The 56,998-nt window shown below is 34.9% G+C and carries 63 protein-coding genes (2 of these 63 only partly in view); 23 read left to right on the forward strand and 40 right to left on the reverse strand.

The features are described 5' to 3' along the window. Positions 1-1,097, reverse strand: the 5' portion of a protein-coding gene (locus ACIEHO_RS12045) for an ABC transporter ATP-binding protein (protein WP_406972018.1). 676 nt of this gene lie to the left of the window's left edge; the window shows 1,097 of its 1,773 coding nt (coding positions 1-1,097); it begins with the start codon at positions 1,095-1,097; its stop codon lies off the left edge, out of view. A gap of 345 nt (positions 1,098-1,442) precedes the next feature. Between ACIEHO_RS12045 and ACIEHO_RS12050 the strand changes: the two genes are divergently transcribed. The 3 genes from ACIEHO_RS12050 (at position 1,443) to ACIEHO_RS12060 (ending at position 3,163) form a co-directional block, all read left to right on the forward strand. Then, positions 1,443-2,231, forward strand: coding sequence for a cation transporter (locus tag ACIEHO_RS12050; protein ID WP_406972020.1), 789 nt, complete (start codon positions 1,443-1,445; stop codon positions 2,229-2,231). A 284-nt stretch (positions 2,232-2,515) separates the two neighbouring features. Continuing rightward, positions 2,516-2,812 (forward strand): Bor family protein, encoded by a 297-nt coding sequence (locus tag ACIEHO_RS12055; protein WP_406972022.1) that lies wholly within the window; start codon positions 2,516-2,518, stop codon positions 2,810-2,812. A gap of 159 nt (positions 2,813-2,971) precedes the next feature. Continuing rightward, positions 2,972-3,163, forward strand: a complete 192-nt coding sequence (locus ACIEHO_RS12060) for a hypothetical protein (protein WP_406972024.1) — start codon at positions 2,972-2,974, stop codon at positions 3,161-3,163. 19 nt (positions 3,164-3,182) lie between these two features. On the opposite strand, the gene ACIEHO_RS12065 is transcribed toward ACIEHO_RS12060, so the two are convergent. Further along, a complete protein-coding gene (locus ACIEHO_RS12065; RefSeq protein ID WP_406972026.1) occupies positions 3,183-4,340 on the reverse strand; it encodes a THUMP domain-containing class I SAM-dependent RNA methyltransferase in 1,158 nt (385 codons plus the stop codon). Positions 4,341-4,566: 226 nt separating this feature from the next. Here ACIEHO_RS12065 and ACIEHO_RS12070 point away from each other — a divergent pair, with 226 nt between their 5' ends. From ACIEHO_RS12070 to ACIEHO_RS12080, 3 genes are read left to right on the forward strand one after another with little or no spacing between them, the layout of a single operon-like run. Then, entirely contained in the window at positions 4,567-5,298 is a 732-nt protein-coding gene (locus ACIEHO_RS12070; protein WP_406972028.1) for a class I SAM-dependent methyltransferase, read from the forward strand. Positions 5,299-5,348: 50 nt separating this feature from the next. Next, a complete protein-coding gene (locus ACIEHO_RS12075; protein ID WP_406972030.1) occupies positions 5,349-6,023 on the forward strand; it encodes a ZIP family metal transporter in 675 nt (224 codons plus the stop codon). Between the two features lie 6 nt (positions 6,024-6,029). Then, positions 6,030-6,458 (forward strand): DUF4268 domain-containing protein, encoded by a 429-nt coding sequence (locus ACIEHO_RS12080; RefSeq protein ID WP_406972032.1) that lies wholly within the window; start codon positions 6,030-6,032, stop codon positions 6,456-6,458. Positions 6,459-6,470: 12 nt separating this feature from the next. On the opposite strand, the gene ACIEHO_RS12085 is transcribed toward ACIEHO_RS12080, so the two are convergent. From ACIEHO_RS12085 to ACIEHO_RS12115, 7 genes are all read right to left on the reverse strand, one after another. Beyond that, a complete protein-coding gene (locus ACIEHO_RS12085) occupies positions 6,471-6,788 on the reverse strand; it encodes a T9SS type A sorting domain-containing protein (protein ID WP_406972034.1) in 318 nt (105 codons plus the stop codon). Positions 6,789-6,924: 136 nt separating this feature from the next. Continuing rightward, positions 6,925-7,983: a 3-isopropylmalate dehydrogenase gene (leuB, locus tag ACIEHO_RS12090; protein WP_406972036.1), complete on the reverse strand. Its 1,059-nt coding sequence runs from the start codon at positions 7,981-7,983 to the stop codon at positions 6,925-6,927. A 19-nt stretch (positions 7,984-8,002) separates the two neighbouring features. Then, positions 8,003-9,520: an alpha-isopropylmalate synthase regulatory domain-containing protein gene (locus tag ACIEHO_RS12095; protein ID WP_406972038.1), complete on the reverse strand. Its 1,518-nt coding sequence runs from the start codon at positions 9,518-9,520 to the stop codon at positions 8,003-8,005. 32 nt (positions 9,521-9,552) lie between these two features. Continuing rightward, positions 9,553-10,152 carry a 3-isopropylmalate dehydratase small subunit gene (gene leuD / locus ACIEHO_RS12100; protein ID WP_406972040.1) on the reverse strand — a complete coding sequence of 200 codons (600 nt, stop codon included), beginning with the start codon at positions 10,150-10,152 and terminating at the stop codon, positions 9,553-9,555. Positions 10,153-10,247: 95 nt separating this feature from the next. Next, the gene (leuC, locus tag ACIEHO_RS12105; RefSeq protein WP_406972042.1) at positions 10,248-11,654 is read right to left on the reverse strand and encodes a 3-isopropylmalate dehydratase large subunit; all 1,407 of its coding nucleotides are present in this window, start codon (positions 11,652-11,654) and stop codon (positions 10,248-10,250) included. Positions 11,655-11,882: 228 nt separating this feature from the next. Continuing rightward, positions 11,883-12,269, reverse strand: coding sequence for an acyl-CoA thioesterase (locus ACIEHO_RS12110; RefSeq protein ID WP_406972044.1), 387 nt, complete (start codon positions 12,267-12,269; stop codon positions 11,883-11,885). 19 nt (positions 12,270-12,288) lie between these two features. Beyond that, a complete protein-coding gene (locus ACIEHO_RS12115) occupies positions 12,289-13,176 on the reverse strand; it encodes a DUF72 domain-containing protein (protein ID WP_406972046.1) in 888 nt (295 codons plus the stop codon). 176 nt (positions 13,177-13,352) lie between these two features. Here ACIEHO_RS12115 and ACIEHO_RS12120 point away from each other — a divergent pair, with 176 nt between their 5' ends. Beyond that, positions 13,353-13,769, forward strand: coding sequence for a glyoxalase (locus ACIEHO_RS12120; protein WP_406972048.1), 417 nt, complete (start codon positions 13,353-13,355; stop codon positions 13,767-13,769). Here the strand turns inward: ACIEHO_RS12120 and ACIEHO_RS12125 are convergent. The 5 genes from ACIEHO_RS12125 to ACIEHO_RS12145 form a co-directional block, all read right to left on the reverse strand. After that, positions 13,766-14,452, reverse strand: coding sequence for a DUF2461 domain-containing protein (locus ACIEHO_RS12125; RefSeq protein ID WP_406972050.1), 687 nt, complete (start codon positions 14,450-14,452; stop codon positions 13,766-13,768). The two genes, ACIEHO_RS12120 and ACIEHO_RS12125, sit on opposite strands and share 4 nt — an antisense overlap. Before the next feature lie 90 nt (positions 14,453-14,542). Continuing rightward, the gene (locus ACIEHO_RS12130; protein ID WP_406972052.1) at positions 14,543-15,100 is read right to left on the reverse strand and encodes a hypothetical protein; all 558 of its coding nucleotides are present in this window, start codon (positions 15,098-15,100) and stop codon (positions 14,543-14,545) included. Between the two features lie 103 nt (positions 15,101-15,203). Further along, the gene (locus tag ACIEHO_RS12135; RefSeq protein WP_406972054.1) at positions 15,204-16,106 is read right to left on the reverse strand and encodes a mechanosensitive ion channel family protein; all 903 of its coding nucleotides are present in this window, start codon (positions 16,104-16,106) and stop codon (positions 15,204-15,206) included. Between the two features lie 52 nt (positions 16,107-16,158). Continuing rightward, positions 16,159-16,665: a Dps family protein gene (locus ACIEHO_RS12140; protein ID WP_406972056.1), complete on the reverse strand. Its 507-nt coding sequence runs from the start codon at positions 16,663-16,665 to the stop codon at positions 16,159-16,161. Positions 16,666-16,836: 171 nt separating this feature from the next. Next, complete coding sequence (locus tag ACIEHO_RS12145) at positions 16,837-17,613, reverse strand: tRNA pseudouridine synthase A (RefSeq protein WP_406972058.1); 777 nt, start codon at positions 17,611-17,613, stop codon at positions 16,837-16,839. A gap of 96 nt (positions 17,614-17,709) precedes the next feature. On the opposite strand from ACIEHO_RS12145, the gene ACIEHO_RS12150 reads away from it, so the two are divergent. Then, entirely contained in the window at positions 17,710-18,129 is a 420-nt protein-coding gene (locus tag ACIEHO_RS12150) for a hypothetical protein (protein ID WP_406972060.1), read from the forward strand. Between the two features lie 48 nt (positions 18,130-18,177). Here ACIEHO_RS12150 and hisIE read toward each other — a convergent pair whose 3' ends face one another. The 20 genes from hisIE to ACIEHO_RS12250 all read right to left on the reverse strand — a co-directional run bounded on the left by hisIE (position 18,178) and on the right by ACIEHO_RS12250 (position 37,678). Further along, positions 18,178-18,771, reverse strand: a complete 594-nt coding sequence (hisIE, locus tag ACIEHO_RS12155) for a bifunctional phosphoribosyl-AMP cyclohydrolase/phosphoribosyl-ATP diphosphatase HisIE (protein ID WP_406972062.1) — start codon at positions 18,769-18,771, stop codon at positions 18,178-18,180. Positions 18,772-18,813: 42 nt separating this feature from the next. Further along, positions 18,814-19,569: an imidazole glycerol phosphate synthase subunit HisF gene (hisF, locus tag ACIEHO_RS12160; RefSeq protein WP_406972064.1), complete on the reverse strand. Its 756-nt coding sequence runs from the start codon at positions 19,567-19,569 to the stop codon at positions 18,814-18,816. Beyond that, positions 19,569-20,303 carry a 1-(5-phosphoribosyl)-5-[(5-phosphoribosylamino)methylideneamino]imidazole-4-carboxamide isomerase gene (hisA, locus tag ACIEHO_RS12165; RefSeq protein WP_406972066.1) on the reverse strand — a complete coding sequence of 245 codons (735 nt, stop codon included), beginning with the start codon at positions 20,301-20,303 and terminating at the stop codon, positions 19,569-19,571. Before hisA ends, hisF begins: the two co-directional genes overlap by 1 nt. Before the next feature lie 60 nt (positions 20,304-20,363). After that, complete coding sequence (gene hisH / locus ACIEHO_RS12170) at positions 20,364-20,984, reverse strand: imidazole glycerol phosphate synthase subunit HisH (protein WP_406972068.1); 621 nt, start codon at positions 20,982-20,984, stop codon at positions 20,364-20,366. Positions 20,985-21,045: 61 nt separating this feature from the next. Further along, the gene (hisB, locus tag ACIEHO_RS12175) at positions 21,046-22,182 is read right to left on the reverse strand and encodes a bifunctional histidinol-phosphatase/imidazoleglycerol-phosphate dehydratase HisB (RefSeq protein WP_406972070.1); all 1,137 of its coding nucleotides are present in this window, start codon (positions 22,180-22,182) and stop codon (positions 21,046-21,048) included. Between the two features lie 83 nt (positions 22,183-22,265). Beyond that, the gene (locus tag ACIEHO_RS12180; protein WP_406972222.1) at positions 22,266-22,418 is read right to left on the reverse strand and encodes a GIY-YIG nuclease family protein; all 153 of its coding nucleotides are present in this window, start codon (positions 22,416-22,418) and stop codon (positions 22,266-22,268) included. A gap of 121 nt (positions 22,419-22,539) precedes the next feature. Then, positions 22,540-23,613 carry a histidinol-phosphate transaminase gene (gene hisC / locus ACIEHO_RS12185; protein WP_406972072.1) on the reverse strand — a complete coding sequence of 358 codons (1,074 nt, stop codon included), beginning with the start codon at positions 23,611-23,613 and terminating at the stop codon, positions 22,540-22,542. Between the two features lies 1 nt (position 23,614). Then, positions 23,615-24,901: a histidinol dehydrogenase gene (gene hisD / locus ACIEHO_RS12190; RefSeq protein ID WP_406972074.1), complete on the reverse strand. Its 1,287-nt coding sequence runs from the start codon at positions 24,899-24,901 to the stop codon at positions 23,615-23,617. A gap of 42 nt (positions 24,902-24,943) precedes the next feature. Beyond that, positions 24,944-25,801, reverse strand: coding sequence for an ATP phosphoribosyltransferase (hisG, locus tag ACIEHO_RS12195; RefSeq protein WP_406972076.1), 858 nt, complete (start codon positions 25,799-25,801; stop codon positions 24,944-24,946). A 319-nt stretch (positions 25,802-26,120) separates the two neighbouring features. Continuing rightward, positions 26,121-26,936, reverse strand: a complete 816-nt coding sequence (locus ACIEHO_RS12200) for a prohibitin family protein (RefSeq protein WP_406972078.1) — start codon at positions 26,934-26,936, stop codon at positions 26,121-26,123. Positions 26,937-26,971: 35 nt separating this feature from the next. Next, positions 26,972-27,742, reverse strand: coding sequence for an SDR family NAD(P)-dependent oxidoreductase (locus ACIEHO_RS12205; RefSeq protein WP_406972080.1), 771 nt, complete (start codon positions 27,740-27,742; stop codon positions 26,972-26,974). A 9-nt stretch (positions 27,743-27,751) separates the two neighbouring features. Then, positions 27,752-29,785, reverse strand: a complete 2,034-nt coding sequence (locus ACIEHO_RS12210) for a vWA domain-containing protein (RefSeq protein ID WP_406972082.1) — start codon at positions 29,783-29,785, stop codon at positions 27,752-27,754. Between the two features lie 57 nt (positions 29,786-29,842). Then, a complete protein-coding gene (gene fabG, locus ACIEHO_RS12215; protein WP_406972084.1) occupies positions 29,843-30,589 on the reverse strand; it encodes a 3-oxoacyl-[acyl-carrier-protein] reductase in 747 nt (248 codons plus the stop codon). A gap of 126 nt (positions 30,590-30,715) precedes the next feature. After that, the gene (gene sucD, locus ACIEHO_RS12220) at positions 30,716-31,588 is read right to left on the reverse strand and encodes a succinate--CoA ligase subunit alpha (RefSeq protein ID WP_406972086.1); all 873 of its coding nucleotides are present in this window, start codon (positions 31,586-31,588) and stop codon (positions 30,716-30,718) included. An 86-nt stretch (positions 31,589-31,674) separates the two neighbouring features. Then, positions 31,675-32,622, reverse strand: coding sequence for a UDP-3-O-(3-hydroxymyristoyl)glucosamine N-acyltransferase (locus ACIEHO_RS12225; RefSeq protein WP_406972088.1), 948 nt, complete (start codon positions 32,620-32,622; stop codon positions 31,675-31,677). A 4-nt stretch (positions 32,623-32,626) separates the two neighbouring features. Continuing rightward, positions 32,627-33,193 carry an elongation factor P gene (efp, locus tag ACIEHO_RS12230; protein WP_406972090.1) on the reverse strand — a complete coding sequence of 189 codons (567 nt, stop codon included), beginning with the start codon at positions 33,191-33,193 and terminating at the stop codon, positions 32,627-32,629. 4 nt (positions 33,194-33,197) lie between these two features. Next, on the reverse strand, positions 33,198-33,983 hold the full coding sequence (gene lpxA, locus ACIEHO_RS12235; RefSeq protein ID WP_406972092.1) for an acyl-ACP--UDP-N-acetylglucosamine O-acyltransferase: 786 nt from the start codon (positions 33,981-33,983) through the stop codon (positions 33,198-33,200). A gap of 3 nt (positions 33,984-33,986) precedes the next feature. Continuing rightward, complete coding sequence (locus tag ACIEHO_RS12240) at positions 33,987-35,393, reverse strand: bifunctional UDP-3-O-[3-hydroxymyristoyl] N-acetylglucosamine deacetylase/3-hydroxyacyl-ACP dehydratase (protein ID WP_406972094.1); 1,407 nt, start codon at positions 35,391-35,393, stop codon at positions 33,987-33,989. Next, entirely contained in the window at positions 35,384-36,406 is a 1,023-nt protein-coding gene (lpxD, locus tag ACIEHO_RS12245) for a UDP-3-O-(3-hydroxymyristoyl)glucosamine N-acyltransferase (RefSeq protein ID WP_406972096.1), read from the reverse strand. Before lpxD ends, ACIEHO_RS12240 begins: the two co-directional genes overlap by 10 nt. A gap of 51 nt (positions 36,407-36,457) precedes the next feature. After that, a complete protein-coding gene (locus ACIEHO_RS12250; protein ID WP_406972098.1) occupies positions 36,458-37,678 on the reverse strand; it encodes an HD domain-containing protein in 1,221 nt (406 codons plus the stop codon). A gap of 132 nt (positions 37,679-37,810) precedes the next feature. On the opposite strand from ACIEHO_RS12250, the gene porX reads away from it, so the two are divergent. The 4 genes from porX (at position 37,811) to ACIEHO_RS12270 (ending at position 40,678) form a co-directional block, all read left to right on the forward strand. Next, the gene (porX, locus tag ACIEHO_RS12255) at positions 37,811-39,358 is read left to right on the forward strand and encodes a T9SS response regulator signal transducer PorX (protein WP_406972100.1); all 1,548 of its coding nucleotides are present in this window, start codon (positions 37,811-37,813) and stop codon (positions 39,356-39,358) included. A gap of 91 nt (positions 39,359-39,449) precedes the next feature. Further along, positions 39,450-39,854: a tRNA (adenosine(37)-N6)-threonylcarbamoyltransferase complex ATPase subunit type 1 TsaE gene (gene tsaE, locus ACIEHO_RS12260; RefSeq protein ID WP_406972102.1), complete on the forward strand. Its 405-nt coding sequence runs from the start codon at positions 39,450-39,452 to the stop codon at positions 39,852-39,854. A gap of 196 nt (positions 39,855-40,050) precedes the next feature. Continuing rightward, on the forward strand, positions 40,051-40,194 hold the full coding sequence (locus ACIEHO_RS12265) for a hypothetical protein (protein ID WP_406972104.1): 144 nt from the start codon (positions 40,051-40,053) through the stop codon (positions 40,192-40,194). After that, positions 40,136-40,678: a hypothetical protein gene (locus ACIEHO_RS12270; RefSeq protein ID WP_406972106.1), complete on the forward strand. Its 543-nt coding sequence runs from the start codon at positions 40,136-40,138 to the stop codon at positions 40,676-40,678. Before ACIEHO_RS12265 ends, ACIEHO_RS12270 begins: the two co-directional genes overlap by 59 nt. Here the strand turns inward: ACIEHO_RS12270 and ACIEHO_RS12275 are convergent. Beyond that, positions 40,675-43,101: an outer membrane beta-barrel protein gene (locus tag ACIEHO_RS12275; RefSeq protein ID WP_406972108.1), complete on the reverse strand. Its 2,427-nt coding sequence runs from the start codon at positions 43,099-43,101 to the stop codon at positions 40,675-40,677. The two genes, ACIEHO_RS12270 and ACIEHO_RS12275, sit on opposite strands and share 4 nt — an antisense overlap. A gap of 186 nt (positions 43,102-43,287) precedes the next feature. On the opposite strand from ACIEHO_RS12275, the gene ACIEHO_RS12280 reads away from it, so the two are divergent. From ACIEHO_RS12280 to aroB, 5 genes are all read left to right on the forward strand, one after another. Then, on the forward strand, positions 43,288-44,487 hold the full coding sequence (locus tag ACIEHO_RS12280; RefSeq protein WP_406972110.1) for an alanine dehydrogenase: 1,200 nt from the start codon (positions 43,288-43,290) through the stop codon (positions 44,485-44,487). Positions 44,488-44,520: 33 nt separating this feature from the next. Continuing rightward, positions 44,521-44,904, forward strand: coding sequence for a hypothetical protein (locus ACIEHO_RS12285; RefSeq protein ID WP_406972112.1), 384 nt, complete (start codon positions 44,521-44,523; stop codon positions 44,902-44,904). Continuing rightward, a complete protein-coding gene (locus tag ACIEHO_RS12290; RefSeq protein ID WP_406972114.1) occupies positions 44,894-45,490 on the forward strand; it encodes a sugar transferase in 597 nt (198 codons plus the stop codon). The genes ACIEHO_RS12285 and ACIEHO_RS12290 overlap by 11 nt, the downstream gene beginning before the upstream one ends. Before the next feature lie 94 nt (positions 45,491-45,584). Continuing rightward, positions 45,585-46,655, forward strand: coding sequence for a polysaccharide biosynthesis protein (locus tag ACIEHO_RS12295; protein ID WP_406972116.1), 1,071 nt, complete (start codon positions 45,585-45,587; stop codon positions 46,653-46,655). Between the two features lie 131 nt (positions 46,656-46,786). Beyond that, positions 46,787-47,854: a 3-dehydroquinate synthase gene (gene aroB, locus ACIEHO_RS12300; RefSeq protein WP_406972118.1), complete on the forward strand. Its 1,068-nt coding sequence runs from the start codon at positions 46,787-46,789 to the stop codon at positions 47,852-47,854. A gap of 23 nt (positions 47,855-47,877) precedes the next feature. On the opposite strand, the gene ACIEHO_RS12305 is transcribed toward aroB, so the two are convergent. Beyond that, the gene (locus ACIEHO_RS12305) at positions 47,878-49,011 is read right to left on the reverse strand and encodes a DegT/DnrJ/EryC1/StrS family aminotransferase (protein ID WP_406972120.1); all 1,134 of its coding nucleotides are present in this window, start codon (positions 49,009-49,011) and stop codon (positions 47,878-47,880) included. 546 nt (positions 49,012-49,557) lie between these two features. On the opposite strand from ACIEHO_RS12305, the gene ACIEHO_RS12310 reads away from it, so the two are divergent. From ACIEHO_RS12310 to ACIEHO_RS12320, 3 genes are read left to right on the forward strand one after another with little or no spacing between them, the layout of a single operon-like run. After that, on the forward strand, positions 49,558-50,556 hold the full coding sequence (locus ACIEHO_RS12310; protein ID WP_406972122.1) for an SDR family oxidoreductase: 999 nt from the start codon (positions 49,558-49,560) through the stop codon (positions 50,554-50,556). A 9-nt stretch (positions 50,557-50,565) separates the two neighbouring features. After that, positions 50,566-50,739, forward strand: coding sequence for a hypothetical protein (locus ACIEHO_RS12315; protein WP_406972124.1), 174 nt, complete (start codon positions 50,566-50,568; stop codon positions 50,737-50,739). A gap of 4 nt (positions 50,740-50,743) precedes the next feature. Then, positions 50,744-52,021 (forward strand): nucleotide sugar dehydrogenase, encoded by a 1,278-nt coding sequence (locus tag ACIEHO_RS12320; RefSeq protein WP_406972126.1) that lies wholly within the window; start codon positions 50,744-50,746, stop codon positions 52,019-52,021. A 233-nt stretch (positions 52,022-52,254) separates the two neighbouring features. Here ACIEHO_RS12320 and ACIEHO_RS12325 read toward each other — a convergent pair whose 3' ends face one another. After that, on the reverse strand, positions 52,255-52,734 hold the full coding sequence (locus tag ACIEHO_RS12325; protein ID WP_406972128.1) for an Lrp/AsnC family transcriptional regulator: 480 nt from the start codon (positions 52,732-52,734) through the stop codon (positions 52,255-52,257). Positions 52,735-52,804: 70 nt separating this feature from the next. Then, a complete protein-coding gene (locus ACIEHO_RS12330; RefSeq protein ID WP_406972130.1) occupies positions 52,805-53,950 on the reverse strand; it encodes a M14 family zinc carboxypeptidase in 1,146 nt (381 codons plus the stop codon). A gap of 291 nt (positions 53,951-54,241) precedes the next feature. Between ACIEHO_RS12330 and ACIEHO_RS12335 the strand changes: the two genes are divergently transcribed. Then, the gene (locus ACIEHO_RS12335; RefSeq protein WP_406972132.1) at positions 54,242-54,622 is read left to right on the forward strand and encodes a helix-turn-helix domain-containing protein; all 381 of its coding nucleotides are present in this window, start codon (positions 54,242-54,244) and stop codon (positions 54,620-54,622) included. A gap of 38 nt (positions 54,623-54,660) precedes the next feature. Then, positions 54,661-55,029 (forward strand): DNA topoisomerase IV, encoded by a 369-nt coding sequence (locus ACIEHO_RS12340; RefSeq protein WP_406972134.1) that lies wholly within the window; start codon positions 54,661-54,663, stop codon positions 55,027-55,029. A gap of 3 nt (positions 55,030-55,032) precedes the next feature. Here ACIEHO_RS12340 and ACIEHO_RS12345 read toward each other — a convergent pair whose 3' ends face one another. Both ACIEHO_RS12345 and ACIEHO_RS12350 read right to left on the reverse strand, forming a co-directional pair. After that, positions 55,033-55,533, reverse strand: coding sequence for a hydrolase (locus ACIEHO_RS12345; RefSeq protein ID WP_406972136.1), 501 nt, complete (start codon positions 55,531-55,533; stop codon positions 55,033-55,035). A 10-nt stretch (positions 55,534-55,543) separates the two neighbouring features. Beyond that, positions 55,544-56,305, reverse strand: coding sequence for an MBL fold metallo-hydrolase (locus ACIEHO_RS12350; RefSeq protein WP_406972138.1), 762 nt, complete (start codon positions 56,303-56,305; stop codon positions 55,544-55,546). Positions 56,306-56,398: 93 nt separating this feature from the next. On the opposite strand from ACIEHO_RS12350, the gene ACIEHO_RS12355 reads away from it, so the two are divergent. Then, positions 56,399-56,998, forward strand: the 5' end (the start) of a protein-coding gene (locus ACIEHO_RS12355) for a TonB-dependent receptor (protein WP_406972140.1). The gene runs 864 nt beyond the window's last position; 600 of the gene's 1,464 nt are visible here — the first part of the coding sequence; its start codon is at positions 56,399-56,401; the stop codon falls past the right edge of the window.

Genomic DNA, 56,998 nt, shown 5'->3' on the forward strand with positions numbered 1-56,998 from the left:
TCTTTGTCGGTTTCATAAGCAAACGAAACATTGTTAAATTCTATATCACCTTTTAAAGTTTCCAATTGAATATTTCTATCGGTGTCATCAGCTTCGGCAGCCATATTCATTAATTCTTCTGTGCGGTCCAATCCTGCTAAGGCCTCGGTAAGCTGGCTACCAATATTGCTCATTTGTACAATGGGCGCAATCATAAATCCTAAAATCAATGTGAAAAATAGAAAATCACCGGTCGTCATTTCGGCCTGCATCATATAATAGCCACCAATACCCATAATACCTGTGGTGGCCACACCAATTAAAAAGGTTGAAGAGCTAGTCATAAAAGCCGTAGCAGTTAAACTCTTCTTTACATTTTGGTACAGTTTATCGACACCTTCCTCGAACACTTGGTTTTCTTGGGCTTCGGCATTAAACGCTTTTATAACGCGAACACCTGCTAAGGTTTCGGTGAGCCTACCTTTTACTTCGGCGTTTATTTTACCGCGGGTTCTAAAAATCGGACGAATATATTTAAAGGCCCGAAGTGCGATATACCCAAAAATGGATAGGGGCACGAATACAAAAAGCGTCATCCACGGGTTTATTTTTATTAAAATAATCAATGAAACGATGGCCGTAAAAGATCCACCAACCAACTGAACCAAGCCGGTTCCTATAAGGTTTCGAACACCTTCAACGTCACTCATAATACGAGAAACTAAAGCCCCCGATTTTGCATTATCGAAAAAACTAATGGGTAACGACAATACTTTTTTCTGAACCTGTGCCCGCAATTCACTAATTAAATACTGGGCCTGTACGCTTAAAATTCGTGTAAGCGAAAACGAGGTCACGGCTTGTATCAATATCGCCGAAAGCACGATGGCCACTAAGGTATACACTTGGCTGATGTCTTTACTCGGCACCACGTCATCCAACAACACCTTACTCTGCCAAGGTAATACTAAACCGGCTAAACTTCTAATGACGATAAGGATTAAGCCAAGAAATACCAAGTTACGCCGTGGCCAAATAATGGTTTTAAAGGCCTGCGCCATGGTAACTTTAGATTTGGAATCGCCTTTATTTTCTATGGATGGCTTTAGGTGTTTCATCTTAATTTATTTAAACATAAACAAACAGCTAAATTAGTTATTCTGAGTATTGAATAACACCATAGGCTGAAATTATAATCCAAAAGTTGTTAAACATTTTTGTTTGTTAGTCTTTAAGTATATTTGATAACCCGTTGTGCATTTTAATAAAATTCGTCAATTCGAGTGAATTTCACGACAGAATGAGTGAAATTTATATCGAAAAAAAATTATCTAACAAGCGGTTCTCGATACGATTTTTCGTTCCTCAAAATCACTCGAACTGACGTCTAAACTAAGCTTTATGTTCAAAATGTACAACGGATTTCATTAGTCTAGTCCTATACTTTATTAAACACCGAACTCATGGAAAAAAGCATATTTGAAATCACCAAAATGGACTGCCCTTCGGAAGAGAATTTAATCCGCATGAAACTAGATGGCATCTCCAGTATTAAACATTTGGACTTTGATATTCCCAATAGAACCTTGGCTGTTTTTCACGATGGGCAAATGGAACATATCGAAAAAGCCATTATCGAACTGAATTTAGGCGGTAAAAGGCGCTCTACAGAACAAACCGAAACTGTCGCCTTTGCTGAGACTAAAAATCAAAAAACATTACTTTGGACCGTTCTTGCTATTAATTTTGTGTTTTTCCTGATTGAAATGAGCACGGGCTTAATCTCAAAATCGATGGGCTTGGTGGCCGATAGTCTAGATATGCTGGCCGACTCGTTTGTTTACGGCATAAGTTTATTTGCTGTTGGTGGTACTTTGGTGCTAAAAAAGCGCATTGCCAAGCTCGCTGGGTATTTTCAAATCACGCTTGCGGTAATTGGGTTTATAGAGGTTTTAAGACGCTTTTTTGGCGCAGAAAAACTCCCTGATTTTACTACTATGATTGTGGTTTCCATATTGGCGTTAATCGCCAATGGCATTTGCCTTTACTTGTTACAGAAATCGAAAAGTAAGGAAGAAGCCCATATGAAAGCCAGTATGATTTTCACCTCCAACGATGTTATTATCAATTTAGGAGTGATTACTGCAGGGCTTTTGGTAAATTGGTTACACTCTAACAAGCCCGATTTGATTATAGGTTCCATCGTATTTGTTTTGGTGGTACAAGGGGGTATACGTATTTTGAAGTTGTGAAGTAAACCCCAATATCTCTTTTATAGCTTACACAATAAAGAACAGCTTATTTAAAAAATTTTCGTTTTACTTTTAAATGATTTGTTAGTATATCATTTTTAGTTTAAGCAAATTACATTTTTGTAAATGTTTGATTACAAGATTATTAATTTTTTACTTAAAAAAAACTACTAAATTCACCTTGTTTAAGTTATTTTCTTACGTTATAAATTTTATATTTGTTCAAAATTGCCATAGATTAATTATAATTTTTGGTGAAAATTAACTATTTTAAAACAGAAAAAATGATTAAAAAAACACTTAAATTAACATCTGTTGCATTTGCAGCATCAATTCTTTTAACTTCTTGTTACTCATACACAAGCGTAGTAGGTTCAGGTTCTCAAGGAAACAATGAAGTGACAAAGTGGAATCACTATTTAATTGGAGGATTAGCTCCTGTAGGCGTTTCAGATTCTAAACAGATGGCTAATGGTTCTGAAAACTATACTGTACACACAAGACTTTCTTTTGTGAACGGATTAGTTTCCTCTATTACTTTTGGCTTGTATTCTCCAACAACCACAACTGTAAAGTATTAATTCAAAATATAAAAGAGGCTGTCTAAAAAGTCTTGAACATTGTCAGTTTGAGCGCAGTCGAAAACATTAGTATGTTGATATTTAATGCATTTCGACTGCGCTCAATGTGACAAATTAGTTCAATTTAGACTTTTTAGACAGCCTCTTTTTATCATACATATGAAAAGATTATTACATATAGTTTCAATAATAGCTTCAATTGTTTTTGTTTATAATATTTTTCAGATTTTATCGCTAGGTATTTCCAACCTAAGTAACTTTGGGTTTGGCGCTTTAATTGGAAAAGTGTTATTACTATTAGCTTCACTTTTTGTCGCTCTTAAAACTAGAAAACAAAAAAAGGAAGAGTAAAAATAGTTTATTATTCTTATTACTTCGAATACTTTTTCTTTTTACTTCCCTCATACATCACATATTTTACCAATCTGGATTCCAGCTTCGCATTAAAAAGTTGGATTTTTCTGGACGGCCTTAAGCCTACATGTTTTAAAGCATCAAGGTTACTGGTAATAAACCAAGCATCGGTACCCGGGTAATTTTGTTTTAAGGTATCGCCAATATGGGCATAAAATTGTTCCATATCGATATTTAAACGTTCTCCGTAAGGTGGGTTAAATACCATGTGGAGTTTCTCCTCCCCGCCTTTTTGGGTCTTAAAGAAGTCTTCATGACTGATTTCAATAAAATCGTCCAATTGGGCGTTGCTTACATTTTCTTTGGCCTTGGCCACCGCACTTGGGGCTTTATCGTAGCCGATAATTTTATGGTGGAAATCGCGGGTTTTATTCAACAGCGATTCTTCTATTTTTTCAAATAAATCGACATCCCAATCGGGCCAACGCTCAAAAGCAAACTCTTTACGCATTAAATTGGGCGGTATGTTACAGGCTAACATGGCGGCTTCAATTAAAATAGTACCACTACCGCACATGGGGTCCATAAAATCAGATTGGCCGTCCCACCCCGAAAGCATGACCAAACCGGCCGCCAACACCTCGTTTATGGGCGCAATATTCGTAGCGGTTTTGTAACCACGTTTATGTAGGGAATCGCCCGACGAATCCAACGACACCGTACAACGGTTTCTATCGATGTGTATGTTTATTTTAAGGTCTGGAAATTTTAAATCGACATTGGGGCGCTGTCCATCGGTATCTCTAAATTTATCGACAATGGCATCTTTTGTTTTTTGGGCGATATAAAGCGAATGCGTAAATAAATGCGAATGGATGGTGGCATCAATAGCCAAACTGCCTGTGGGCTTTAAATACTCGCCCCATTCCATGGCATAGATTTTATTGTATAAGTCTTTTTCGTTGTTGACATAAAAAGAATGGATGGGCTTTAAAATTTTAATGGCGGTGCGCACGCTTAAATTAGCTTTGTACATAAAACCTTTGTCGCCAACAAACGACACGTTTCGCACGCCTTTTTTTATGTTTTGTGCTCCGAGTTGCTTGAGTTCGTTTTCTAATAAATCTTCAAAGCCAAATAAGGTTTTGGCCACCATGTTAAAATTTTCTTCCATTTTTTTAGTCTGATACCTTGCAAAAATAATGTAATTTTGCGGTTAAACACTAGCAAAAGCTGATAATGGGTTAAGGATTGCAGCGGCATCCTTTTTAAAATACGAAAATGGTATTGCGAGGCAAATTTTTATTTGCCGTAGCCATCTTCTAATTAACATTTTAAAAAGATACAGCGGAAAGCCTGACCACCGAAATAGTTTTCGGGGGTAACCCCAAAAAAAATATATGATCAATAATACGTCTACATGGTTTACTTCGTGGTTTGACACGCCGTACTACCATATTTTATACAAAGATAGAAATGATAGCGAGGCCCATGCCTTTATGGAAACGCTTACCGATTATTTGAATATCCCAGAGCATGGCCGTATTTTGGATTTGGCCTGCGGAAAAGGACGCCACGCCAGGTATTTAAACAAAATTGGATACGATGTTACCGGGGTTGATTTAAGCGAAAACAGTATTGCCTTTGCCAAAAAGTTTGAAAACCACCGCTTACATTTTGATGTGCATGATATGTGCCTACCCTATAACAAGCAGTTTGATGCCGTTTTTAACTTGTTTACCAGTTTTGGCTATTTTGAGTATGACGAGGACAACCTAAAAACCATTAAAGCCATTAAGGCCGATTTGAACGAACATGGTTTTGGGGTGATTGATTTTATGAACAGTGAGTATGTTATTGACCATTTGGTGCCAGAGGAAGTTAAAACGGTGGATGACATTGAGTTCCATTTAAAGCGCTATGTAAAAGGCGATTATATTATTAAGGATATCTCATTCACCATAGGCGATAAAGATTATCATTTTCAGGAACGGGTACGTGCGTTTACTTTAGCGGATTTTGAGAGCCTGTTTGAAGAAGCCGATGTATATTTACTGGATGTTTTTGGCGATTATAAATTGCGAAAATTTAACCCCAAAACTTCGGAACGTTTAGTGATGATTTTTAAATAGGAGGATAACCGGCAGTTGTTTATTTTTGCTGCTACGAATAGTGTAATTAAATGAACAAATTTATTTTCCCCATATTGGCGGTGGTTCTTGGTTTTTTACTGGCCCTTGCCTCTAAAAAACAAAAGTCTTGGAATACCAAGCTCCTACTCTCTTTCAGTGGGGCTTTTCTATTGGCCTTAACGCTTTTTGAATTATTACCCGAAGTATATCATCATTTGGAGGCTAAACTTACCGGTCTTTTGATTATGTCTGGTATTTTGCTGCAAATTATTTTAGAGCTCTTTTCTAAGGGCGCCGAGCACGGGCATGTGCACATTCATAAAAACGAAACCGTTTTTCCGTGGTTGTTGTTCATCAGTTTATGCATACACAGCTTTTTAGAGGGTTTTTCCATACACGACCACAACGATATGGTTTATGGAGTTTTGGTGCATAAAATCCCCATTGCGCTAATCATTACCTTATTTTTAATGCAGAGCCAATACAGCAGAATGCAAATTGCAGCATTTTTATTGGTATTTGCCCTTATGACTCCTTTGGGTACTTATGTGGCGCATGCTTCAAATTTAACCGAACAATATGTTCATGCCATCAATGCCGTAGTAATTGGTATCTTTTTTCATATTTCTACCACCATTTTGTTTGAAAGTGGCGATGGCCATAAGTTTAATTTGTCGAAATTTATTTCGATTATTTTAGGCGTTGGTATCGCTTATTTGATTTAATTTTCAATGTTTAGCAAAGAAGAATCTCGACTATTAAGGCAAGAATTTTGGACGAGTTTTGGGAAATCGTTTCCACGGAAGTGGATATTGTACAATACGAAATTAAAAGGGTTCAGTTTTAAATTTCATTTTGATACCAAAAGAGCCTTAGTAGCGCTCGACTTAGAAGACGACCTAGAACACCGCATTACGTACTGGGAAAAATTACTGGCATTGAAATCTATTTTAAAAGACGAATACCTGCCAGAAGCTATATTTGAGGAGGAATATTTTTTAGATAACTCCAAAGAAATTTCTAGGATTTATGTGCCCTTAGAGCAAAAAGTATCCATTCACAACAAAAACACTTGGCGTGATGTTATGGAATTTTTCAATGAAAAAATGACCTTGTTCGAAGCCTTCTTCGAGGAGTATAAAGATATTATTGAGGGTTAGTTCTCTTAGACCTTATTCTAACATCAACCGTGATGTTCTTTCATTATTTATTTGAACAAGATAAACCCCTGTGTTTAGCGCTTTTAAATTTAACTCGGCGGCTTTAATGTTTTCAAAATTCTTATTGAGAAGTTCTTTCCCTAAGATTGAATATATTTTAATGTTATGTATAAGCTCATGCCCAGAAACCATAAGTGTTCTGGATGCTCCTAATGGGTTAGGATATAGCTTAAAATGATTATTTTTTTGAAGGTCTAATGTGTTTTGCGAATAAGTACTTTGAAATCCAAGAAATAAGATGACAAATGCGAAGCGTAAAAGTGTTGTCATAATTTTTAAGATTAAGGTTTTCAGTAAATTACAAAAAACAACTGTTTTTCACAATAATTGTTAATAAATAACAAAGCATAAAAAAAGCCCTGAAAAAATATTTACAGGGCTTTATGTTATTTTTTATTGAAAGTGTCTAGATGTTAGCAGCTAGCCAATCTCCTACTTCTTTTGTTCCATAAGACTTGCCGCCATCGGCTAAATCTTCTGTAACAAAACCTTCAGCCAAGGCTTTATTTACGGCATCTCTAATAGCTTTACCCTCTTCTGGTAAATTGAAAGCTGTTTCGAACATCATGGCTGCCGATAAAACGGTTGCCATAGGGTTGGCAATGTTTAATCCTGTTGCCTGTGGGTAAGACCCGTGTATAGGCTCAAATAAAGCGATATCCGCTCCCATAGATGCCGATGGCATTAAGCCCATAGATCCTGAAATAACAGAGGCTTCATCGGTTAGAATATCTCCAAATAGATTTTCTGTAATTAAAACATCATAGCTGTTTGGCCATTGTACCAAACGCATGGCTACAGCATCAACAAATTCGTAACTTACTTCAACTTCTGGATAATCTTTTTCCATGGCTTGAACTGTTTCACGCCATAAACGAGACGTTTCTAAAACGTTGGCCTTATCAACACAACATAGTTTTTTAGAACGTGTCATTGCCAATTCGAAACCTTTTTTCGCCAAACGTTGTACTTCCTCGCGTGTATATACACAGTTGTCGTAAGCGGTTTCTCCTTCATCTCTTCTGCCTTTTTCACCAAAGTAAATCCCACCTGTTAACTCGCGTAAAAAGACCAAATCGGTACCTTCTATACGTTCTTTCTTTAAAGGCGATTTATCTAAAAGCGATGGAAATGTAAATGTTGGACGCACATTGGCAAATAAGCCTAATTTTTTACGCATTTTTAGTAAACCTTGCTCGGGTCTAACTGGAGCAGAAGGGTCGTTATCAAACTTGGGGTGACCAATAGCTCCGAATAAAACAGCATCGGCTGCTGCACAAACCTCGTGAGTTTCATCTGGATAAGGCTCGCCAACAGCATCAATGGCCGCAGCTCCAGTTAAAGCTGGTTTCCAAGTAATTTCGTGTCCGAATTTTTTAGCAACGGCGTCACTTACCTTTACGGCTTGATCAATAACTTCTGGTCCAATACCGTCTCCGGCTAAAAGGGCTATATTAAATTTCATGTGTTAGTTTTTATGTGTCTTAATTAATAATAATATTTAACATTTTCTCGGTGGCTTTTATAGCTGAAACCGTTTGATCGGAATCCAACCCTCGAGTTTTAAATTCTTTTTCTGGTGATTTCCACGTTATAATCGTTTCACAAAGAGCATCTGACCGGCTTCCTGGTGGAATTCGCACCGCATAGTCAATTAAATCTGGTAAAACCCCTTTCTTTTGTCTTTTGAAAATAGTTCTAACGGCATTCATAAACGCATCAAACTGCCCATCACCTTGCGAGTTTTCCTCAAACGTTTGGTCATCAATGGTAATTGAAACGGTTGTAGAAGGCTTTAATCCTTTAGAATGGGTCAATACATACGAATTAACTTTCACCTTTTCTTCGTAATTATAATCCAATACATCAGAAATGATATAAGGTAAATCTTCCTTGGTAACTACTTGTTTTTTATCGCCCAACTCAATAATGCGTTGGGTTACCTTCTTTAGGTCTTCATCATTAAGCTGAAGCCCCATTTCTTGTAAGTTCTTTTGAATATTGGCTTTTCCAGAAGCCTTACCCAGCGCATATTGGCGTTTCCTGCCAAAACGTTCAGGCATTAAGTCACTGAAGTACAGGTTCTTTTTATTGTCGCCATCGGCATGAATTCCAGCAGTTTGCGTAAATACATTGGCTCCAATAATGGGTTTATTGGCAGGTATCATAACCCCAGAGAAATTCTCAACTAATTTGCTAACCGTGTATAGCACCTTTTCATTTACACCAACTCCTACACTTGGTAAATAATCGTTAATCACCGCAATCGTGCTAGCCATTGGTGCATTACCTGCACGTTCACCCATGCCATTTACCGTTAAATGTAAACCATCAGCTCCAGCTTTTAGGGCCTCTATGGCATTGGCAACACCCAAATCATAATCATTATGTGCATGAAAATCGAAATGTAAATCGGGATATTTATCTTTTATTTCCTTTACGAAATTGAAAGATTCATTCGGGGTTAAAACGCCCAAAGTATCCGGAAGCATAATGCGCTTTAATGGTTGAGTGGACAAAAACTCTAAAAACTCATAAACATATTCTTTTGAGTTACGCATACCGTTACTCCAATCTTCTAAATAGATATTGGTTTCAATACCTTTTGAAGTTGCCAAAGAAACAGTTTCTGCTATTTCTGCAAAATGCTGATTTGGAGTCTTTTTAAGTTGATGGGTTAAATGGTTTAATGAACCTTTTGTAAGTAAGTTTTGCACCTTGGCTCCTGCTTCAATCATCCAATCGATTGAAACACCTTTATCAACGAAAGTTAAAACTTCGACCTTATCAATATAACTGTTTTCCGAAGCCCATTGGGTTACATCTTTTACGGCTTGAAACTCGCCTTCCGAAACTCTTGCAGAGGCTATTTCAATACGGTCAACTTTTAATTCTTCAAGTAAAAGTTTGGCAATGGTAAGTTTTTCAGAAGCTGAAAACGACACGCCCGAGGTTTGTTCACCATCGCGCAGTGTCGTGTCCATAATCTCTATCTTCTTCATTAAATATGAATGGGCTTTGTTTTTATTTTGATTTAAAAAGGTCTTGTTTCACCAAATTCGGCAATTTCTTCCTTCATATTTTGCAAATAATCAATATCATCAAAACCATTAAGCATGTTACCTTTTTTATAACCGTTGATTTCGAATGATTCTGATTCGCCGGTCTCTAGCAGAGTCACCGTTTGGTTTGGCAAATCTACTTTAATTTCAGTTTTAGGGTCGGCCTCAATCGCATCAAATAATTTTTGCGCAAATACCGGAGAAACCTGTACTGGTAAAACACCTATATTTAAACAGTTATTTTTAAAGATATCTGCAAATGCAGATGAAATTACGCAACGTAAACCAAAATCATAAACCGACCATGCGGCGTGCTCTCTAGAAGAACCTGAACCAAAGTTTTTACCGCCTATCAATATTTTAGCCCCATCGTATTTTGAATCGTTTAAAGGAAAGTCTGCAATAGGATTACCTTCAGAATCGTATCTCCAATCTCTAAAAAAGTTATCACCAAACCCTTTACGCTCTGTAGCTTTTAAAAAACGTGCTGGAATGATTTGATCGGTATCTACATTTTCTATTGGTAAAGGATAAGCTGTACTGGTTAAAACTTCAAATTTATCGTAAGCCATGTTGTTTTTGTATTTAGTCTGCCCATTTTCAATTGGCAGTCATATTTTTATTTAATTAATTTTAAAGTTAGATGTTTTTTGAAAACCGATTTCTTCTAACTGTTTACTGTCATAAGTGTTCTAGGATCAGTTACCACACCTTCAACGGCCGTTGCTGCAGCTACAAGTGGAGAAGCAAGCAATGTTCTTGATCCAGGACCTTGACGGCCTTCAAAATTACGGTTGGATGTTGATACAGCCAATTTACCTGCAGGAACCTTATCGTCGTTCATGGCTAAACATGCCGAACAACCAGGCTCTCTTAGCACAAAACCTGCCTCTTCAATAATTTTATCTAATCCTTCTTCTTTTATTTGGTCTACAACTTTATGCGATCCAGGCACTAACCAAGCGGTGATATTATCGGCCTTTTTTCTTCCTTCAACAATTGAGCAAAACGCTCTAAAATCTTCTATACGGCCATTGGTACAAGACCCCAAAAACACATAGTCAACTTGTTTGCCAATCATGCTGTCACCCTCATCAAACTTCATGTAGCCCAATGATTTTTTATAGGTGTTTACATTACCCTCTACATTTTCGGCCTTAGGGATTGAATTGGTTACCCCTAAGCCCATGCCAGGATTGGTTCCGTAGGTAATCATAGGTTCGATGTCAGCCGCATCATAATTAAATTCTACATCAAAAACAGCATCATCATCTGTTTTTAAAGTTTTCCAATACTCCATGGCTTTGTCCCAATCGGCTCCCTTTGGCGTATGTTTTCTTCCTTTTATGTATTCAAAGGTTTTTTCGTCTGGTGCAATCATTCCACCACGGGCCCCCATTTCAATGGAAAGGTTGCAAACCGTCATACGGCCTTCCATAGACATATCTTCAAAAACATCACCAGCATACTCGACAAAATAACCTGTAGCTCCAGAAGTCGTTTGTTGCGCAATGATGTAAAGTGCAACATCCTTTGGCGTTACTCCAAATCCTAATTTACCGTTTACGTTAATACGCATCTTTTTAGGCTTTGGCTGCATGATACATTGTGTTGACAATACCATCTCAACCTCAGAAGTGCCAATACCAAAAGCAATGGCTCCAAAAGCGCCATGCGTTGATGTGTGCGAATCGCCACAAACAATGGTTGAACCAGGTAATGTAATACCATTTTCCGGCCCAACAATATGAACAATACCATTATTTCTGTGCCCTAAGCCCCAATGGGAAATACCATATTCAGCAGCATTATTAGCTAAGGCTTCAAGTTGATTTGATGATAAAGGGTCAGCTACTGGTAAATGCTGGTTCCAAGTTGGCGTGTTATGGTCTGCAGTTGCAAAAGTTTTTTCTGGATACATTACACCAATACCACGACTTTTTAATCCAACAAAGGCTACAGGACTGGTTACCTCATGGATAAAATGGCGGTCTATGAAAAATACATCTGGACCATCTTCTATTTTTCTAACAACATGCGAATCCCACACTTTGTCAAACAATGTCTCACTCATATATATTTTATTTAATTTTAAAGTCTTAAAGAATAATTTTGGCTAAACCATAAGTAGCCAAAATGCTGGCAAATTTACGAAAAACCCCTTGTTTTTTTCGTATATAATAAAATTTAACCCGCTAACTTATTTATTTTTATAATATTGTTAATGGATTTCGAAATAATCTATAATTTTTTAATAGAAAAGCAATATGGTTGTAAATCTTAAAGCAAATCCACGGCGTTATTAGTTCAACCTATCGGCCACGTATTCAACTTCTGTTTTTCCATGTGGCTTGGCTTTACCATCTGGCCCTAAATTTACCATAACAATATTTGAAATGGTTATAATGGTTTCATGAGTCATTTTATTCCTAACTTCTGAACTTAACACCAATGAAGCCTTACCAAATTTCACCACTTCAATGCCAATTTCAACAATATCGCCCTGTTTGGCAGAGGCTTTAAAATCTATTTCACTCATGTATTTGGTTACCACTTTTTGGTTTTCAAGTTGAATGATGGTGTATAAAGCCGCTTCTTCGTCAATCCACTCTAGTAGTCGGCCTCCAAATAATGTGCCGTTGGCATTTAAATCTTCTGGTTTTACCCATTTTCTGGTATGAAATCTCATGTTCTATTTATGTTTCTAATTAAAATAATTCTTGTTGGTCATCTTCATTTGGTATCTTCAGGTTGCACCCCAACTCTTTATTCAGTTTTTTTATAAAATATGCTGAAAGCAAAGGTGATTCCTTTTCAATGTTTTGGTGGATAAAAAAATCTACTTCTTTAACACCTTGTTCTTTCCAAATTTTTAATCGCTCAATCCAATCGTCCAATCTGCTGTAATCAGAAGGGTGATTTGCACCAACATAACGCACGAATGCCGTTGGGTTAGTGAGTCGCATATGCATTAAATCCCGACGCCCAGCCGTATCTACAATGATATTTGAAATGTTATTGCTTTCTAAAAGTTGGTATAATTCTTCGGAAACCTTATCGTCATTATACCAATCGGTATGCCTAAACTCAACGGCCAACGGAATTTCTGTTGGCCAAGATTCAATAAAGCCCACCACCCTATCAAAATCTTTTGGAGCAAAATTATTGTGCATTTGCAAAAAAACCGTGCCCAATTTTTCTTTTAGATTAGCGGCGTTATTCAGATAATTTCCAACAACTGCTTGCGTATCTATTAAACGTTTCCAATGGCTTATTTCCCGATTCAATTTTGGAAAAAACTTAAAGCCTTTCGGCGTTTTGTCGTTCCATTTTTCAAATTGTTCCGCTGGAAAAATTCTATAAAAGGTCGCATTCAGTTCTATGGAATTGAACTGAGAAGAATAATAACCCAACTCGTCTTTTGTGCCTCTGGGATAAAACCCTTTTAGGTCTGCCTTATTCCATTTAGCACAACCCACATAAATCTCAGGCACATTATCGTCCTTCACTTTATTCAATACACCTTTTGTATCAGGGTGGTCTTTGGGTAAAGAAAAATCGATATCCTGCGGATTGTTTACACTTCCAAACTTCATATATGGTTTCCTGTTTTTTCCATAGTCATCATTAAACTGTGATTAAGAAAGCATGCTTTTTTTCTCTACAATCAAAGGTAGAAAAAATTGAAATGTTAATAACCTCGTTGATAATAATAAATAGCAATGCCTAAATAGGCTTTTATAATATTTATTTTTATTGAAAATCTTTCCAAATGAACACTAGAAAATTCCAAATCAAAAGTATTCGTCCAGAAGTTTTAAGCACCACCATTAACGATAACATGAGTAAAGATGAACGTTTTCAGAATTTGGTGTTGCGCCCTGTGATTAAATTTCAAAATGACTTATTTATTGAGGTCTTTAGAAACTACATCACCAAGCACAAATCAGTTTTTTATGATATGTCATTGGAAAAGCGTCAGCTTTATATTGAAAATGCCATTCAAAAGGACATGAAATTGCGTAATTCTATGAAAGGCATGGTTATTGGCCAATTTACCGTTGATGAATACCTTATCTATATTCAGAATTCTTCGGCTTTGAATAAGCGCATGATGAATCTGGTAAAAGAACGCCTTTTAAGTCAAATTCAATTGTTTGAAAGGCCAGAATATTTAGAAGCTGTTTAGTCCTGAATTAGTGACACTCCATTAAGATCCGTGGTAAGCACGTCGCTCATATAGTTAAAAAATGGACGAACGGCTCTAAAAGCAGCATCTACTTCGTTTAAAAAATTAGAATCCAAAACCTCTTTATCAGTGAATTTTTTTGTAAAGATGTATTGTTTCTTTTTTATTAAATCAATAGCGTCGTGTTCTTTGCTAAATCCTTTTGGCGCTGTCTTCACTTCATCACCTTCAAATGTGTCACCCCATATGACATTGAAGTTTTTATTGGATAAAATGTCGCGTATTTCGGTGTCATCCATTTCAAACTCTTTTCTAATTCGAAGTAAATCTGAAGATTCGGGTTGCCAGAAGCCAGTGGCCAAAAAACTTTCATTATTAGGCTGAACATGAAGGTAATAACCGCCTCTCAGCTTAGGTTTTGTTCTATGGAAAGACCCTCCGAAATGAGTTTTATATGGAATTTTGTTTTTTGAAAAACGCACATCTCGATAAATTCTAAAAATTTTCAATTTATCTACATCATCGTGTTTGTTTAGGTTTTCAAAAACAGTGCTATAAAATGACTTAACCTCTTTTTCTAAATCCTTGAACTCAGCCTTGTTTTCATTGAACCAGTCGCGATTGTTGTTTTCTTCTAATTTTTTTAAAAATGTAAATACTGTTTTTGGTACAACGCTGCTCATTAATTTGAAATTATATATTTAATAAACTAAAATACAAAAAGTCTCGGCTAAGCCGAGACTTTTAAGCGTGCAATCTATTTATAATTTTAATTACATCTTTCCTTTTTTATAAATTTTGGTTTCAACTGCATTAGAGTCTTCATCATAATATTCTATGATAAAATTTCCTTCCTGATCAAAATAACCAAAGCCATTTTGCATTTTACCACTAATAATATAGCCTCCATTAACTTTGGCAGTCCAGGCTTTTCCAACTTTAACAGCCTTCTTGTTTTTACTGTCAAAAACAATATCGAAACCTTTATTATTGTTCGGTATGAATTTATATTCAGAATTATCGTTTACAAAACTGGTTTCTTTGGTTAATATTTCATAACCTGAATCACCGTCGTTGTCTATCATAACAATTTTTTCGACTTTTTTAGTCGCTTTCACCCTGTCTTGATTGACTTTATTTTGGTGTTTATCATTCAACTTAACATCGGCCGATTCTCGTTTTACCACCTTTACTTTTTTTTCGGTGGTTGAACTACCGTCGTTATATTTTACTGTTTCAACCTCTGTTTCCTGTTTTACTTCTTTTGGCTTTTCCTGTGACCATGCCGCAGTAAAAACAAACATGGCAAGAAGATATACTAAGTTTTTCATCTTTTTTGATTTTTTATGGTTAAACAAAAGTAATTTACTGTAGTTTTTCATAATCAATTAAGGAGTGACTAAAGCATTAATTCATTTGATAAAACGCATACCTTTAATTATCTACAAATTGCTGGTTTAATATTTTTTCGTCAAAAGTCAGCTTATTATTAAATTCCAATGTCCGAATTGGAAACGGAATATTAACACCTTCTTTATCAAATGCTTTTTTGATTTCAATGATTGCCGTAGTTTTTGCCTTTAATTTTTCAAGCATGCTTTCAGCATCAATCCAAAACCGGCATAAAAAATTAATTGAACTGTCACCAAATTCTGTATAGTAAAATTCGACATCCTTTGGAGACTCAACTTGTTCAAATGAATCAGCAATAGTTTGTTTGGTTAAGTCTTTTACTTTTTCTAAATCGGATTCATAACCAACTCCGCATTCTAAAAAAACTCGCATTCGAGTTGTTAATGAATAATTTTTCAAAGGGTTTGCCAAAATCATTTTGTTAGGAATAACAACAAGATTATTATCAGCCTCTTTCAAGGTGAAATCTTTTAAATTAATATCCATCACTTCACCGGAATAGCCGTTGGTTTCAACCCAATTACCTATTTGTATTTTCTTTCTAAACGATAATACAATACCGGCGAAAGTATTGGACAATGTACCTTGAAGCGCCAAACCAACAGCCAAACCAGCTACACCAGCACCAGCCAATAACGAAGTAAGCATTTTGCTTAAATTCATTATCCCTAGTGCCAAAAACAACCCCGTTAAGACTACAATAACTGCAGAAACCTTGGCAATCATAGTACTGATTGATTTTTGACTCACCTTTTTTTCAATGAGTTTTGAAACTAGCTTTCTAGTATATTTTGCAACGAAATACGCTACAATCATAACCAAAATAGCCAAGACTAAATTTGGTATATTTTGTATGATAGCAGATAACCAACCTTCAAGTTTTTCAACAAGACTATTAAATGCTTCTGTTAGTGTCTTTTCCATTGTTTGATAATTTTAATTAGTGATCGTTTAATTAGTAATTGATTTTTTGAGCTTACGACATCTCAACCACGTTTTCTTTTAATGAAGCTGTGGTGTCTTTACTCCAAGCATTAAGCATCCAACTGTACTTTTCTAGCTCCCTGATATAAGCTCCAATTAAATCAACAGTGCCTTCATCAGAAACGCTGTTAGCAATAGCTACAACTTTAGACATTTGGCTTAAAAGCTTCTTGTGGTCTTTCAAAGTTTCGATAATCATATCTTCATCAGATTTTAAGGGTACATCCTCGTTAATAGACGAAACTTTTAAATAATCCTCAAGTTTACTCATGGGGTGATATCGTAAGGTTAAAATGCGCTCAGCTATTTCATCGATTTTAAGTCTTGCATCTGTGTAAAGTTCTTCAAATTTCAAATGCAAATCGAAAAAATTTTTACCCAAGACATTCCAATGGTTACTTCTTAACTTTTGGTAGTATATATGATAATCGGCAAGCAAAATGTTCAACTCTACCACTACCTTTAACAAATCCTCATCCTTCATATTCAAATAGTTCATAATTATTGCTTTTTAAGGTTCGTAATACAATTCTTAAACTAAGAGATAGAATAATAAAGTCAAAGCCTTTAACGGTGTTTAACCATTGCAGGAACTCTTTAACATAATTTTTTGTTAAGGAATACGGTGATTGTTAAAATAATTTGTGAGAAAATATAAGTTAGCTTACAGCTACTCGAAGTCTATTTTATTTAAAATTAAACCGGAGGCAGGTGCTATGTAGTTCATTTTAATGTTACTTTCAGATTGCAGGCTAGCTTTTATATCTTCCAATGTGAGCTTGCCTTTTCCCAAATCGATAAGTGTTCCCATCATCAAACGGATTTGATTACGCATAAAACCTTTTCCACGAACTCTTAATATATATGATTTCTCAGGGAAATAGTTCGCTTGGTAAATGGTGTTTTCAATCAATTCACAGGTTAAAATAGTTCGGATGTAAATACCGTTTTCCGTTGGTTTGTAGCAATACGATTTTAAATAGTGTTCCCCTTCAAACAATTTAGCACCTTCCTTCATTAAATCAATATCCAAATCATCTAAAATAGTCGTCATTATTGGAGCACAAAACGGGTGGCATTTTTCACCAAAAGCAAACAGATAGAGGTATTCTTTGGTTTTTGAATGGTTTATGATGTTAAATTTTTTATCGACTTCTTTTATGCTTAAAGCCCTAATGTCTTGGGGGAGATTATAATTAAACCATTGCAAAAAGTATGGTTGATCCTCAATAGGTTCTTCTAGAAAAAGCTCAAAAGCTGCATGTTCTGCAGACACCATGGCATCTGTTCTTCCTGAACTTAAACTTTTAAAAGCCTTACCTTCGAGAATATAATTCAAGGTTCGATCTACCATTAAATGAAGTGTTTTAACAGTAGGTTGTTTTTGCCAACCATGGAAACGATAACCTAAATACTGGATGTCGATGACATAAAAATACTTTTTCATTGAAGTCTTTATTCGGCCGGAAAAGTAAGTTATTTATTATATATCACAAAAAAATCATAACTTGTTTGCTGTATTAACCAACAAAAACTAAAACTTATGAGTTCAAATTCAAACACAAAGCCTCCTTTTTGGTTTTGGATTGTGAGCATTATTGCGCTTCTTTGGAATGCTATGGGTGTTGACCAATATATTGGGCAAGCCTATAAAACCGAAAGGTGGCAATCTGCTCTGACCCCTGAACAAATTGAAACCATGTCTAATTTTCCTGCGTGGCTAACCGCTGCATTTGCAATCGCCGTTTTTGCCGGTACCATTGGAAGTTTAGGGCTGTTGCTAAGAAAAAAGTGGGCTTACTCGCTTTTGGTTTTATCGCTTATAGCGGTTATTGTTCAGATGGGATATATTTTAATTCAAGGGCACGCCGAAAATACAGGAATGACCATTAGCATTATCGTATTCGCTATATTTTTGGTATGGTTTTCGAAGAAATCTATATCCAAAGGATGGATTTCTTAAATATAGATTGATAATAGTAAAAGCATTGGAAAATTCCCAATGCTTTTATTATTTATGTCTACCCTTTAGTTCTTTTTCAATATCTTTTAAAGTGAAGCCTTTGGCCTGTAAAAGCATTAAATAGTGAAATAATAAATCGGCCGACTCGTATAAAAATAATTCGTCGTTATTGTCCATGGCCTCAATAACGGTCTCAACCGCTTCTTCACCTACTTTTTGGGCAACTTTATTAATGCCTTTTGAAAACAAACTAGCAACGTATGATTTGTTAGTGTCCTTATTTGCAACACGCTCTGAAATCACATCCTCGAGAGTTGAGAAAAAACCAAAAGTTGATTGGTTCTCTTCTCCCCAACAATTATCGGTGCCTTTGTGGCAAGTTGGTCCAACTGGATGAACCCTGACCAAAAGCGTATCGTTGTCACAATCGTTTTTTACATCTACAAGCTCTAAGAAATTTCCACTCTCCTCGCCTTTTGTCCATAGACGTTTTTTACTTCTACTGTAAAAAGTAACTTTCTTAGTTTCTTGCGTCTTTTGATAAGCTTCCTCGTTCATATAGCCCAACATCAAAACATTTTTTGTTGTAGCATCTTGAATAATAGCTGGCACCAGTCCGTTTGCGTCGTATTTAATTTCCATAAATTCTGTTTGTGATATGCTGAAATGAATTCAACGTGACCATCAAAGTCTTACTTCGATATTATGTTTTTTAAGTTCTTTTTTTAATTCAGGAATGGGAATTTCACCAAAGTGAAAAACACTAGCCGCTAAAGCCGCATCAGATTTTCCTTTTTTAAAGGTATCAACAAAATGCTGAACATTACCGGCACCTCCAGAGGCAATAATAGGAATATTTAATTCTTCTGACAACTTGGCCAAAGCTTCATTGGCAAACCCGTTTTTTGTGCCGTCATGGTTCATAGAGGTGAATAAAATTTCACCTGCGCCACGCTGTTCAACTTCTTTCGCCCATTCAAACAAATCAATTTCGGTTGGGATACTTCCGCCTGCCAAATGCACTTTCCATTCACCATCTACTTCTTTAGCATCAATGGCCACTACGACACACTGACTTCCAAATTTATCGGCCAATTCGTTTACCAATTCTGGCCTTTTTACTGCAGAAGAATTAACCGAAACTTTATCGGCTCCGCATTGCAACAATGCATCTACATGCTCTACACTTGAGATACCGCCGCCAACGGTAAACGGAATATTAACTTGCTCGGCCACGTGTAATACCATATCCAACACCGTTGCTCTACCTTCTAAAGTTGCCGAAATATCTAAAAAAACCAACTCGTCTGCACCATAATCAGCATATTGTTTGGCCAGCTCAACGGGGTCTCCCGCATCGCGTAAATCGACGAAGTTAACGCCCTTTACAGTGCGACCATTTTTAATATCTAAACAGGGTATAATTCGTTTTGTGAGCATTATACAAATTTTTCTAATTGCTGTAAACTTATTCTATTTTCATAAATGGCTTTTCCAATAATAACGCCCTCACAACCAATTTCTTTTAAAACGGGCAGCTCTTCAATGGTTGAAATGCCCCCTGAAGCTATGAGCTTAATGGATTGCTTACTACTACTATTGCTACATTCTGAAATAATTTGTTTGTACAAATCGACAGATGGTCCTTCTAACATACCATCCTTAGAAATATCGGTACAGATTACATATTGAACACTTTGCTTTTGGTAACCTTTTATAAACGGAATAAGATCTTTGTTACTTTCTTCTTGCCAACCACTTATGGCAATTTTTCCATTGTTACTGTCGGCACCAAGAATAATTTTTTCACTTCCGTATTTTTTTATCCAACCATCAAATGTTTTTGGGTCTTTTACGGCAATACTTCCCCCTGTAATTTGACGTGCTCCTGAATTAAAAGCTATATGTAAGTCTTCATTAGATTTTAATCCGCCACCAAAATCAATTTTTAGCTTAGTTTTTGAAGCAATTTGCTCCAACACCTTGTAATTGACAATATGCTGTGCTTTGGCACCATCTAAATCTACCAAATGCAAATACTGGATACCCGAGTCTTCAAACATTTTGGCAACTTCCAGAGGGTTCTCGTTATATACTTTTTTGGTGTCATAATCTCCTTTCGTTAATCGAACACACTTGCCGTCAATAATATCTATTGCTGGTATAATTCTCATTTTTTGGCTTTTTGCTCTTGGTTGTTTGAAATTAGCTATATACTAACTACAAAATACCGGTTATAAGTTTAAAAAATTCTGTAAAATTTTCGCTCCTGCGGCACTACTCTTTTCTGGGTGAAATTGCACGCCATAAAAGTTGTCGTGTTGCAAAGCTGAAGCATAGTTGATTCCATAATCTGTTTTAGCTATGGTTTGGTCACAATGTTCAGCATAATAACTGTGTACTAGATACATATATTCACTTTCTTTAATGCCATTGAACAAATCAGATTTCAAGTCTTTTATAACATTCCAGCCCATCTGCGGTACTTTTACTTCGTTTGAAAAGCGTTTTACATCGGTATCAAAAACACCAAGCCCTATAGTATTGCCCTCTTCCGTATATCTACAAAGCAATTGCATACCTAGACAAATACCTAAAACGGGCTGTTTTAGGGTTGGTATTAATTTATTCAAACCACTTTCTTTAAGCATATTCATTGCCGAACTGGCCTCGCCCACTCCTGGAAAAACAACTTTATCGGCCCCCTTAATTTCTTCAGGATTATTAGACAATACTGCGTCAACACCCAAACGTTTGAACGCGAATTGAATGCTTTTAATGTTTCCAGCACCGTAATTTATTATAACAACTGAAGCCTCTTCTAACTTCCCTGAAGGGGAAGGATTCTCACTCATATGTGTATTTTTGGTCATTATTTTTATAACTATTTATTCCCCTTTTGGGGTTAAGGGGTTTTTACAACATCCCTTTTGTTGACGGCAAAAACATTTTGTTGGCATCGCGCTTTACAGCCATTTTCATGGCTTTGGCAAAAGCTTTAAAAATACCTTCAATTTTATGGTGTTCGTTTACGCCTTCTGCTTTAATGTTTAAATTACATTTGGCACCATCGGTAAATGATTTGAATAAATGATAAAACATTTCTGTTGGCATATCACCTATTTTCTCTCGTTTAAATTCGGCATCCCATTCCAGCCAATTTCTTCCTCCAAAATCAACTGCAACTTGAGCCAAACAATCGTCCATAGGCAAGCAAAAACCGTAACGTTCAATACCTAGTTTATTGCCCAATGCTTTATTAAACAATTCACCCAAAGCAATCATCGTATCCTCAATAGTATGGTGTTCGTCTACCTCTAAATCACCATCAACTTTAACCTTTAAATCCATGGCGCCATGCCTACCAATTTGATCCAACATGTGGTCAAAGAACGATAGCCCTGTATCAATACTATTTTTACCAGAACCATCTAAATTCAACTTTATATGTATCTGTGTTTCATTAGTGTTACGGGTTATTTCTTCAACTCTATCTTTAAGTTTTAAAAACTTGTAAATTTCAGCCCAATCTGTACTTGTTAGCGCAATGCAATCTAAAATTTCTTGCTTTGATGTTTCAATTTCATCGCTCCCTAAGTCTGGGTTTTCAGATAAATAGATGCCTTTTGCTCCTAGATTTTTCGCTAACTCCATATCGGTTATTCTATCTCCCAAAACAAATGAATTCTTCAAATCGTAATCATTAGAAAAATATTTGGTCATCAATCCAGTACGCGGTTTTCGGGTTGGAGCATTTTCATGCGGAAACGTTCTATCAATATATACTTCCGCAAACACCACACCTTCCTTTTCAAAAGCGTTAATAATTTTATTTTGTGCTGGCCAAAACGTATCTTCCGGAAATGAGTCTGTACCCAATCCATCTTGGTTGGTTACCATTACCAATTCAAAATCCAATTCATTGGCAATTTTAGCCATATATTGAAATACCTTTGGGTAGAACTCCAATTTCTCCAGACTGTCCAATTGATAATCAACGGGTGGCTCTAGCACTAAAGTACCGTCTCGATCTATAAATAATACTTTTTTCATATAACGAAGTTATATGTCCTGAACTTGTTTCAGGACCTTTTATTTTATACTTAAAGTTTCTAATTTAGGATTGAATCCTTTTACTAAATTCCATTTCCATTCTTTATGCAATTTTTTAACTGCTTTTCTCTAGCCTTGACTTTATTCTTTTCATTGAATTCTTCAAAATATACTAAATCTAAAACATGATACTTTTTCGTAAATAATGTGCCCGTTTTGTTTTTATGCTGTCCAATTCTTCTTTTTAAATTATCGGTTTAACCAATATATATTACTGTTCTATTTTTATTGGTTAATATGTAGCAATAATATTTAAATTCAAACTCACTTTTCATTTTAAAAGTTTCTGAAACAAGTTCAGGATTTCGAAATTGATAAAAGTTCGTTTATCAATTTCTCATTCTCTTCAGGCGTTCCTATTGTTAATCGTAAGCAATTTTCACACCCTGGTTGTGTTGTTCGGTTTCGAATAACGATACCTTTTTCGATGAGTTGATTATAACGCTTTGTAGCAACATCTACCTTTATCAAAACAAAATTGGCATCCGAGGGATAAATTTTAGCAACAAAATCAACATCTTTTAATGCTAAAATCAAGCTTTCTCTTTCTCCCAAAATGTGTTTCACTTCGGTTTCGACCTCACTAGGCTTGCTTAAGCGCTCAATAGCTCTTAATTGAGTTAATTCATTCACATTATAAGGCGGCTTTATTCGATTTAATACTGAAATAATTTGCGCGGAAGCATAGCAAATACCTAATCGGATGCCAGCCATACCATATGCCTTAGAAAGCGTTTGCGTTACAATCAAATTAGGGAATTCACTTAATCGACTTATCCAGCTTTCTTCATTTGAAAAATCGATATAAGCCTCATCAATAACCACAATACCATTAAAACTTTTAATTAAATTTTCAATTGTAATGGCTTCAAAACTGTTTCCCGTTGGATTATTTGGCGAACACAAAAACAATAATTTGGATTGAGCATCTGCCATATTTAAAATAGCTTCAACATTTGGCTGAAAATTTTCATCAAGCTGCACTTCTTTAACCCCAACCGCATTAATTCCGGCTAATACACCATACATACCATAGGTTGGCGGCAAGGTAATAATGTTATCTTGATTGGGCTCACAAAACACCCTAAAAATCAAATCCAACACCTCGTCACTGCCATTGCCCAGTAATATATTTTGAGCACTGATTTTCTTACTTTCCGAAAGTAATGATTTTACGGAACGTTGCAATGGGTCTGGATAACGGTTTACACCATTTTCAAATGGGTTCTCGTTGGCGTCTAAAAATACCATCTGATTACTATTGCCCTGAAACTCGTCTCTTGCTGAAGAATACGGCTTTAATGCTTTTATATTTGGCCTTATTAAATCTTGAATATCCATTAATGTTTCTTGTTGATTGAAATTCGGCATTTTACTTCTTTAAATCTTTTAACCTTATACTTACCGCGTTTTTATGCGCCTGTAAACCTTCTGCTTCTGCCATTAATTCAATGGTTTCGCCAATATTTAAAATACCTTCTTTTGATATTTTTTGAAAGGTCATGCTTTTATGAAAGCTATCTAAATTCACTCCAGAATATGCTTTACTAAATCCGTTGGTTGGCAATGTGTGATTGGTTCCAGAAGCATAATCACCAGCACTCTCTGGTGTATAATCACCAATAAAAACCGAGCCGGCATTGCTTATTCCGTTAACATACAAATCTTCATTTTCACAACAGATTATAAAATGTTCAGGACCATATTCGTCAATCATTTCTAGCGCTAATGAGTCATTTTCAACATAAATTAATTTGGAATTTGAAATGGCTTTTTCAGCAATTGCTTTTCGTGGAAGTTCATCTAGTTGTTTTGCAACTTCATCCGAAACTTCTTTAATCAATTTATTTGAAGTGGACACCAAAATCACCTGACTATCAGCCCCATGTTCAGCCTGACTTAACAAATCGGATGCAATATAAGATGCGTTTGCTGAATCGTCTGCTACTACCAAAAGCTCACTCGGTCCAGCTGGCATATCGATTGCTACACCAAATTTGGTTGCCAATTGCTTAGCTACCGTTACAAATTGATTACCAGGACCGAAAATTTTATAAACCTGCGGAATGGTCTTCGTTCCAAAAGTTAATCCTGCAATAGCCTGAATACCACCCACCTTTATAATTTTGGTTACACCACAAAGGTTAGCGGCAAATAAAATCTCAGGAGCTATGCCTCCTGATTTGTTTGGAGGAGAACACAACACAATCTCTTTACAACCTGCAATTTGAGCAGGAACAGCAAGCATCAACACAGTTGAAAACAAAGGCGCTGTGCCTCCAGGAATATACAACCCTACCTTTTGTATGGGTCTTTTTTCTTGCCAGCATAAAACACCATTTGTAGTCTCAACTTCTACTCTTTCTGTTTTTTGAACTTTATGAAAAGCTTCTATGTTGGTTTTCGCTTGTTTTATTGCCTTTTTAAGGTTTTCGGGAACATTTTGTATGGCTTCAAGAACTTCTTCCTCTGAAACTATACTATTTTCTAAAGAAATTCCATCAAATCGTTCAGTATATTTTTTAATGGCCATATTACCATTTTTCTGAACATCTTGAAAAACCTCATTAACAACACCTTCAATATCATCGACGGTCTGGGTAGGTCGTTTTAAAATGTCCGACCAACTTTCTTTCTTTGGATTGTTTATGATTTGCATCTTATATTCTATTTAAAAAGACACTGAAACAGGATCAGCATACTAAAGCACCATTTTTTCAATTGGGCAAACCAAAATACCTTGGGCACCTTTAGCTTTTAATTCGTCAATGACTTCCCAAAATTCATTCTTGTTGATTACTGAGTGAATACTACTCCATCCTTCTTCTGCCAAAGGCAATACTGTTGGGCTTTTCATTCCTGGCAGTACATTAATTATGTCTTGAACCTTATCATTTGGTGCATTTAATAAGACATATTTGGAGTTTCTTCCTTTTAAAACAGATTTTATTCTAAATTGAATCTTATCTAAAATAGCTTGTTTTTCGTCGCTTAAAACTGGTGACACAGCCAATACAGCCTCAGACTTTAAAATAGTTTCAACCTCCTTTAAATTATTTTTAAATAAGGTGCTTCCACTGGAAACGATATCGACAATAGCATCAGCCAACCCTATATTCGGTGCAATTTCAACCGAACCATTAATGATGTGCAAATTCGCATTTACTCCATTTTCGTCCAAATACATTTGAACCGTGTTTGGGTAGGATGTAGCAATGCGCTTGCCTTCCAAGTCTTTTATCCCACTATATTTTGCGGCTTTAGGAACAGCAATACAAACGCGACAGGTCGAAAAACCTAATTTCTCAACCACATTGATGCCTTCGCCTTTTTCTATTAATACATTTTCACCAATAATAGCAGCATCTACAACACCATCTTTTAAATATTGTGGTATATCGCCATTTCTTAAATAAAAAACTTCTATCGGAAATCCCTTTGCCGAAGCTTTGAGTTGGTCTTTTCCGTTATCGATTGAAATACCGATATCCTTTAATATTCGCATCGAGTCTTCGTTTAAACGACCCGATTTCTGCACTGCAATTCTTAATTTACTCATTTTGTTCTTTTTATGAGTTTGAAACAATCTATTTGGTTCTAATTAAAAAAACCCGTTCGATTGTCTCAAACGGGTTTAAAAATATATGTTGAATTTATTCAATACAATTTCACTTCGCTTGAGAGCCAATTTGAAAATGGTGATGTGTACGAATAAATATCATGTTCATTTGTTTGCTGTTGCAAAGATTAAAAATTTATACGAATAATTCCAATTCTTAAATACAATTCTTGCTACAATTTCAAAATATTGATTTTTCACATTAAAAAAATCAACATTTTTAAACAAAAAGCTCAAAACTAACTTTTTTAATCATCAACTATTGATTTCCTAGAATTATTGGCATTCCGCTATCGCCAGATCCAATTACTATCACTTTGCTATTTGGAGATTCTGATAATTTAATAGTTGCGTCTATACCTTTATCTTGCAAAATTTTATCAGTTAATGATGCGCTCAAAATCCTATTAGATTCAGCTTTTCCTTCAGCCTCAATAATCACTTTTTCAGCTTCTTTTGCAGCCGTAACCAATCTAAACTCATACTCTAACGATTCCTGTTCCTGTTTTAATTTACGTTCAATGGCATCTTTTATAGTTGAAGGAAGTGTAACATCGCGCACTAAAAATTCGTTTAACTGAACAAACTGCTTTTCTAAAATCTTTTTAGTTTCAATAAATATTTCATCTTGAATAGCATCTCTTTTGCTAGAATACAGTTGTTCTGGCGTGTAGCGTCCTACAACACTACGTGCCGCACTTCGAATGGCAGGCTGAATAACCCGTTGTAAATAATTCTCACCTAGCGTTTGATGAAGCTTGCCTAAATCGCTATAAACCGGTTGATACCATGCAGAACCATCAATTTGAATTTCCAGACCGTTTGATGATAATACTTTCATTTTTTCAAAAAGCTCCTGTTGGCGCACCTCATATATGTACACCTTATTCCAAGGCGCTACAATGTGAAATCCTTCACCAAGAGGTGGCTCGTCGATAACGACACCTCCGTCGAATGTTTTATACAAAACGCCAGCTTCACCAGAGCCAATGGTCACGGCCGACTTTGTTAATATGATAACTAATACAATTGCGCCAATAATAAAGGGTAGCGCGATTTTTGGTAATTTGTCCATGTTTTATTTTTATTAAATTAATTCGTTATTATTATTTATAATTTTCCTTGATTAACCAATTGCCCACCGTCTATTGTTATTAGTTGTCCAGATGTTGTGAGGGCTTCAACTGCTAGGTAAATCACACCTTTTGCAATATCTTTAGGCAAAGAGGTTTTGTTAACAAGAGAAGCTTTTTCGATTTTTTCCTTGACAGATTCATATCGCTCTCCCAAAAAGCCTTTTGTCCATCTCGTTTGAATAAACCCCGGGCAAATACCATTTACCCTAACCTCTGGAGATAGTGCATGCGCCAAAGAGAGCGTCATGGTAGACAAAGCGCCTTTTGAAGCCGCATAAGCAATTGAACTCCCCACTCCTGATATTGCACTAATTGATGAAATGTTTACAATTGCCCCTTGACTTTCTTTTAAATATTCTGCCGATAGTTTAACCATTTGATAAGCACCAATAACGTTAACCTCATAAAGCTCTTGAAAATCTTTTTTGCTTAAACCGTCTAAATTACTGTAGTCACAGAATTTAGTAGCTCCTGCATTATTAACCAAAGCATCAATTCTACCAAAAGTATTAATCGTATCGGTCACCATCTTTTTGCAATCACCTTCGTTAGCAACATTTGCTTGACACAACAATGTTTTCACCCCTAAACTTTCACATGCCTTGACGACATCTAAAGCATTGTCTTTACTTTTGGAGTAATTTATAACGACATTCCAACCTCTTTTGGCAAATTCAATACAAGAAGCTGCTCCAACGCCAGATGACGACCCTGTTACTATGACCGTTTTAGTTTCTTTATTCAAGTTGTTGTTTTAAATTAATCCGTTATATTTTCTCAGAAACCACTCTATTCCGAGGCTCAAGACCATTATAGCTAATAGGTATTTCCAATCAATCAAAGATATGCTTTTTTTTACGCTTTTTTGAACAGGAACAAAGCGATTATCACTTAATAAATCATTAATAAGACCTTGGGGTTTAGAAATAAAGTAACTGGTTCCTTCAGTATTTTTGGCCAACTGATTCAATTTGATCACATTAGCGTTTAAAAACTGTTGTTCAACATTGTATTCGAGAATTTCGAAACTCCCCGATTTAGCCAAATTTTCCCGAGTTGAGCGTACCGTAAAGTTATATTTTGATGGAGGCAGGCTACTCAAATCAACTTGGTAGTTATTATTCTTTAAAACAAGTGGAAATGTTTTGATTTCGTTTGAATTTTCATCTGTCACTTTAACATTTAAAGTTTCGCGGGCATCGAAAACATAATTTTTATCGAAAAATTCAGCTGTTATCAACACGTTGCTGTTGCCATTGTAAAAATTCTCGTAATCAATTTTTAAGCGGCTTTTAGGTTTGTTCGAAGCTAAATATTGAATTAGTTTCCCTATAAAATTATCGAATTCATTAAAGGATTTACTGTTTAAAAAGCTTTGCGCCCTCCATTTCCAGATATTTTCGCCAAACAAAATAGCCTGACGCCTACTACCGTTCTCAAAAGTTGCTAAAAGCGGATTTTCTGTTGAGATTCCATTGATGGTTTTATTCAGAATAGTTTCAAAGGGTCCAGAAAATTCAACAGCTCCATAATTGGAAAGCAAAGGCGGGAAAGATTCAAAATTAATATCCCGAACCAAAAATGGCGTATAGTTCCTGTTCCACTCCGGTTGGTAGCTCTCTAATTGATCGGTGATTTCAAGGTTAAAACCATGATTGATTTCATTTAAAAAATCTAAGTCCGTTTTAGGGCCAACAACCATAAAAACATTTTTATTTTGAGCTTTTAATTCCTTCATAAAAAACTTAAACTTATTATTTGGCTGGTAAACTATAAATAATTGAAAATCATTTATTTTACTTAATTCTTCTTTTGTATTTAGGATGAAAACTGAACGCTGTTCGTTGCTCTCAATAGCCTTTTTTAATGCGCCCAAATCTGGATGCATTATATCGCTAACTATGGCTATTTTAGTTCTTTGATTTAAAACTTCAACAGCAAAATTTTTAGAATTATTTACCTTGTTTTTTTCTTTTTCCAACGGTATGAGCGTTGCTTTATAATTACTTAAACCTATAATATTGGCGGGTAAATTAAAATTCAAAATTTTTGAATTGCTTGCTTCTGAAAAGTCTACCGCTTTAGAATACACTATAGTATTTCCACGTCTAACTACAAGCTTTGACTCAACACTTTCATTTCCATTATAAACCAATATAGCTTCCACTGGAAATTTATTCTTGTGAAATGCGTATTTATTAACATTAAGTTGTTGGATTTTTAAATCGGTGTACTGAACGGTATCGCCCAATATGATTGGAAAAACAGGATGTTTATATTGGTTGAATGCAAATTGATAATCATTTCCGAAAGTTTGATTTCCATCTGAAACCAACAAAGTTGGCGCATTGGCTTCTTTATAGATTTGTGTAAGCTGACTGAAAGCTCCATCTATATTAGTTTGTTTTTCTGAAAAGGTAATAGAATCTGAGGCCTTCAAAGATTCACCAAAAGTGTAAACTTCGATATTGAATTTATCATTTAATCGTTCATTATCTTTTAATTGACCAATAAATTCCAACGTTTTTACATTTTGGTTTAAATGCTTAATTGAACTGGAGTTATCGATGGCCACAACCAAATCGGGCTTTTCTGTAAATGGCTTTACTTTTTCAAAAGTTGGATTTATCAACAACAAAATCGCCGAATAAACCGTAATAAACCTTAAAAAAGCAAAAAGCACACCTAACTTAGACATGCTTTTCTTTTTTGATAAATACTGAAAAATCGCCACCAACAGTGCAATAATTCCAGCAAGTATTATATATAAAATGGTTTCTGTTTGCATTTACGATTTTTGCTTTCTGTTTAATTGAATGTATTCCTGCATACGCAGGAATAACAATTAAGTAAGCATTCCGCCATCAACATTTAAAGTTTGCCCCGTAACATAAGCACTCATATCGCTAGCTAAAAACACGCAAACATTTGCTATATCGTTTGGTGTCCCGCCACGCTTTAAAGGTATTCCTGCTCGCCATCCTTTTACAACTTCTTCATCTAATTTAGCGGTCATTTCTGTTTCAATAAACCCAGGAGCAACTACGTTACTTCTAATATTTCTAGAACCCAACTCTAATGCTACAGATTTTGAAAACCCAATAATACCGGCTTTTGAAGCAGCATAATTGGTTTGACCTGCATTTCCTTTTACACCAACCACCGAACTCATATTAATAATCGAGCCTTTACGTTGTTTCAACATCGTACGCTGTACCGCTTTGGTCATGTTGAACACCGATTTCAAATTCACTTCAATAACCTTATCAAAGTCTTCTTCTGTAATACGCATCAATAAGTTATCCTTGGTAATACCTGCATTGTTAACCAAAATATCGATGCTTCCAAATTCTTTTACGACCTCATTCGCTAAATTTTGAGCTTCCTCAAAACTAGCGGCGTTACTTTGGTAGCCCTTGGCTTTTGCCCCTAAATCGGTAAGTTCTTTTTCCAATTCATTGGCTGCTTCAACGGATGAGCTATATGTAAATGCAACATTGGCTCCATGTTCTGCAAATACTTGAGCTATTCCTTTTCCAATTCCGCGACTAGCGCCAGTAACTATAGCTGTTTTTCCTTCTAGTAATTTCATGCTTGTACAGTTGGTTGTTTTTTATTAATATGAAGTTTTACTTTATTCAAATATAGCAAATACAAGTTGCTTCAAATAAAAAAACCTCACAAAAATTGTGAGGCTTTTTATATTACTTTATAAATTTTAGCCTAAAACTTCGGCTACTTTTTTACCAATTTCAGCTGGAGAATTCACAACATGGATTCCGCATGCTTTCATAATTTTCTTTTTAGCCTGCGCGGTGTCATCACTTCCTCCAACAATAGCACCAGCGTGCCCCATAGTACGTCCAGCAGGAGCTGTTTCTCCAGCAATAAAACCTACAATTGGTTTTTTACTTCCACTTTCTTTATACCAGTTAGCAGCGTCTGCCTCAAGTTGCCCTCCAATTTCACCAATCATAACAACGGCTTCAGTTTCTGGATCGTTTATTAATAGCTCAACAGCCTCTTTAGTTGTAGTTCCAATGATTGGGTCTCCACCAATTCCTATAGCTGTAGTAATACCTAAACCTTGTTTTACAACTTGGTCGGCCGCTTCATAAGTTAAAGTACCAGATTTAGACACGATACCTACCTTACCTTTCTTGAAAACAAAACCAGGCATAATACCAACCTTAGCTTCTCCTGGCGTTATAACACCCGGACAGTTAGGCCCTATCAATCTACAATCTTTATCTTTTATATAATTTGAAGCCATAATCATATCGGCTACTGGAATTCCTTCAGTAATCGTGATAATCACTTTGATGCCCGCATCAGCGGCTTCCATAATCGCATCGGCAGCAAATGCTGGCGGTACAAAAATAATAGTTGTGTCTGCTCCAACTTGTTCAACAGCTTCTAAAACTGTATTAAAAACAGGCTTATCTAGATGTGTTTGACCACCTTTTCCCGGTGTTACACCACCAACAACATTGGTTCCGTACTCTATCATTTGGCTGGCGTGAAATGTACCTTCACTACCGGTAAAACCTTGAACAATTATTTTGGAATCTTTATTTACTAAAACACTCATAAGTGATTATTTTTTTGTGATTAATTTATGTTGTACGCAAAAGTAATTTTTTGAATTAAATTTTTAAACAAAATAAAACTTTTATTTCAGGTATTTTTATCTAACGATCTTAATTTATCAAGTATTTCCGGAATTTTTTTAATAGATGCTATTTCCTTGTATTTGGATCGAAAATCATCAGCTGGAATACCAAAATAACTTTTACCCCCTTCTAAAGATTTACTAACACCTGCTTTTGCGGAGATTACTGCTTTCTTTCCTATTGTTATGCCACTAGTAATTCCAACTTGCCCCCAAATAGTCACTTCATCTTCAATAATAACGCAACCTGCAATACCAACTTGAGAGGCTATCAAACAATTTTTGCCTATTACGGTGTCATGACCAATTTGCACTTGATTGTCAATTTTTGCGCCTTCACAAATCTTGGTATCAGCTGTAACCCCCTTATCAATGGTACAACTTGCTCCAATATCGACATGGTCTTCTATAACAACGCGCCCCCCTGATTTTAATCTATCATAGCCTTCTGGTCTATTCTTATAATAAAAAGCATTGGCACCTAAAACTGTTCCCGAATGAATTGTAACATTGTTCCCAATAAGGGCGTCATCATAAATACTTACATTAGAATGAATAACACAATTATCACCGATGGTTACGTTATGCCCAATGAAACAATTGGGCTGTATAACCGTATTTTCTCCAATTTTGGCAGAAGACGAAACAGTGCTATCTGAAGCTCTAAACGGCTTGAAATAATCAGTAAGTTTATTGAAATCTCTAAACGGATCGTTACTCACCAATAACGCTTTCCCTTTTGGGCATTCCACTTCTTTGTTTATCAAAACAATAGTTGCCGCAGAATCGAGTGCCTTATCATAATATTTTGGATGGTCTACAAAAACGATATCTCCAGGCTCAACGACATGTATTTCATTCATACCCAAGACTTCAAAATCGGCCCTTCCCACAAATGTACAGTCAATTATCTCTGCAATTTGCTTTAAGGTATGTGGTTGAGGGAATTTCAAAGAATTATTCTTTTACACGTTCTTTATAACTCCCTTTTTCTGTCTCTACCTTAATCTTATCACCCTCATTAATAAATAAAGGAACATTTACACTAGCTCCGGTTTCAACCGTTGCTGGTTTTGTCGCATTCGTAGCGGTGTTTCCTTTTACGCCTGGCTCAGTATGCGTCACTTCTAAAATGACACTAGCCGGCATTTCAACTGAAAGTGGTGAATTGTCTTCTGAATTGATAATCACAGTAACTATTTCACCTTCCTTCATTAAATCAGGCCTGTCTAATGCGGCTTCCAACAATCTAATTTGGGTGTAATCGGCTTCATTCATAAAATGATAAAACTCCCCATCATTATATAAATATTGGAACTTATGTGTCTCAACACGAACATCTTCCAGTTTATGCCCCGCAGAAAACGTGTTATCGATAACTTTTCCGTTGGTTACACTTTTTAATTTGGTTCTTACAAACGCTGGACCTTTGCCCGGTTTTACGTGTAAAAACTCTATTACTTTATAGATGTCGTTATTATATTTAATGCATAATCCGTTTCTAATATCTGAAGTTGTTGCCATGTATTTAGTTTGATTTAAAATATCCTTTCATTATACCACGGTGCGAATTTCTTATAAATTGAAGAATTTCATCACGTTCTGGAGTGGCTTCCATTTCGGCTTCAATAATTTCTGCAGCCTGCGTATTATTATAGTTCTTTTGATACAGTATTCTGAAAATATCTTGTATTTCCCTAATCTTTTCTGTGGTATATCCACGCCTTCTTAATCCAACGGAATTAATACCAACATAGGACAAAGGTTCTCGAGCTGCTTTAACATAAGGGGGAACATCTTTTCTAACCAAAGAACCTCCTGTTACAAACGCATGACTCCCGACGGAAACAAACTGATGAACAGCAGTCATTCCTGCCAAAACCACATAATCACCAATAGTTATATGCCCAGCTAGTGTACTATTATTAGAAAAAATACAATTGTTGCCGACTATGCAATCATGTGCAATATGGCAGTAAGCCATAATCAAACAATTATCACCCACAACGGTTTTCATTCTATCTGCTGTACCTCTGTTTATAGTAACGCATTCACGAATGGTTACATTGTTTCCTATTTCAACGGTTGTATCTTCATCGTCATATTTAAGGTCCTGAGGAACAGCTGAAATTACTGAACCAGGAAATATGTTGCAATTTTTACCTATTCTAGCACCTTCCATAATGGTAACGTTACTACCAATCCATGTGCCTTCACCAATTTTCACATTGTTATGAATAGTTGCAAAAGGTTCAATAACCACATTTTTTGCAATTTTGGCACCGGGATGCACATAAGCTAAGGGTTGATTCATAATTTATTTTACTTTAGAAATTTGTGCCATCAACTCTGCTTCTGCACAAAGTTTTCCGTTTGAATAAGCATAACCCTGCATATGGCAAATGCCTCGGCGTATAGGTGTTATTAATGAACAATTGAAAATAAGCGTGTCACCAGGCATAACTTTTTGTTTGAACTTAACATTGTCCATTTTCATAAAAAACGTCAAATAATTTTCTGGATCTGGAACCGTATTTAGTACCAAGATTCCTCCTGTTTGTGCCATCGCTTCTACTATAAGAACACCTGGCATAACCGGGGCTCCTGGAAAATGTCCCTTAAAGAACTCTTCGTTCATCGTGACATTTTTTGTGGCTATAACGTGTTTATCAGTTAATTCAAAAACTTTATCTATTAATAAAAACGGTTGACGATGGGGTAACATAGCCATAATTTGTGCAACATCCATTAATGGAGGTTGATTCAAATCTATATTTGGTACATTGTTGCGTCGTTCATTCTTTATAATCTTAGACATTTTTTTTGCAAATTGTGTATTAACAAAATGCCCAGGCTTGTTAGCTATAACCTTTCCTCTAATTCTAGTTCCTACCAAAGCTAAATCGCCCAAAACATCCAATAATTTATGTCTTGCCGCTTCGTTTGGGTGATGTAGCGTTAGATTATCTAAAATACCATTAGGTTTTACGGCAATATTATCTTTTTTGAAAGCCGCCCTTAACTTATCCATGGTCTCAGGTGACAATTCTTTATCTACATAAACAATAGCATTGTTTAAATCTCCCCCTTTAATCAAGCCATGCTCTAAAAGCATCTCAATTTCATGAAGGAAACTGAAAGTTCGTGAGTTGGCAATATCGTTTTTAAAGTCTGAAATTTGATTTAAAGTAGCATTTTGAGTACCCAACACTTTAGTACCAAAATCTACCATAGTGGTAATTTGGTATTCCTTCGCGGGCATAACTAATATTTCGCTACCTGATTCCTCATCAACATAAGAAACAATGTCAGTTATTTCGAAAACTTCTCGAAAAGCATCTTGTTTAATGGCACCCACTTTTTCCAAAGCTTCAACAAAAAACTTAGAAGACCCATCCATTATTGGTGGTTCTGAAGCGTTCAATTCAATAATTACATTATCGATATCCATGCCAACCAAAGCAGCTAAAACGTGTTCTGAAGTTTGGATAACCACTCCGTTTTTCTCTAAACAAGTTCCTCTTTGGGTGTTAGTTACATAGTTGGCATCAGCTTCAATTACCGGCTCACCTTCTAAATCTATGCGTTTAAAAGCTAATCCGAAATTGGCTTCCGCCGGTTTAAAAGTTAAGGTTACATCTTTTCCTGTATGAAGCCCAACCCCGTTTAAAGAAATGGTTTCCTTAATGGTTCTCTGTTTAATTTCAGTATTAATTATTCCCATTTATTTTTTTCTAATTCATTTATGTTTTTCACTATAGTTGGTAAGTTTTTAAAATGAACGTACGATTTATTATAATCGCTAAGTTTTATTGCAGGCGACCCTTGTAACATTTCATTATCCTTTACACTTCTTCCTACACCCGATTGAGCCTGAACCCTAACGTTATCACCAATAGTAATATGCCCTACAATGCCCACTTGACCACCTATTTGGCAGTTTTCACCTATTTTGGTTGAGCCGGCAATACCTGTTTGGGCTGCAATTACTGTGTTTTTTCCAATTTCAACGTTATGTCCTATTTGGATTTGATTATCGAGTTTAACGCCTGTTCTAATTATTGTTGAGCCAAAAGTAGCTCTATCAATGGTGGTAGCTGCACCAATATCCACAAAATCTTCAACAATCACATTTCCAGTTTGTGGTATTTTACTATAACTACCGTCATCATTAGGCGCAAAACCAAAGCCATCTGCGCCGATTACGGCACCTGCGTTGATTACACAGTTTTTGCCAATAATGGTTTCAGAATAAATTTTCGCACCTGAAAACACAATAGTATTATCATCTAGCACAGAGTTATCTCCTATATATGTATTTGGAAATATTTTCACATTATCACCCATAACCACATTTTCACCAATGTAGCTAAAAGCACCTATATATACATTTTCACCGTACTTGGACGATTTCGCTATAAACGAAGGTTGCTCTAGCCCTACTTTATTTAGCTTAACCGCATTGTAATATTCTAAAATTTTTGAAAATGCCAAATAGGCGTCATCAACCTTTATCAATGTCGTGCTTATGCGGTCTTCAGGATTAAACGTTTTATTAACAATGGTTATTGAAGCCTTTGTTTTATATATGTGTGGAGTATACTTAGGATTAGCCAAAAACGTTAGCGAACCCTCAAAACCTTCTTCTATTTTCGCTATTTTAGATACTTCAACCTCAGGGTTTCCAACTACATCGCCTTCTAAAATCCCCGCTATTTGTTGTGCTGTAAATTTCACACTGAAAAAAGTTAGATGTTTTTTTGAATACGCAAAAATAGGAAAAATGTACTAAAGTTTACGCTTAGGATAACATATATAATATTTGGTTACTGGTTTTGACAATGCTTTTAGGTTAAGTTGATCTGATGCTTTAACGATATCTTGAATTTTTCCCGATTTGTGCAAAATGTTTATTCCTTTGTGTTTTATGTGATAAGCTTGGTTTGAAATATTGCCGGTAAACACAAAATAATGCGCTTCTTCTTCTGTTATTTCGTATTTGTCAACCAATCCTTGAACATGCTTTTGAAGACTCCTCCCTTTGAGAGGCTTGTTTTTAACCTTTACTTTAAGCAAATCTCTATTAATTATCATTTCGCTCAAATTACTGAGCACGAAATCGTCATGGTCTTGCCAAGCTTTCATGGCAGATATAACGTCATAATCATCTAATCTGGCAAATACGTCTAAAGTTTGGTCATCAAAATTTTCAATGGTTATTTTGTTTTCCAAAAAATACAAGAGCGCAGCACTACCTTCTAACTCTTGTCCAGAATCATAAAGTTCCTTTGCACGTTTTAAAACCCTAATCAACAACTGCTCCGCCACCAACCCCGTTTTGTGCAAATATACCTGCCAATACATTAAACGACGAGCGACAAGGAACTTCTCTACACTATAGATACCTTTTTCCTCAACAACTAATTCATCGTCTACAACATTCAACATCGTAATTAATCGCTCACTATTTATATTCCCTTCGGCAACACCAGTGTAAAAGCTATCACGCTTTAAATAATCAGCCCGATCCATGTCTAGCTGGCCAGAAACTAACTGACACATGAATTTTTTCGGGTATTTGCCCTTAAAAATTTCTATGGCAAGCGTTAAACTTCCGTTAAATTCTTGATTCAATCGCTCCATAAAAAACAATGAAATTTCCTCATGGGAAACATTATCGACTATACTATGTTCCATGGCGTGCGAAAAGGGCCCGTGCCCAATATCATGTAATAAAATGGCAATATAAAGTGCCGTTTCTTCATCCTTCGATATGCTAACTCCCTTAAAACGAAGTACATTAACGGTTTGCTGCATTAAATGCACACAACCAATAGCATGATGAAACCTTGTGTGTTGCGCACCTGGATATACCAAATACGACATGCCCATTTGGGTAATTCTGCGAAGACGCTGAAAGTATTTATGCTGTATTAAATCAAAAATTAACGAATTTGGAATAGTAATAAATCCGTAAATTGGGTCGTTTAATATTTTAAGTTTGTTCAAACTTTAATTTTTTATTTTAAATATTACAAATATAACCATCTAAGCCTTATACTAGGTAATTGAAAAGAAACGTTTTCAATTAATAAAGTTATACTTAAAAACACTTTCAATAACATAAATAATTACACTAAAATGATAAAAATACTTTGGGTAGATGACGAAATAGACTTACTAAAACCGCATATATTATTCCTTGAAAAGAAAGACTACGCTGTTACTACCTGCAAAAGTGGCTCTGAAGCCATTGATATATTAGAAGATGAAAGTTTCGATATTGTATTTTTAGATGAAAATATGCCAGGACTTACTGGACTTGAAACTTTAAACAGTATAAAAGAAAAGAAAGACAGTCTTCCTGTGGTAATGATTACAAAGAGTGAGGAGGAATATATAATGGAGGAAGCTATTGGAAACAAGATTGCAGATTACCTCATAAAACCTGTCAACCCCAATCAGATACTTTTAAGTTTAAAAAAGAATTTGGACCATTCTAGGCTAATATCTGAAAAAACTACATCAAACTACCAGCAGGAATTTAGGAAAATTGCTATGGATTTATCTATGGTAAACAGTTATGAAGAATGGGTGAACTTGTACCAGAAGCTTATTTATTGGGAAATTCAGTTGGAAGATATTGAGGATGCAGGAATGTTCGAAATACTAGAATCCCAAAAGGTTGAGGCAAACATCCAGTTTGGAAAATTTATCGAAAAAAAATATGCCGATTGGTTTGAACCCAATACTGATGCGCCTATTATGTCACATACATTATTTAAGGAAAGTATTGTTCCAGAAATAAGCAAGGAACAGCCAACCATTTTAGTGGTAATTGATAATTTACGTTATGACCAATGGAAAGTTTTCGAACCTATAATCAATAACTACTACAAAAAAGAAAAGGAAGAAGCTTTTTACAGCATCTTGCCAACCGCTACACAATATGCTAGAAATGCCATTTTTTCTGGATTGATGCCTAGCGACATGGAAAAATTGTTTCCTCAATTTTGGAAAAACGATACTGAGGAAGGTGGTAAAAATTTACACGAAGAAGATTTTTTAAATGCGCAAATAAAACGACTAGGGCTTAGCCAACTGGAATATGAGTATTACAAAATAACCAACTTAAAGGCAGGAAAAAAACTGGCTGACAATTTCAATTCTCTAAAAAATAACGACTTGACTGTGGTGGTTTATAATTTTGTAGATATGCTTTCGCATTCGAAAACCGAAATGGAAGTTGTAAAAGAATTAGCATCTAACGACAAAGCCTATAGATCGCTAACATTAAGCTGGTTTAAAAACTCTCCGCTTCTTGAAATGATACAACAAGCGCAGCGTTTAGGCTTTAAACTCATCTTAACTACCGATCATGGTACTATTAATGTAAAAAACCCTTCAAAAGTTATAGGCGATAGAGACACTAGCTTAAATTTAAGATACAAAACAGGCAAAAGCCTAACCTTTGATAATAAAGATGTTTTGGTTGCCAAAGACCCCAAAAAACTCCATCTACCCAGTATTAATATGAGCAGTTCGTTTATTTTTGCTAAAAGTGATTTGTTCTTTGCTTATCCTAACAATTATAACCATTACGTTAGCTATTACCGAAATACTTATCAGCACGGAGGGGTGTCTTTAGAAGAAATGATAATTCCGTTTGCGGTTTTCAACCCTAAATAAATCCATAAACGGTAAATATATCCGATGAAACGCATTTATTTTTAGGATTTGTGAAATTTAATTACTAATATTGCTATAAATAATATTGAAATTGAAAATTTGTTATAGTCTAAATGAAGTCGAAAAAGTTGCCAGTGAGATTGTAAAGAATTCAAAATCCAAAACATTACTATTTTATGGTGGCATGGGAGTTGGTAAAACTACTCTAATTAAAAACATCGTAAAAGCGTTGGGCAGTGATGATGAAGCTAGTAGCCCTACCTTTTCAATAGTTAATGAATATAATTCGGAAAAAGAAAAAATTTTTCATTTTGATTTGTACCGCATTAATGATTTAGAAGAAGCTTACAATTTCGGAATTGAAGACTATTTAGAATCAGAACACTGGAAGCTCATAGAATGGCCTGAAAAAATTGAAACGATTCTATATACCTCTTATGACAAAATAATATTGGAATTAGACGAAAAAAATCAAAGAGTTTTAACCCTAGAATAAATTCTAATTAACCCTAAAAATCTACAGCCTATGCCTTTTAAATAACATTTTCACTTAATATTTTTTAGTTTTACGGGAAACCCACAGCCCGTATTTAAGAAATCGCAGTTTTTAACATAATTTTAACATTTAACAAATTATCTCAGACTAGTGATTATCTAAATTTGAGTTATTAATTAATTAAATCCCTTAAATTATGAAAACTAAAAAGTATTTAATTGCATTCGCGATTTTTGGTGGTATGTTATTTTTGGCTCAAGCTGCAAATCAATATAACTTAGATGAGCAACAAACAGCAATCAGAAAAGACGCCATTACAAAACTACCATCAGCAGGATAGTAGAGGACTTGTAATAGGAAGTATCGTTGCTACTTTGATAGCAATAACACCCTATTTATTTTATTTATACGAAAGTGTTCCTGACAAACAAGTTTGGGACACTTTTTTGTTTACATATAATAGTGGTTTTTTCGAAAATGCCAATACGGCAATGTGGATCTTAACAGGGAAAATTATTCCATTATATTTATTGTTTATTTGGTTCTTTACATGCAGGCATTGGTGGTATCATGTTTTATTGGTGCCAATTGCCATGTATGCTTATCAAGGGTTTGTTTCCTTAAATGATGATTTGAATTACTTTGACTCCAATCAATTAATTTTTCTGATTCCAATAATGGTCATTATCATACCAACCATATATTTAATTAGAGCACAAATGTTTAACAAAGTTAATTCAGCTAATAAATCCATGGAAGAATTGGAAGATGAGTTTAAAATGTCCCCAAAAAACTTTTGGGGTAAAGTAAAAGATTATTTTTAATCTTTATTTTTCAATCGTTCCCTCTCGTTTAACTCGATTTCCTTTTGGTTGTTCTTCAATTTAAAGTTTCCAAATTTATAATTGAAGCTCAAGGTAAACAACCTATTTTCAAGTCCATAATTAATAGTTACATCTTGGTTTAAGTATTTATTAATTTGGTTAACGTTTTTTGAATTAAACAAATCAACCACTCCAATCGATATTGATGCTCTCTTATCCCAAAGTAATTTTCTGAAATTAAGATTAAAACTAGATGATGCACTAACTATAGACACTCCCTCCGCTGATGGCGAAATGTAATAATATGATAGATCAACTATCAGACTTTGGTCTTCTAAAAAGCTTAAATAATTATCAACTCTACCATAAAAGGACCATTTATTGTTAGCCCATAATTGGTTGTTTCTTTCGGCGGCAAAAAAGTAATTATCGTAATAAAAAAGTGATGAAAGCACATATATATTCCAACGTTTAGCAAGTTGGGTGTAAGTAGTGAAATCTAAACCATAGGATATACTTTTATCAATATTAGTATTCATATATTTTAAAATATTTTCTTCATTGTCTTGAAACAAAATCTCTATTGCGGGGTTGTTTTCATAACGATAATAAGCTTCAAATGTATATTTTTGATTTACGGTGTACCCGAAAGTAAAGCTATCATCAATTTGAGGTTTTAAGTTAGGGTCGCCAGTTATGTAGGCATTATCATTTAAAAAATACTTAAACGGATTTAATTGGCTGTATCTTGGACGATAAATGCGCCTATTATAATTAAAATAAAGTTCATTTTTTTCATTTAACTTATGCAACACATAAAATGATGGGAAAAATTTCAAATAATTGTTTTCAACAACCGTATTTTTAGAAATTGAATTGCCTTTAGTTTCGGTAAGTTCTGTTCTTAATCCCAGTTTTAAACTCCACGTATCCCAATCTTTAGAAAAACTAAAATAGCCTGCGTAATTAAACTCATCGTACAAAAAGACATCCGAATTGTCAACATCCTCAAACCTTTTACCATTTTCATATCCATATTGGGTTAGAATATTTTCAGAATTGATATTGGAAAATTTTGCTCCAGCCTCAAAAACACCAGAATTTTTTATTGGTAATTCATAATCAACCTGTCCTGTGTAAAGTTTTATTTCTTTGCTTGTAAATGTTTGAAATCTATTTGGTCTAATTAGGGATCCATCTGGACGTAAATAATCTGTATCAACATTTTGAAAATCAGAAGATTCATAATTAGTATGATGCGCACTAACCATTAATTTTCCCCCTTTATTTTTAAATTTATGGATATAATCTAAAGTAAATGCAAAATTAAATGTTTCATCCACCACTCGGTTAGTAGTATCAAAAATGGAATCCAACTCTTGTGTAGAACTAAAAACCCGTGTTTTGGATTTCACAAAAGTCTTACTATTTTCTCGTGGTGCTAGCAGCATACTTGTAGAAAATGCCAAACTATTGTTGTCGTTTAATTCATAATCAATATTAGCGTTAATGTTCTGGTTGGCCCTTTCGCGAATCCGATTATAATCAGTTTCCCAACTGGTAGTTACTTGGTCGTTTTCAATAAAATTGACATGCTCGTCATTATTTCTGAAATCTTTCCGTGGATTTATGCTATAATTTAAATAAGTATTAAGTTTTTTGGTTTTAAAAAAGTGACTGGTACCAAATGCATACTTTGGAAACTCACTACCCTGCTTATAATTACCAAACACACTTCCATTATATCCCGCAACCATATTTTTGTTCGTTACTATGTTTATAACAGAGCCACCCTCTGCTTCATATTTGGCGGGAGGACTTGTAATAACTTCAATAGATTTAATATTTGTTGCCGAGGTACCCTCTAAAAGTTGTTGAATTTCGTTGATTGACAGGTGCACCCTCCTATCGTTTATATAAATGATGGGTACCATTTGTTTAACCGTAATAGTATTATTATTAACTATCACCCCCGGGGCATGCATCAAAACATCAAGAGCATTGGTAGTTGAAAGCGTCGAGTTTTCAACATTAAAAACCAATCTATCTACAAGGCGCTTTACGGTAGGTCTTTTTGCGACAACGGTTACGCCATCAAGTTCAAGTAAATTTTCTTTAAGAATTATATTTTCTAAAGACAGATTTGTTTCAACAAACACCTCTTTTGACAACCCTTCGTAGCCCATGTAGGTTACTTTAAAAAGATAAGTTCCTGGGCTTATACCTCTAATGCTAAACTCCCCCTGTTCGTCAGTAGTAACACCCAAATAAAGCTCACCACTATCACTGGTGACCAAGACCACATTGGCATATGCAATAGGCTTTTTATCTGTGTCTTTAACGCTGCCCGAAACACTAAACTCTTGAGAGAAACCTAAAACAGAAAATAGCAACCCAAAATATAAAAGAAACTGTTTGGCCATAAAGCAAGTTATAACACAAATTTATAATAATTAAACGAAACCTATATGGGGCAAAACCACAATAGTGAAAAAGTTTTTTCCCACATCAACCAAAATTGACGAGATGGGCAAAAAATTCAAAATCTTTTACACATTATATTACCTTTAGAAAATAATTTGTAATTTGAATTTTTTAACAAACTCACTATGGCTAAATCACTTTCTCCTTTCACAAAGCAACAGCTGTTGCCTCAAGAAGAAACTTTAGAGATCTTTAAAAAAAAAGGTGAATTATTTATAGGAATACCCAAGGAAACTGCATTTCAAGAAAAACGCGTTTGTTTAACTCCAGACGCTGTTTACGCTCTTGTAGGTAATGGCCATAGGGTTTTAATGGAATCTGGCGCAGGAGAAGGTGCAAATTTTAGTGATAAGGACTACAGTGAAGCAGGAGCAGAAATAACAAAAGACACGGCTAAAGTTTTTTCTTGCCCAATGATTCTTAAAGTTGAACCACCTACCCTTGAACAAATAAAACTTATCAATCCACAAGCCATTTTAATTTCTGCACTACAATTAAAGACACAGTCAAAAAAATATTTTGAGACACTGGCTTCAAAGCGTATAACGGCATTGGCTTTTGAATTTATAAGAGATGCAGATGGCAATTACCCGGCTGTAAAATCGTTAAGTGAAATTGCAGGAACGGCGTCAATTTTAATTGCTTCAGAATTAATGTCTGACCCAAAGAGTGGAAATGGACTCATGTTTGGAAATATAAGCGGTGTACCCCCTGTTGAAGTGGTTATTTTAGGAGCTGGGACAGTTGGTGAGTTTGCTGCTCGTGGCGCCATTGGTTTAGGCGCTGGAGTTAAAGTTTTTGATAACTCAATTACAAAATTAAGACGTCTACAATCTCATTTGGGACGCTCTATATTCACATCTACTATTCAGCCAAAAAATTTAAAAAAAGCGCTTAGACGTTGTGATGTTGTTATTGGTGCAGTGCGGGGAGTTAATAGATCTCCTATTGTTGTTTCAGAAGATTTAGTGCACACCATGAAAAAAGGGGCTATAATAATTGATGTTAGCATTGACATGGGAGGCTGCTTTGAATCTAGCGAGGTAACTACTCATAAAAACCCAACATTCATCAAGCATGATGTAGTTCACTATTGTGTTCCCAATATTCCTGCAAAATACCCCAGGACTTCTTCGGTTTCAATAAGTAATATGTTCACACCTTATTTGCTACAAATAGGAGAAGAAGGTGGTATAGAAAATTCTTTGAGATTTGATAAAGGTTTAAAAAATGGATTGTATTTTTACCACGGAATTTTAACGAACAAATCTGTAGCCGAGTGGTTCAATTTAGACTACAACGACGTTAACTTGCTCATATTTTAATTCCATTTTTTTCAGTTTTTATAATCAAACAACATGAAACTAATACAGCGTATAGGCTATTATTTAGGTGGCTTTGCCATAGGATTAATTATATTGGCTTTTTTTTTAAGTGGAAAAAAAACCTCCTGCAGCTATGGTCCTGGGGCACGGGTTATTAAAAATATTAATAGTAAAAAAGTAGTTTATAGTGAGTCGATACAGAATACGTTGATGAACAATAACATAGATTCGGCGGAAATTATAAAAGTTTTAAGAAAAGGCGATATTGATTTTTCCGAAAGTAATCCAAGGAAGGAACCATGTGGACTTTATATGGTTGAGGGAGAATTTGAAAATAATGAAGTTTTTTTAACAATTGAAAATTGTGATAGTATTGCCACCATCACAAACATAAAGTTGGAGCCAATTGGTAATTAAACGGATTTTCGATATTGTTTTTTCCATAATAGGAATTGTTCTTTTATCTCCTATTCTTCTCGCTATTGCGTTATTTATAAAAATTGATTCGAAAGGCCCTGTACTGTTTGCACAAGGTCGCGTAGGAAAAAACAATAAAGACTTCAATATCTATAAATTTAGAACTATGCGTATTGAGTCCGACAAAAAGGGTTTACTGACCTTAGGAAACAACGATACTAGAATTACAAAAATAGGTTGTTTTTTGCGCCGCTATAAAATTGATGAATTCCCTCAACTTATAAATATTTTAAAGGGCGACATGAGTTTTGTTGGCCCAAGACCAGAATTGAGATATTACGTAAATCTTTACGATGATGACGATATGAAAATCTTTCAAGTACGGCCGGGTATTACCGGGTTAGCCTCTTTAAAATACAGAAATGAGGTTGAGCTGTTGAAAGCTGCTGATGACCCCGAAGAGTTTTTTATTAAAACTATTATTCCAGAGAAATTAAAATTAAATAAAGAATACATAAAAAAAAGAAATTTCTTTTTCGATTTAAAGCTTATTTGGCTCACTGTAGTTCATATTATCATAAATTAAAACCAACTCCATTAAGGTTTTGGCGTAAAACAAAATATTCATACTTTGTGTTAATCATTTAGCTTTAAAGCCTTACTTTAGAGAAAGTATGCCCATGAATAAATCCTTAGCCAGTCAAATAGATCAATTGTTAATTGATAGTGGTTTATTTCAAAACCAGACAGAACCTACACGCTATTCAAGTAATTTTAATTTCTCTGAAGAAACTATTTTAATAACCGGTGCAGCAGGCACTATTGGCAGTGAACTATATAAACAATTGATAAACAGCCCGTTTAAGCAACTTATTTTAGTTGATATGGCTGAGTCTCCTCTTTATAGTTTGATTAAGGCGTTTGAATTTGAAGACCAATGTGAAGTGGAATTTCACCTACTAAATATCAATGATTTTCAATCCTTAAGTTTTCTTTTTAAAAAGCACAATCCCACAATCGTTTTTCATACTGCGGCCTACAAGCATGTCCCTTTAATGGAAAAACATCCCATGGAAGCGATACAAACTAATATTTTTGGCACCAAACTGTTGGCTGAATTATCCATAGAATATATGGTTAAGAAATTTATTTTCGTCTCAACTGATAAGGCTGTAAAACCGGCCAGTATTATGGGTATGTCTAAACGTATTTCAGAAAAGCATCTTACGTTTCTAAATTCAAAGGGGAAAACAGCCTTTTTCATTACCAGATTCGGTAATATCCTTGGGTCTAATGGTTCTATTGTTCCTTTGGTGAAAGAACAACTAGAAAACGGAACGCCCATTACAATCACTCATCCAGAAATTTCCAGATATTTTATTTGTAAAAGTAAAGCCTGTAATCTAATATTAAAAATTGCCCATTTTGACAAAACCAATGAAAATATGTTTACGTTCGACATGGGAGCGCCTATTAAAATTATGGATTTAATTGAACGTTTGGCTAAGATTTATTCCAAAGAACTAACAGATGTTGAAGTAAAATACACGGGATTGCGTCCGGGAGAAAAACTTTTTGAAGATATCACCACTGAAAATGAAACTTTAACCACTACTTATATTGATAATATTTTATTGATAAAAGAAAAAAGAAAATCAATTTTAAAACCTTTTGATTTTTCAGAATTAAAACGGATAACCCCATTTACAACACATTCAGAAATTAAATCAATTTTAAAAGGTTATCTCTAATTTAATTACTTTGTCAATCAGCGGCTTTTACAAAGCCAAACTAAAATTTATTGAAATATAATTTTAATGAAGTTGTCATTTTTTATAAAATCTCCTTAATTTCACGGCGTTAAAAAACACACATCATAATTATGGATTCTATTACAGCAAATGATAGTATTATTCATTTCAACGAAACCTGTTACACATCACTAAACCAGCACCTTAAAGAACAGAACTTTTCTAAGGTCTTTATTTTAGTTGATGAGAATACGCATCAGTTTTGTTTGCCAAAATTTTTAGAGAAACTTTACTCTGATGCTGAAGTTGAAATTATTGAAATAGAATCTGGTGAAATAAATAAAACTATTGATACCTGTGTTGGTGTTTGGAATGCCCTTTCTGAACTTAATGCCGACCGAAAAAGTTTATTGATAAACATCGGTGGTGGCGTTATTACAGATTTAGGTGGTTTTGTAGCATGTACCTTTAAACGCGGTATAGCTTATATAAATGTGCCTACCACGCTACTCTCTATGGTTGATGCCTCGGTTGGTGGAAAAACTGGAGTTGACCTTGGTGCTTTAAAAAATCAAATAGGCGTGATAAGTAACCCTAATTTGGTTCTAATTGACACTGATTATTTGGAAACTCTGCCCCAAAACCAGATGCGTTCTGGATTGGCCGAAATGTTGAAGCACGGGTTAATTACCGGTGAAGGTTACTGGAACAACTTCTTAGACTTATCGAAACTATCACTAAATGATTTAGATAGACTCATCCATGAGTCAGTGATTATCAAAAAAAATGTGGTTGAACAAGACCCTTTTGAAAATGGATTGCGAAAATCACTCAACTTTGGTCACACGCTTGGGCACGCCGTAGAGTCCCATTTCTTAAGTCATCCTGAAAAATCAACTTTATTACATGGAGAAGCTATTGTTATAGGTATGATTTTAGAGTGCTATATATCAGCAGAACTTTTAGGTTTTCCAAAAGGTTTAGTTGATGATATCAAGTCTTTATTTATTGGTTATTACGGAAAAGTAACCATCGATAAAACTGATTATGCTCCCATTATAGATTTGCTTAAGTACGACAAGAAAAACAGCCATGGTAGTATAAATTTTGTGCTCCTTGAAGATATTGGAAAACATAAATTAGATTGCACGGTTGATGAGAATTTGATTATTGAATCTATTGAGTATTATTCTGTATAAATTAAACGAAGGAAAAGTAGTCTTTATTTATAGCTGAGGGTTTTTATTATTTTATGGAGTATTCTCTCTAAATCATCTTGAGTTAAGTTAGAACCACTTGGCAAACAAAGGCCCCTATTAAATAAATCTTCTGAAACACCATTTGCAAAATGCACACAATCTTTAAAAACAGGCTGCATATGCATAGGTTTCCATAGAGGCCTTGTTTCTATGAGCTCTTCTTGTAAGTGAACACGGATTTTTTCTCGCAATTCAAAAGATATAGTTGTAATACAAGTAATCCACCTATTGGAAAAAAAATTTTTAGGCTCTTCCAAAAAAGAGATACCATCAATATTCGATAAATGTTTTTTATAAAAGTTAAAATTCGCTCTTCTTGCAGCAACTCGTTCATCAAGCACTTCCATTTGACCTCTACCTATCCCCGCCAGAACATTGCTCATTCTATAATTAAACCCTACCGTTGAGTGTTCATAGTGTGGCGCATTATCTCTAGCTTGGCTAGCCAAAAAAACGACCTTTTCTTTTTGTGACTGAGAGTTAACCACTAAAGCCCCACCTCCCGATGTGGTAATAATTTTATTGCCATTAAAGGAAAAAACACCTATATCAGAAAGTGTTCCACAAAACGCATCATGATATTTACTGCCTAAGGCCTCCGCACTGTCTTCTACCACTGGAATATTATACTTTCTGGCCACCTCATTTATTTCCTTGAATTTATAAGGCATTCCATATAAATGCACGGCTATAATAGCTTTTGGCTTTTTATACTTTTGGATTCGGTCTTGAATAGCAATCTCTAATAATTCTGGTGACATATTCCAAGTATCTCTTTCACTATCAACAAATACTGGTACAGCCCCTTGGTAAATAATAGGGTTTGCAGAAGCAGAAAAAGTAAAACTTTGGCAAATAACCTCATCTCCATTTGTAACACCCAATAATTGTAAGGCCATATGAATCGCAGCTGTACCAGAACTTAAGGCCGCAACATATTTGTTACCTCCAATATAATCTTTTAAGTCCTGCTCAAACCCGTTAACATTAGAGCCTAAAGGTGCTATCCAATTGGTTAAAAATGCTTCGTTTACAAACTTTTGTTCAGAGCCACCCATATGCGGTGAAGACAAGTATATTTTCGATTTGGTCAACATTTAACTTATTTAAAAATCCGCGCAACAAGCACAAGCCTATATTTTTAGAATTATAACCGCCACATGTCCCACAAAATAATTGAGACAACTCTCTTGTTTTTCATGTAACAACATTTTAACTAATAACTTAATATTGTTTTAACTGTTTTAATATATATATATATTATGATTTGCCAATAAAACAATTATAATTTATGAGAGCTTGACTAAATCTTGTATATTTTAATCTGTTTTTAAACTGGGTTTTTTCTTATTTTGCTAAAAGCGTAATTGTAATCGGTTAAATACATTTAAGAGTTTTTTAAAACAAATTAAATAACCGATAGTACAAGATAAGAAATCACAAGAAAATCTAGATTATCATTTACCAAGTTTTATTGGATAATTTTATTTTAGTAAAAAACATTTAAAATATACACATAGATCTAGGTTATTGAAAAAAAAATTGTTTTTCGGAAGAAAAAACCAAACCTTGAGATAAATAGTGCAGGTTCTTGGATATTTTTTTTTAATATTTGCTTTAATAAATAAAACCTCAAATTTACCATGACTACTCAACAAGCTAACAATTTAAGTAATCAAAAAATACTTGTTACCGGTGGTGCTGGTTTTATAGGGTCAAACCTTATTGAAACCTTGTTGGACAACAATATAAATGTTGTTTGCCTTGACAACTTTTCTACAGGAAAAAGAGAAAATATTGAACCTTTCCTCGATAATGAAAATTTCAAATTAATTGAAGGCGATATTCGCAACTTAAAAGACTGCGAGAAGGCCTGTTCAAATATGGATTACGTATTACACCAAGCGGCATTAGGTTCGGTCCCTCGTTCTATAAAAGACCCTATTACAACTAACGATGTAAATGTATCCGGATTTTTAAATATGTTAGTCGCTGCTCGTGATGCAGGAGTTAAACGTTTTGTATATGCAGCGAGTTCATCAACCTATGGCGACCATGAAGCCTTGCCCAAAGTAGAAGAAGTTATTGGTAAACCATTATCGCCTTATGCTATTACCAAATATGTAAATGAATTATATGCCGATATTTTTCATAAAACGTATGGCTTAGATACTATAGGGCTTAGATACTTTAATGTTTTTGGAAGACGACAAGACCCTAATGGCGCTTATGCAGCTGTTATACCTAAATTTGTGCATCAATTTATAAGACACGAATCGCCCATTATTAATGGCGACGGAAGTTATTCTCGAGACTTTACTTATATTAATAACGTGGTTCAAATGAACATCAATGCCCTTACAACGGAAAATAAAAAAGCCCTTAATACGGTTTACAATGTGGCCTATGGAGAACGCACCACACTTTTGGAACTGGCTACTTTGCTAAAAGAATATCTGTCTGAGTTTGATAGCTCGATTAAGGATGTTGATATCAAACATCGGGAAAATCGCGTTGGAGATATCCCACACTCATTAGCATCCATTGACAAAGCCAAAACACTATTAAATTATCAACCTAAATACGATATTGGCGGCGGATTGAAAGAAGCAGTAGCTTGGTATTGGAAAAATTTAAAGTAAGAAACCATAATGGAAATTAAAAACGTTTATTGTATTGGCGACGGATATGTTGGTGGATCAACCATGGTCATTACGCCCAAGAACCCTGATATTAACAAAAAACGTAAATATGCATGGAATCTTGAATATGTGTCAAAACTCCCTATGGCTATGAATATTCCTCAATTGGTAAATAAACTATAATATTATGAATGAAGAAAAAATAGCCATTATAGGATTGGGTTATGTGGGGTTACCACTAGCCCGTTTATTCGCTACAAAATATTCAGTTGTGGGATTCGATATTAATGAAAATCGAATTACTGAATTACAACAAGGTAGAGATGTCACTCTAGAAATTGAAGACCATGTTCTAAAAGCAGTGCTTAAAGATAGTTCTGATTCTACTATAGGCTTATATTGTTCTTCGAATTTGGAGGATATAAAAGATTGTAACTTTTATATCGTTACTGTTCCAACTCCTATAGATAAAAATAACAGGCCAGATTTAACACCTTTATACAAGTCTAGTGAAACGGTTGGAAAAGTACTGAAGAAAGGTGATATTGTTATTTATGAATCAACCGTATATCCTGGAGTTACGGAAGATGAGTGTGTTCCCATTTTAGAAAAAGTAAGTGGCCTAAATTTTAACCTAGATTTTTATGCTGGTTATTCGCCAGAAAGAATTAATCCAGGTGACAAAGAGCATACGGTAGATAAAATTTTAAAAGTAACGGCTGGCTCTACTCCGGAAATAGGGAAAAAAGTAAATAACTTATACGCAAGTGTAATTACAGCTGGCACGCACCTCGCCCCTACTATAAAAGTCGCTGAGGCTGCAAAGGTTATTGAAAACTCACAAAGAGATATTAATATTGCTTTTGTAAATGAGTTGGCTAAAATATTCAATTTAATGAATATTGACACTCATGCTGTTCTGGAGGCCGCTGGCACAAAATGGAATTTCCTTCCTTTTAAACCTGGTTTGGTTGGTGGTCATTGTATTGGTGTAGACCCATATTATTTAGCTCAAAAAGCACAGGAAGTTGGTTATCACCCAGAAATTATTTTAGTAGGAAGACGTGTTAATGATAGCATGGGACAATATGTTGCCTCAGAAATTATAAAGTTGATGGTGAAAAATGATATCCGAATCAAAGGAGCTAAGATTTTAGCCCTCGGTATTACATTTAAAGAAAATTGCCCTGATGTTAGAAACACCAAGGCTGTAGATGTAATAAATCAATTGAAAAGCTACGGAACTGAAGTTTCGGTATATGACCCTTGGGCCTCTCCTGATGAGGTAAATCACGAATACAATGTAAAAACTTCACAAAAGTTACCCGTAGGAAAATTTCATGCGATAGTAATAACCGTAGCACATAAAGAGTATTTAGACTTAAATTTAGATAAGTTGTTAAGTCCTAACGGCATTGTGTATGATGTTAAAGGTATTACAAAGAAATACGATGGGCGTCTATAAATTATATACCCTACTATATTTTCTATAATATAATTCTCTAATAATTAATTAGATACTCAAAACCCATTCAGTATGCAAAACAAAATTAGTATTATTGTTCCTGCTTACTATGTATTAATCAGGCATGTAAAAATCATTGAAATGCACTTTATCCAAAAAATGACTTTTACACATAAAAAAAGTTCCCTTTTAAAAGGGAACTTTTTTTAAAAATTAATCTTTTTCGATGTAAACTACAAATCATTAAATATCGAGTGCATCAAACGTTTTTTATCATTGATGCTCTCTTCTAAAGAAATCATGGTTTCCGTCCTGTAAACCCCTTCTATATCGTCCAACAGGAAAATAACTTCCTTTGCATGCTCCGTGCTTCGCGCTCTAATTTTACAGAAAATATTAAACTTACCAGTAGTAATATGCGCTACCGTAACAAAAGCTATTTCGTTAATGCGCTCCAAAACGAATTTGGTTTGAGAAGTATTATTTAAATAGACACCTACATAGGCTATAAATGAGTACCCGAGCTTTTTGTAATCCAACATCAAAGAAGAGCCTTTTATTATCCCAGCTTCCTCCATTTTTTTTACGCGAACATGGACTGTACCTGCTGAGATTAATAATTTTTTTGCAATATCCGTAAACGGAATTCTTGTGTTATCAATCAACATATCAAGAATTTGATGGTCGATTTCGTCTAATTTAATTTTCCCCATAATTAACTATTCTTAAATAAAAAGCAAAATTAATACATTTTCTTCAAAAATAACATATAATTGATAGGCTTTATTTTGAAAACAATAAGGTTTTTTCATTTTTTAACACCACGAAAACGTTTTCGTAATCCATTTTTAACACCTCACCTTCCGCTCCAAAAACTTCATTTCCCTGAGCATCAATCTCTTTGTGACCAAAATGGTAATTTAACTTTTCCATTTTTACCACTCTCGGAATAAATTTAATTTCACCATCTTTTAGCCGCTCTTGAAACTGAAAAGCAATATCAATTTGTTTTCCTTCCGACAATGCATTACGTATAATTACATCAAAAAAACACTTTCCATTTTCAGAAATATCAAAATAAGATTCATGAAATTGTCCTGTAATTTCATTTTTCGATATATAGTTCAAAGATGATAAATAAGAAATATAAATGAGTTCTCTTGTTTTTTCCCGGCTATAATCCTCTGGAAAATGACCAGCTTCAAAAAGCATGGTAGGCACATTTTCACTTTGAAAAGTATCACCAACACAATTTATGTTAAAAGCATCATCATATATACCTACTTGATTTGGTATAATTCCTTGCAAGACCTGATTCATAACGGCAATAACCTCCATAGACACCATTCGGTTTGGCGTAACCCTACAGTCTTTATCCTGTGCAGGGGACAAAAAGGATACTATAGCTGATTTATTTGTGTTGCCGGCACTAAAAATAGTGCGCTGCCCATGTAAATTATAACAAAAATGGGGTTTAAAACTTGTAAATGCTTCCTTTAAAATTTTACTTTCTGGTTGCGATAGATTTTGCGCATCTCTATTTAAGTCAACATTGTTGGCATTTATTCGAGTATAAGCTTCTGCCCCATCCGGATTTAAAATGGGTATTATAAATAATGTGCAACTTTTTAAAATATAGTCTAAACCTGAAGTTTTATCAATTAAAGTACTAAGTAAGTCGAATAGAGCTTTTGTTGTGGTAGATTCGTTACCATGCATTTGCGACCACATGAGTATCCGTTTTTTTCCTTCACCAATTTTCAATCCGTAAATAGGTTTACCCAAAACGGATTTACCAAGGGCTTCTACAATTAAAAAATTTCTCAATTTATCAAGTAAAGGCTCGATGTTTTTGTTGGTAATATAACGGTGAGATAAACTACTTTCTTTGTGGCTTAAATACAACTCTTTTAATCGGAATATTTCCATGTTATTTTCTTTGTGACAAATGTAAACATTTACAAATTTACATTTGTAAACAATTAATTTAACTACTTTGTTTACTTTTATCAACACGTGAAGTTGTGAAAACCGGACAATTGAAGATGAAATCTACCAAATCAAATAATCACCCTTTTAACATGTTGTTTTTCATTTATATAAATTGTTTTAAATAAAGTTTATATTTAATATAAACCGAATATATGCCGCAATAAAATCCATAGTATTAAGTTTTATTGTTACATTTGTAACACCAAACCTGAGGATTTATAGTTTACAATGATAAACACAGAAGATTTTACAAAAAGACTCCGAAATATCATGGAGTACTACGGTGAATCGGCATCGTCTTTTGCCGAAAAAATTGGCGTACAACGTTCTAGTATTTCGCACATATTATCCGGAAGAAACAAACCCAGTTTAGATTTTATTTTAAAAGTACTTTCCTCCTTTCCTGAGGTGGATTTGTATTGGCTTTTTAATGGTAGAGGAAATTTTCCATCGGAAAATAAAAATGAGATAGCCGACAAGGAAGTGAAAACCAGTACCTCCCAAAATTCTATTATTGAAAATTTAAAAGTAAAAAACAGCAACGGAAAAACCATTGAACGTATCGTTATCTTTTATTCTGACGGAACCTTTAAAAACTTTCAGAATTAAACATCTAGTTTCTTAAATTTGCCCCTAAATTAATTTTTATGCGCTTTTTACTCCTCTTTGCTGTTCTTATACTATTTACCTGCTGCGAATCTCAACGAAACTGCACAGACTTTAAATCGGGTAAATTTTATAGCGAAGTAGAAATTGATGGCGTAGTGTATAAATCAGTGTTTGAACGCAACGAAAGCCTACAGGTTGAATTTTACAACCAAAAAACAGACTCTTCACGTTTAAGATGGATAAACGACTGTGAAGTTATTTTCAGAACCATAAACCCAAAGAACATGGCTGAGAAAAAAGATGTCCATTTAAAAATAATTACTACCACTGATTCTTCGTATACATATGAGTACTCATATGTGGGTGAAACCAAAAAACAAAAGGGAATTGCCTACAAAACGAATTAAAACTTAATCAAAAGGATAAAGAAACGATTCCACTAAATTGAATTTCAATTCTTTTTCTGGAGTCACCTCGTAGGTTAAGAAAATCTCGCCCCAGTATTCTCCATCTGAAAAGTCTGCAATAATCCATTTGTGGTTGAGCATTTTCACCGTGTTAATCATCATTTTCCTTCCTTCGCTTGCTGAATAAGGCACAATAGGATGCTGTCCTTTGGCTTCATTGGTCTCATAAAGCTTATCTTTCACGAAAGGGATTAGTTTATTAACATCATAGCCATCGTTTTCAAAATAACTTATGGCGTCTTCATTTCTATATACATTAAAATGCGAAAGACCCATGATTTGGTTTTCTAATACTGAAACGGAATCTTTATACTTGGCCGCTTGACTTTTATAAGTTTCAAGTTTTTTATTCATGTCTTCAAAAATATGTTTTGAATTCATATATTGAAACAATACCAAAAGTATTGAGAACACGAACAAGTACATAAATATTTTCTGTTTCATCCTTTAAATTTTATATTGTAATCTGCAATTCATCATAAGCCATGAAAACATTTTCTGGCAAGGTTTTTTCCACTTCATCATGAAACCCCAATAAATGACTAATATGCGTCAAATAGGCTTTTTCCGGTCCAACCCGCTCAATAAACTCTAACGCCTCTTCCAGGTTAAAATGAGAACGGTGCGGCTTAATTCGCAAAGCGTTAACCACTAAGGCTTTTACGCCTTTTAGTTTTTCAACCTCGCTGTTTTCAACAGTTTTTACATCTGTTAAATAAGCAAAATCCTTAAACCTAAACCCAAAAACCTGAAGATTAGCGTGCCATCCCTCTATGGGTATTACCTGCAAATCATTCAACTTGAAAGGCTTATTTTCTATTGGGTTTTCAATAACACTCGGTGCTCCAGGGTATTTGTTTTCCGTTTCAAAAAAATAGTGAAATCGGTTTTTAATCTCATTTAAAACCCGCTGATGTCCATAGATTGGAATATCACCTTGCCTGAAATAAAACGGACGAATATCGTCCAAACCTAATACGTGATCAGAATGCTCATGCGTAAACAAAATACCGTCTATCTTACTGCATTGAGCTCTCAGCATTTGATATCGAAAATCCGGACCACAATCTACAACATAGGCATAATCTCCCCACTCGACTAAAACAGAAACCCTTAAACGTTTATCTTTTGGGTTTTTGCTCAGACAAACTGGATGATTGCTCCCAATAATTGGGATTCCTTGCGAAGTACCAGTACCGAGAAAGGTTATTTTCAAAATATCGTAAATTTTAGCCAAAAATAAGGTTATTTTTTCGTTTCAAATAGTAATTTAATATCTTTACTTTTTATTGAATTTAACCTTATAAGCATGGAGATTACCATAAAAGGAGACAAAGAGTTTGATGATATCCCTTCGTTAAAATCTAAAGCACTGCGAATTAACCTGAACGAAAACATTTACGGTACATTTGCCGAGATTGGCGCTGGCCAAGAAACGTGCAGGCATTTTTTCAGGGCTGGGGGCGCCTCGGGCACCATTGCCAAAGCCATGTCTGCTTACGATAAAGATTTTAGTGATGCTATTTATGGCACGGAAGACGATGGGCGGTATGTGACGCAACCGCGTTTAAGAAAAATGTTGGCCCATGAAATGAATTTAATAGAAACAAGGTTAACCCGTGAAAAAAATCCAAATAAAATATTTTTCACATATGCCAATACCGTTGCCACTATCGACTTTGCAAAACAATTTAAAGGCCATGGCTGGGTTGGCATCAAATATCAGGTAGAAGCTGGTGGCGACTACAATGAAATAATACTTCATCTTCGTTTTAAAGAAACCGATGCAAGGTTACAGCAAGAAACATTAGGTATTTTGGGCACCAACCTAATTTATGGTGCTTTTTATAAATATAACCAACCTAAAAAACTACTCCGTTACCTATACGACCACCTAGACAAAGATCAG

It is taken from the genome of Flavisericum labens (assembly GCF_045446075.1).
In the GTDB taxonomy this organism is placed as follows: domain Bacteria; phylum Bacteroidota; class Bacteroidia; order Flavobacteriales; family Flavobacteriaceae; genus Flavisericum; species Flavisericum labens.

What these genes read in the sequence shown, in the direction of transcription:
- ACIEHO_RS12050 (WP_406972020.1), top strand. Translation starts at nt 1,443, where the DNA reads ATGGAAAAAAGCATATTTGAAATCACCAAAATGGACTGCCCTTCGGAA.
- ACIEHO_RS12055 (WP_406972022.1), top strand. Translation starts at nt 2,516, where the DNA reads ATGATTAAAAAAACACTTAAATTAACATCTGTTGCATTTGCAGCATCA.
- ACIEHO_RS12060 (WP_406972024.1), top strand. Translation starts at nt 2,972, where the DNA reads ATGAAAAGATTATTACATATAGTTTCAATAATAGCTTCAATTGTTTTT.
- ACIEHO_RS12065 (WP_406972026.1), bottom strand. Translation starts at nt 4,340, where the DNA reads ATGGAAGAAAATTTTAACATGGTGGCCAAAACCTTATTTGGCTTTGAA.
- ACIEHO_RS12070 (WP_406972028.1), top strand. Translation starts at nt 4,567, where the DNA reads ATGATCAATAATACGTCTACATGGTTTACTTCGTGGTTTGACACGCCG.
- ACIEHO_RS12075 (WP_406972030.1), top strand. Translation starts at nt 5,349, where the DNA reads ATGAACAAATTTATTTTCCCCATATTGGCGGTGGTTCTTGGTTTTTTA.
- ACIEHO_RS12080 (WP_406972032.1), top strand. Translation starts at nt 6,030, where the DNA reads ATGTTTAGCAAAGAAGAATCTCGACTATTAAGGCAAGAATTTTGGACG.
- ACIEHO_RS12085 (WP_406972034.1), bottom strand. Translation starts at nt 6,788, where the DNA reads ATGACAACACTTTTACGCTTCGCATTTGTCATCTTATTTCTTGGATTT.
- leuB (WP_406972036.1), bottom strand. Translation starts at nt 7,983, where the DNA reads ATGAAATTTAATATAGCCCTTTTAGCCGGAGACGGTATTGGACCAGAA.
- ACIEHO_RS12095 (WP_406972038.1), bottom strand. Translation starts at nt 9,520, where the DNA reads ATGAAGAAGATAGAGATTATGGACACGACACTGCGCGATGGTGAACAA.
- leuD (WP_406972040.1), bottom strand. Translation starts at nt 10,152, where the DNA reads ATGGCTTACGATAAATTTGAAGTTTTAACCAGTACAGCTTATCCTTTA.
- leuC (WP_406972042.1), bottom strand. Translation starts at nt 11,654, where the DNA reads ATGAGTGAGACATTGTTTGACAAAGTGTGGGATTCGCATGTTGTTAGA.
- ACIEHO_RS12110 (WP_406972044.1), bottom strand. Translation starts at nt 12,269, where the DNA reads ATGAGATTTCATACCAGAAAATGGGTAAAACCAGAAGATTTAAATGCC.
- ACIEHO_RS12115 (WP_406972046.1), bottom strand. Translation starts at nt 13,176, where the DNA reads ATGAAGTTTGGAAGTGTAAACAATCCGCAGGATATCGATTTTTCTTTA.
- ACIEHO_RS12120 (WP_406972048.1), top strand. Translation starts at nt 13,353, where the DNA reads ATGAACACTAGAAAATTCCAAATCAAAAGTATTCGTCCAGAAGTTTTA.
- ACIEHO_RS12125 (WP_406972050.1), bottom strand. Translation starts at nt 14,452, where the DNA reads ATGAGCAGCGTTGTACCAAAAACAGTATTTACATTTTTAAAAAAATTA.
- ACIEHO_RS12130 (WP_406972052.1), bottom strand. Translation starts at nt 15,100, where the DNA reads ATGAAAAACTTAGTATATCTTCTTGCCATGTTTGTTTTTACTGCGGCA.
- ACIEHO_RS12135 (WP_406972054.1), bottom strand. Translation starts at nt 16,106, where the DNA reads ATGGAAAAGACACTAACAGAAGCATTTAATAGTCTTGTTGAAAAACTT.
- ACIEHO_RS12140 (WP_406972056.1), bottom strand. Translation starts at nt 16,665, where the DNA reads ATGAACTATTTGAATATGAAGGATGAGGATTTGTTAAAGGTAGTGGTA.
- ACIEHO_RS12145 (WP_406972058.1), bottom strand. Translation starts at nt 17,613, where the DNA reads ATGAAAAAGTATTTTTATGTCATCGACATCCAGTATTTAGGTTATCGT.
- ACIEHO_RS12150 (WP_406972060.1), top strand. Translation starts at nt 17,710, where the DNA reads ATGAGTTCAAATTCAAACACAAAGCCTCCTTTTTGGTTTTGGATTGTG.
- hisIE (WP_406972062.1), bottom strand. Translation starts at nt 18,771, where the DNA reads ATGGAAATTAAATACGACGCAAACGGACTGGTGCCAGCTATTATTCAA.
- hisF (WP_406972064.1), bottom strand. Translation starts at nt 19,569, where the DNA reads ATGCTCACAAAACGAATTATACCCTGTTTAGATATTAAAAATGGTCGC.
- hisA (WP_406972066.1), bottom strand. Translation starts at nt 20,303, where the DNA reads ATGAGAATTATACCAGCAATAGATATTATTGACGGCAAGTGTGTTCGA.
- hisH (WP_406972068.1), bottom strand. Translation starts at nt 20,984, where the DNA reads ATGAGTGAGAATCCTTCCCCTTCAGGGAAGTTAGAAGAGGCTTCAGTT.
- hisB (WP_406972070.1), bottom strand. Translation starts at nt 22,182, where the DNA reads ATGAAAAAAGTATTATTTATAGATCGAGACGGTACTTTAGTGCTAGAG.
- hisC (WP_406972072.1), bottom strand. Translation starts at nt 23,613, where the DNA reads ATGCCGAATTTCAATCAACAAGAAACATTAATGGATATTCAAGATTTA.
- hisD (WP_406972074.1), bottom strand. Translation starts at nt 24,901, where the DNA reads ATGCAAATCATAAACAATCCAAAGAAAGAAAGTTGGTCGGACATTTTA.
- hisG (WP_406972076.1), bottom strand. Translation starts at nt 25,801, where the DNA reads ATGAGTAAATTAAGAATTGCAGTGCAGAAATCGGGTCGTTTAAACGAA.
- ACIEHO_RS12200 (WP_406972078.1), bottom strand. Translation starts at nt 26,936, where the DNA reads ATGGACAAATTACCAAAAATCGCGCTACCCTTTATTATTGGCGCAATT.
- ACIEHO_RS12210 (WP_406972082.1), bottom strand. Translation starts at nt 29,785, where the DNA reads ATGCAAACAGAAACCATTTTATATATAATACTTGCTGGAATTATTGCA.
- fabG (WP_406972084.1), bottom strand. Translation starts at nt 30,589, where the DNA reads ATGAAATTACTAGAAGGAAAAACAGCTATAGTTACTGGCGCTAGTCGC.
- sucD (WP_406972086.1), bottom strand. Translation starts at nt 31,588, where the DNA reads ATGAGTGTTTTAGTAAATAAAGATTCCAAAATAATTGTTCAAGGTTTT.
- efp (WP_406972090.1), bottom strand. Translation starts at nt 33,193, where the DNA reads ATGGCAACAACTTCAGATATTAGAAACGGATTATGCATTAAATATAAT.
- lpxA (WP_406972092.1), bottom strand. Translation starts at nt 33,983, where the DNA reads ATGAATCAACCCTTAGCTTATGTGCATCCCGGTGCCAAAATTGCAAAA.
- ACIEHO_RS12240 (WP_406972094.1), bottom strand. Translation starts at nt 35,393, where the DNA reads ATGGGAATAATTAATACTGAAATTAAACAGAGAACCATTAAGGAAACC.
- porX (WP_406972100.1), top strand. Translation starts at nt 37,811, where the DNA reads ATGATAAAAATACTTTGGGTAGATGACGAAATAGACTTACTAAAACCG.
- ACIEHO_RS12265 (WP_406972104.1), top strand. Translation starts at nt 40,051, where the DNA reads ATGAAAACTAAAAAGTATTTAATTGCATTCGCGATTTTTGGTGGTATG.
- ACIEHO_RS12270 (WP_406972106.1), top strand. Translation starts at nt 40,136, where the DNA reads ATGAGCAACAAACAGCAATCAGAAAAGACGCCATTACAAAACTACCAT.
- ACIEHO_RS12275 (WP_406972108.1), bottom strand. Translation starts at nt 43,101, where the DNA reads ATGGCCAAACAGTTTCTTTTATATTTTGGGTTGCTATTTTCTGTTTTA.
- ACIEHO_RS12280 (WP_406972110.1), top strand. Translation starts at nt 43,288, where the DNA reads ATGGCTAAATCACTTTCTCCTTTCACAAAGCAACAGCTGTTGCCTCAA.
- ACIEHO_RS12285 (WP_406972112.1), top strand. Translation starts at nt 44,521, where the DNA reads ATGAAACTAATACAGCGTATAGGCTATTATTTAGGTGGCTTTGCCATA.
- ACIEHO_RS12295 (WP_406972116.1), top strand. Translation starts at nt 45,585, where the DNA reads ATGAATAAATCCTTAGCCAGTCAAATAGATCAATTGTTAATTGATAGT.
- aroB (WP_406972118.1), top strand. Translation starts at nt 46,787, where the DNA reads ATGGATTCTATTACAGCAAATGATAGTATTATTCATTTCAACGAAACC.
- ACIEHO_RS12305 (WP_406972120.1), bottom strand. Translation starts at nt 49,011, where the DNA reads ATGTTGACCAAATCGAAAATATACTTGTCTTCACCGCATATGGGTGGC.
- ACIEHO_RS12310 (WP_406972122.1), top strand. Translation starts at nt 49,558, where the DNA reads ATGACTACTCAACAAGCTAACAATTTAAGTAATCAAAAAATACTTGTT.
- ACIEHO_RS12315 (WP_406972124.1), top strand. Translation starts at nt 50,566, where the DNA reads ATGGAAATTAAAAACGTTTATTGTATTGGCGACGGATATGTTGGTGGA.
- ACIEHO_RS12320 (WP_406972126.1), top strand. Translation starts at nt 50,744, where the DNA reads ATGAATGAAGAAAAAATAGCCATTATAGGATTGGGTTATGTGGGGTTA.
- ACIEHO_RS12325 (WP_406972128.1), bottom strand. Translation starts at nt 52,734, where the DNA reads ATGGGGAAAATTAAATTAGACGAAATCGACCATCAAATTCTTGATATG.
- ACIEHO_RS12330 (WP_406972130.1), bottom strand. Translation starts at nt 53,950, where the DNA reads ATGGAAATATTCCGATTAAAAGAGTTGTATTTAAGCCACAAAGAAAGT.
- ACIEHO_RS12335 (WP_406972132.1), top strand. Translation starts at nt 54,242, where the DNA reads ATGATAAACACAGAAGATTTTACAAAAAGACTCCGAAATATCATGGAG.
- ACIEHO_RS12340 (WP_406972134.1), top strand. Translation starts at nt 54,661, where the DNA reads ATGCGCTTTTTACTCCTCTTTGCTGTTCTTATACTATTTACCTGCTGC.
- ACIEHO_RS12345 (WP_406972136.1), bottom strand. Translation starts at nt 55,533, where the DNA reads ATGAAACAGAAAATATTTATGTACTTGTTCGTGTTCTCAATACTTTTG.